Origin of the sequence: Flavobacterium movens, assembly GCF_039581425.1 — a bacterium.
Taxonomy (GTDB): Bacteria; Bacteroidota; Bacteroidia; order Flavobacteriales; family Flavobacteriaceae; genus Flavobacterium; species Flavobacterium luteolum.
On sequence record NZ_JBCPXY010000006.1, the window covers coordinates 115,344 to 173,014 of the forward strand.

The following is a 57,671-nucleotide window of genomic DNA, read 5'->3' on the forward strand; positions in this document are numbered from 1 at the left end:
TATGCACAATATACAGCTGAATTTGAGCAAGGAAAAAGCTTCGATGATATTGTAAAACAGTTTGAGCAGATTCACCTGCATACTTTAGACCAAAAAACGGGTCTTCTTTTTCATGCTTGGGATGAAAGTAAAAAAATGGATTGGGCGAATAAAGAAACAGGAACCTCACCCAATTTTTGGTCTCGATCTATAGGCTGGTACATGATGGCTTTGGTTGATGTTTTAGATTTTATGCCAAAAGAAAACCCTAAAAGAAAAGAACTTATCCAGTATTTAAATGAGGTTTCGAAAGCTGTTGCAAAATATCAAGATAAATCAGGATTATGGTATCAAGTTACAGATGCTGGAAATAGAAAAGGAAATTACCTTGAAGCATCAGGTTCTGAAATGTTTGTTTATGCATTTGCAAAAGGAGTAAAAAAGGGGTATTTGCCAAAAAGCTATAAAAAGTTAGCAGAAAAAGGATTTGACGGAATTACAGAAAAATTGGTTACAGTAGATCCAGACGGAGAAATACATATTACTCAAGTTTGCGCTAGTGCAGGGTTAGGAGGAAATCCTTATCGGGATGGTTCTTATGAATATTATATAGGCGAAAAAATAAAAGTGGATAATTCGCATGGATTAGGGCCTTTTATTTTAGCTGCAGTTGAATTAGAAAAATAGTAGAATTTAAATATATTTTGAAATGAAAAATAGTAGAAAGCAAAGTTATTTCATGTCGATTTTGATGGCTTGTTTCATGACCATTACAAGTTGTAAAGTAACATCGCAAGAACCAGCAAAAGAGATTGTGATTGGAAAGAATGCGAAATGGTCTGATAAAATGGCCTTGACATTGATGAAACGCCATCCAGAAGCATACATGATTGATGATGCTAAAAAACCTAAATGGGATTATGTTCACGCTTTAGTATTGCATTCAATCGAAGAACTATACAAAAAAAATCCTGATCCTAGATATAAAGCTTACATCAGAGGTTATGTAGATAATTTAGTTCAAGCTGACGGAAGTATTAATACGTACGAATTCGATAAATACAATATTGATTTAGTATTGCCTGGACGTTTGCTTTTTAATGTTTATGATTATTCAAAAGAAGATAAATATTTAAAAGCATTGCAATTAATTCGCAAACAGCTTACAGAACAGCCAAGAACTCAAAGCGGCGGATTCTGGCATAAACAAATCTATCCAAACCAAATGTGGTTAGACGGTTTATACATGGGCGAACCATTCTACGCAGAATACACAGCTAGATTTGAGAACGGAAAAAGCTTTGATGATATTGCAAAACAGTTTGAAGTAATTCAGCTTAAAGCAACAGATCCAAAAACTGGATTATTGTATCACGGTTGGGACGAAAGCAAACAAATGCCGTGGGCAAATAAAGAGACTGGAAACTCTCCAAACTTTTGGTCTAGATCTTTGGGCTGGTATGTAATGGCTTTGGTTGATGTTTTAGATTATATGCCAAAAGACCATCCAAAAAGAAAAGAATTGATTAAATATTTAAACAATGCTTCTGAAGCGATACTTAAATTTCAGGATAGTAAATCAGGTTTGTGGTATCAAGTTACAGATAAAGGCGGTGAAAAAGATAATTATTTAGAAGCTTCTGGTTCTGCAATGTTTTCATATGCTTTTGCAAAAGGGGCAAACAAAGGATATTTACCAGCTAAATTTAAAAAAGCAGCCAACAAAGCTTTTGACGGATTGACTACAGTTTTAATCAAAAAAGTAGACGAAGATGGTGGAATCACTTTAACAAACTGCTGTCAAGTTGCAGGTTTAGGAGGAACTCCTTACCGTGACGGTTCTTACGAATATTACGTAAACGAAAGAAAAAAAGACAACGATCCTAAAGCAACAGGGCCTTTTATTTTGGCAGCTATTGAATTGAATAGATAAATACAATGATAATTGATAATTGACAATTGATAATTATCAATTGTTAATTATCAATTGTAATGTTTGTTTTGCTGAGCGAAGTCGAAGCATCTCAAAGTAACTCATCAAAGAATAAGCAAGTTACAAACCCGACAGGTTTTCAAAACCTGTCGGGTTTAAATAAAAAGTGTAGTTAAAAATGAAAAACATAAAAATCATCCTATTCCTCTTCTGCATTATTTCTTTTCAAAAGAATATAGCACAAGTCTGGACGCCAGATAACGGAGACGGAACTTACACAAATCCGATTATTCATGCCGATTATTCAGATCCAGATGTTGTTCGCGTAGGCGATGATTATTATATGACAGCTTCTTCATTTAACTGTATTCCAGGATTACCGATTTTACATTCAAAAGATTTGGTAAACTGGAAAATTATTGGACATGCTTTGGCAAAACAGCCACCGTTTGAAACGTACGATAGCGTACAGCACGGAAATGGAGTGTGGGCGCCAAGCATTACTTTTCATAAAAACGAATTTTACATTTACTATCCAGATCCCGATTTCGGAATCTATATGATTAAAGCTAAGAAAGCAGAAGGCCCTTGGTCTGAACCGCTTTTGGTAAAAGCAGGAAAAGGATTGATTGATCCGAGTCCGCTTTGGGATACAGATGGCAAAGCTTATCTGACTCATGCCTTTGCAGGAAGTCGTGCGCAGATTAAAAGCTTGCTAGTAGTGTGTACCATGAATCCAGAGGGAACCGTCGTAAACAATGATGAAGTAATGGTTATTGACGGGCACAAGGATGAAGAGACTATTGAAGGGCCTAAATTTTACAAACGAAATGGATATTATTACATTTTTGCTCCAGCTGGTGGCGTTCCAACAGGATGGCAGACTGTTTTAAGATCGAAAAATGTTTTTGGACCTTATGAAAAGAAAAAGGTTCTAGAACAAGGTTCGACCACAATAAATGGTCCGCATCAAGGCGCTTGGGTTACCACTCAGACAGGAGAAGACTGGTTTTTCCATTTTCAGGATAAAGGTGCTTACGGACGCATTGTTCATCTTCAGCCAATGAAATGGGTAAACGATTGGCCAGTTATGGGGGAGGATTTTGATAAAAATGGAATTGGTGAGCCTGTAACTACCTATAGAAAGCCAAATGTTGGTAAAAAATATCCAATAGAAGTTCCGGCAACTTCAGATGAGTTTAACGAACCTAAATTAGGATTACAATGGCAGTGGCAAGCCAACAGACAAACTAATTTCGGATTCCCGACTAGTTTAGGGTATCTGAATCTTTTTTGTAATACTAGTACTTCGAACATCTTCAATGCACCCAATTTGTTATTACAAAAATTTCCAGCAGAAGAGTTTACAGCTACAGCAAAACTGACTTTTAATTCAAGATTAAAAGGCGAATCAACAGGTTTGATTGTAATGGGATTAGATTACAGTTTTCTATGCTTTAAAAATGTCGATGGAAAACTATACTTGAACCAAAAAACTGGAACTTTTGACAAAACGGTTTCAGAAACGGGAACAAAATCAATTTTAATAGAAAACAATACCATTTATCTGAGAGTTCAAATTAAGAAAAATGGAATGTGCAGTTTCTTTTACAGCTTAGATGATAAAAATTATCAGACTATCGGAAATGATTTCAAATCAAGAGAAGGAAGATGGATTGGTGCCAAAGTGGGACTTTTTGCCTTAGGCGAAGAAGTGAAAAATGATTCTGGAAATGTTGAAGTAGATTGGTTTAGAGTAACGAAATAAGAAGGAAATGATGCATTTTAAAAAACAACTAATACTTTTTTTATGCCTTTGCAGTTTTGCTGTAAATGCTCAGAACACCTACAAAAGATGGCCTGATATTATTCGTAAGAATGATGCCTCTTGGTTTGCGACCGCAGATGCCAAAAGAATAGCCGAAAATGTATTGCTCTACCAAAGAGACATTGGTGGTTGGCCAAAGAATATTCAGATGCAAGATGAATTGACCGAGAAGCAGAAAAATGATTTAATTGCTCTAAAGAAAACAGCGGTAGAAACCACTACAGACAACGGAGCAACTTGTCAGGAAATGCTTTTTATGTCAAGAATGTACGCGCAGGTTAAAGACGAGCGTTACCAAGAATCTTTCTTAAAAGGATTAAATTATCTGTTAGAAGCTCAATATGCAAATGGAGGATGGCCACAGTTTTATCCGTTAAAAAAAGGCTATTATACCCATATTACATACAATGACGATTCTATGGTTAATATTATGAATGTCATAAAAGCCGTAGCAGACGAATCGGATTATTACAGCATTAAACCATCAAAAGAGGTTGTGGAAAAATGTAAAAAAGCTTTTGATAAAGGAATCGACTGTATTTTAAAAACACAATACAAACAAAACGGAGTTTTAACCGCATGGTGTGCACAGCATGACGAAGTTACGCTGGCACCTGCAAATGCAAGAGCTTTTGAATTAGCATCGCTAAGCGGTTACGAATCGGCCAAAATTGTATTGCTTTTAATGTCTTTAGACAAACCTTCTCCAGAAATAGTTACTGCTGTAAAAAGTGCTGTGGCTTGGTTTGAAAAAACAAAAATCACCAATTTAGAAGAAAAAAGAGTTTTAAATGATGCTGGAAAAATTGTAGATAAAAAAATGATTCCAACAGCAAATGCCAAACCAATCTGGGCGAGATTTATAGATTTGGAAACCAATGAACCTTTCTTTTGTGATCGTGACGGAATCAAGAAAAAATCATTAGATCAAATTGGATCAGAAAGAAGAAATGGCTACTCTTGGTATTCAGATGCACCGCAGGAAGTTTTGAAAAAATTTCCAGATTGGGCTGTTAAAAATGGAACTAAAGTAGGTGCTGCCGAAAAGAAAAATGTCAATTACATTACTGTAGCACAAGACGGTTCTGGAGATTACACCAAAATTCAAGATGCCGTTTACGCAACTCCAGCCTTTCCGTATGAGAAAGTGACGATATTCGTAAAAAACGGGACATACAACGAGAAAGTCCGAATTCCAGAATGGAATACTAATGTCGTTTTACAAGGAGAAAGCAAAGAAAATACGATTATAACTTTTGATGATAATTTTTCGAAAATCGGACTCGGAAGAAACAGTACCTTTTATACCTATACGCTTTTGGTTGAGGGAGACGATTTTTCGGCATCAAACTTAACCATTAAAAATACTTCAGGAGAACGCGGACAAGCTATTGCGTTGTCAGTTACAGCAAATCGTGCCAAAATAGTGAACTGTAATCTTCTAGGAAATCAGGATACATTATATCTATCTGGAAAAGAGGCCAAACAATATTTTAAAGACTGTTACATAGAAGGAACAACCGATTTTATTTTTGGAGGTGCAACTGCTTTATTCGAAAACTGTACTATCCACAGTATTAAAAGTTCGTATATCACAGCAGCTTCAACTCCAGAAGGAACTCCTTTCGGATTCGTTTTTAAAAACTGCAAACTCACAGCAAATCAAGATGCAAAAGACGTTTATTTAGGAAGACCGTGGCGTATTTATGCCAAAACGGTTTTTATAAACTGCGAAATGGGAAGCCAGATTAAACCTGAAGGCTGGGAAAACTGGTCTAAACCAGAAGCAGAAAAAAAAGCTTTTTATGCCGAATACAATTGCACTGGCGAAGGATTTCAGCCTGTAAAAAGAGTAAAGTGGTCGCATCAGCTTTCCAAGAAAGAAGCAGGGCAGTATGTTATAGAAAATATTCTTAAAGATAAAGTTGGAGCGTGGTATTTTTAGTGTTCAGTCGCAGTCTAAGTTTACAGTCTCAGTCACAGTCTCAGTTTACAGCGGTTAATTTACCGCAAAGTACGCGAAGGTTACACAAAGTCCACTAAGTTTTTTCTTTATTTTCGTTATGTTCTACATCAAAAGGGCACAAAGCTTTGTTTCTTTGTCTCCTTAAATATTAAACCTTTGCGAACTTTGCGTAACCTTAGCGCACTTTGCGGTAAAAAAAACGATTACAAATTCAATATAAAAAAATGAATCTAAAATATCTTCTCTTAATACTCATCACCAGTACATGTTTTGCACAAAACGGAGATTTTCCATCGGCAAAAGTAGATGCTATTGTAAACAATATTCAGCTTCCGACAGTACCTGCTTATCAGATAAATATTTTAAAACTGGGAGCAAAAGGCGATTCTATTGCCGATAATAAAAAGGCCTTTGACAAAGCAATGGCATTGTGCAAGAAGAACAATGGCGGAACTATTATTGTACCAAAGGGAATCTATAAAATAAACGGACCAATTCATTTTGTGAGCAATGTCAATTTGAAGATAGAAAAAGGAGCCAAAATAAAATTCAGCGACAATCCGAAAGATTATCTCCCGATGGTTTTAACAAGCTGGGAAGGCACGATGCTTTACAATTACAGTCCGCTTATTTATGCTAATAACTGTACCAATATTGCTATTTCTGGCGAAGGAACTATTGATGGAGAAGGAGGAAAAACATGGAAAACCTTTAAAGCAAAAGAAAACGAGGGCAAAAACCGTAGCCGCGAAATGAATCATAATAGCACTCCAATCGAAGAAAGAAAATTTGGAGAAGGTTATTTCTTAAGACCGCAGATGATTCAGTTTTTAAACTGCAAGAACATTTTGGTAGAAAATATTCGAATAGAAAATTCGCCTTTTTGGTGCCTACATTTATTAAAATCGCAAAGCATAACCATTCGAGGAATAAGCTATAAATCGCTAAATCATAACAATGACGGAATCGATCCCGAATACGCAAAAGACGTTTTAATAGAAAATGTTACTTTTGATAATGGAGACGATAATGTAGCCATAAAAGCAGGAAGAGATCACGAAGGGAGAGCCAATACAGCAACCCCAAGCGAAAATATCGTGATACGTAATTGCAATTTTAAAGGACTTCATGGCGTCGTAATCGGCAGCGAAATGTCGGCAGGCGTTCAGAATGTCTTTGTAGAAAATTGTAAAACGGCAGGTTATTTAAAACGTGGCATTTATCTAAAAACCAATGCCGATCGCGGTGGTTATATTAAAAATATATTTGTTAATAATATTCAGTTAGACCAAGTAGAAGATTGTCTTTATATTACGGCAAATTATCATGGAGAAGGAAAAGGGTATCAGTCAGATATATCGAATGTATATTTCTCCAATATCACCTGTAACAAAGCATCCGAATCTGGAATCGTAATTCAGGGATTTGCAGACAAGAAAATCAAGAATATATCATTAAAAAACATAGAAATCAAAGAAGCGAAAAACGCCCTGTCAAACGAAAATGCAGAAAACGTCTTGATGACAGATGTGTTTATAGGTAAAAAAGCAACAGTGCCTACAGCAGTTTCAAAGCATTAGGTTTTTACAAAGGTTCAAAGGTTCTGAGCAACAAAGGTTCAAAGGTTTTTTGTAGAGACGCACCGCAGTGCGTCTACTTTGCAGTTAATTTTGACGCAAAGCACATAAAGAAAGCGCAATCCCGATAGCTATCGGGAGCAAAGTTTTTATTCTTTATGTGCTTTGCCAAATAAGGCACAAAGCTTTGTCTCTTTACCTTCTTTATTAAACCTTTGTGCACTTTGCGGTAGAAAAAAACTTCGCAGTAAAAAACAAAAATAAAAGAAAATGAAAAAATATATCATCCTAGCATTCCTTATCACCACAGTAAGTTTCGCACAAAAAACATCCCTATATTGCATAGGAGATTCTACAATGGCTAATAAAAAAGACCCCGAAAAAAATCCAGAACATGGATGGGCTCAAGTATTGCAACCTTTTTTCAAAGAAAACGTAACCGTAATCAATAAAGCCGTAAACGGACGAAGCACCAGAAGCTTCATCAATGAAAAACGCTGGGATTCTGTTTACAACAAACTTAAAAAAGGTGATTATGTCTTTATAGAATTCGGACATAATGACGAAAAAATAGAAGATTCGTCGCGCTATACCAATCCACATACGGCCTACAGATACAACCTGATTCGTTTTGTAAAAGAAAGCAGAGAAAAAGGCGCTATTCCGATATTATTAACTTCTATTAGTAGACGTAATTTTAACGAAAAAGGAGTTTTAGTGCCAACACATGGCGATTATCCTTTAGAAACCCGATTGGTTGCACAAGAGTACAATGTGCCTTTTATAGATTTGGAATATTATACCGAATTATTGGAGCAGTCTTATGGACCAGAAAAATCAAAACAGCTTCATCTTCATTTCAAAGCGGGAGAAAATGCCTTTTATGATAAAGATAAGGCCGACGATACGCACCTTTCATCATTAGGAGCAAATAAAATCGCTGAAATTGTAATTAATCAAATTAAGCTTTCAAAAGATGCTTCGTTAAAAAATCTTAAAAACGGAATTAAACTATAACGGGAAAACAACCTTTAAAAATAAGAATAGGGCTGATAAGAGAATTATGCGCGCTAACAATTCATAATTGACAATTCATAATTGACAATTCACAATTCACAATTCACAATTCACAATTAATTCTGTCTTAAAATATAATTTTAAAAACTTTTACGAGCTATAAAAGTATTTTTGAAATAAGACATTTGTAATAGTAAATAGTAATCTCGTTGTGAAATTCTTTGATTACTCTTTGCATTTTTTACATGCCATACGCAAAGGAGAAAATTTTTAATTTTCTCCTTTTTTTTATATGCCTTTTAAACCAAAACCAAAACAAACAGCCTTTTATAATTGACAATTCACAATTGATAATTGACATCTCGCACCCCACATCTCACATTTCACACCCCACATTTCACATCACACATCTCACATTTCACATCACACATTTCACATCACACATCTCACATTTCACACTCCACATTTCATATCTCACATTTCACATCTCACATCTCACACCCCACATTTCACATCACACATCTCACATTTCACACTCCACATTTCACATCTCACACTCCACATTTCATAATAAATCGGTCTTAAACTGTTATTCTAAAATCTTTTACTGGTAAAATGAAATTCAAAATAGGATGAATTTTGCGCCACAATTTTTCAAGTATCAAATTTTATTAAAAAAAACAAGCAATTAAAAATAGCCCATACAGTACCGCTGCAAATAGTAAAAAACTGATTTAGCAGTATTTATATAGGTTGTTTTAATTAAAAAAGTGATTTATGAAAACAAAAATTACATTCATTTTGTTGTTATTGTTGTTTGTAATAGGAGGAGGGGCATTTGCTCAAGTGCAGATAAATGCACCAACCTCTTATCAGCCAGTAAGTCTCAGTCAGGGCGGAGCCCCTGGTACTTACAAGGTAGACATTGTCAACAATAATGCTGCGGCACTCAGCGGTGCAAAATTCTCGCTGTCTCTGCCTGCAGGCATGGAGTATGTGGCCGGCAGCATAACAGGAATTTGAATGCTAAAAATTGACCCGCATGGGAAATTGTTTTGAAGTGTAATTTCGCCATTGTGATTTTGAATTATGCTATGAACGACACTCAAACCAAGTCCGCATCCATAATTGAGTGGCTTGCTTGAAAAAAAAGGTTCAAATATTTTTTCTTTTATAGAATCAGGAACTCCTGTTCCATTATCCTCAATTTTCAAATACAAGTTGGTTTCGTCATTATCTACTATTGTTTTAATAGTACTTTTTTCAGGCGAAGCATAAATTGCATTTATTAGTAGATTAAATAGTACTTGGGTAATTTGAACTGAATCTATTGTGGCCATTATAGAGTCATTTTTGAAAATTAATTCATGCTTTATGGCCTTTTTTTGAAAATTGGATTTTAGAAAAGTTAAGGCAAAAACTATGATAGGCTTAAGTTCTTGCAATTCTAGTTTTTGTGGCATTTCACAAGAAAAGAACATTAGTTTTTTAACGATTTCGCGCGAATATATTACCGAATTAATAATAATAGAAAGATCAGTACTAATTTTTGGATCCGAATTTTTTTCTTTTATAAGTTCAGCAAAACCTAAAATATTGCCAAGTGGTGTGTTCAGTTCGTGCGCAATTCCTGCCGTCATTTCGCCAACTAAAGAAAGACGTTCCATACGCTCAATAGTTGCTTTTAAAGCTGCTTTTTCTTCTAAAGTTTGATACTTGTCAATGTAATTCCCGATTTCTAGCGCAATTGTATCTAGAAGCTGTTGCTCATCTTCGCTGAAGTCATCCAAAATATATTTTTTTGAAGGATAGTAAACCTTAATATAACCGTAATTTGTTTTATTTACTATTATGACGCTAGATTGAAAAATGGCTGGTTCTATCTGTTCAGATGTTGATAGGTGATAATCTTTAATGTGAAGTTCCACAATACTATCTGTGCTATAACGCCATGCATTTTTTGTGCTTATAATGATATCATATAGCGTCTGAATATTTATAGAATTTGTTTTCGATATAGTTTTTGAAATATCGTAAAGACAGGTAATTTCTTTTATTTTTTCTCGTAAATCTTCTTCTGTTGAGTATAGATTCATTGTAGGAAATTATTTGTAATAATTTTAGATTAATTTCAAAAGTAAATAAATAATTTTAACCTCAAAACAAAACTATGCTTGTTGTTAACTATTTGAAAACAAAATAAATACGCTTTGTTTTTATGTCGTATTTTGTTATTTTTTTGTCTTTTACAAGCTTTCTGTAATATTGATTTTTTATATAAAAAACTTTGTTTTTTGTTTTTATGTCGAAAAAAAAATAAAACAAAAATTTAAGTCTTATTTTGATAGTTATAAAACTTAAAGGGTTGTTATACAGAGAGATTTTAAAGGTAATTTTGGTGATTAGATAAAATCCGAAATGAATATTATGAATCCTTCAAATTTTTCTTTAGAGTTTCAATTGCACCTTTCTGAGATAAGAAAACTGAACAAAATGTATTTTGAACATTTGTTTAAAGACCGTATTGTTTTTATCTCAATATTGGTTTTATTATTTGTAATTTTTTTTGATTTCTCTCATATTAATCTTGAGGCTGATTTTTTTCTTTGGCTGATAAGAAGTTTAGCGATAATTGTGTTTTTTGTCGTAATTGAAAACTCATTTATTGATGCTATTTCAAAAATGGCTTTTCAACTAGCAAAAAGATTCGTCAAATTTCGAAAATTGAACAATAGGTATAAATTTATATTTACAGATTCTCAATTATGTATTAGGTTCCCTTTAGGACAGTTAACCCATAAATGGACAGCAATAGAGAAGGCTATCTTGACTAAGAATTTTTTGTTCCTATATATAAAAGGGCAGAATAATTATATCATTACAATTTCTAGAAAAGATTATGATTGTAGAAAAATGGAGGAGTTGTTAGCTTTTGTTGAGAATAATGTTACTCATATCATAAAAGTTTAAAAATGCCCTATACTATCTTTTTTTTGTCTTATTAGGGTGTTTATTTATTGTTTGCTGATTTATGTTTGTATGTATTAAAAATTGGAATGATGGAGAATGAAAAAGTTTTAGTGCTAGATAGCAAAGGTGTTTTCTTAAAAATGTTTAAAAGAAGATTTAAAGAAGATTTTGATTTTATTGAAGGTTCTTTTTTTGACGAACCAGCAACCAATGAATTTGACCGTATTGTTTTTGTAATACACAATCATAACGAATTGCTTCATTTTTTGTCAAAAGAGAAAAAAGAATCTAATATTTTGGTTTGCTTATGTAATTTACATTTTTATAGAAGTTTATCATTTTTAGAAGGAGCAAATAACTTTATTTTGTTTGATGAATCTAAGACGAGAACTGAAATCTTAAAGGAGCTAAAAACATTTTTTGACAATAAATTGGGTTCTAAAACAATTAAAAAAACTTCTTTATACAAAAAGATTTCTCAGAAAAAGTTTCACGATTACTACAAAGCCATGTATTTTTTAATGTGATTTTTTTATTTTTTTCTTAAGCATATTTTGGCTAAAAATGATGCTTTTAAAGCAGGATAAATGTTATTCATTATCCTGCTTTTTTATTTCTGAAAATTCTTAAAACAAAGTTTTTTATTTTAAGTGTTATTGTAACAATTAAAACGCTTAAATTGTTCTGAAAAAATAAAGAATAAGAAAAAATGAAAAAAAGAGTATTATTTTATCTTCCATTTGCTTTAACTACAGTCTTACTGACAAGCTGTAAAGTCTCTCAAAATATATCAGAAAAGACGATTATTTTAAAAAACGAGAGCTCGATGGCATTGACCCAAAAATCAATTTCTATTAAAAGAGATTATGTTGGAGAAAGTGCTATAAAAGGAACTTATCCGATTTTGATTTATAAAAACGATACCATTCCAGCGCAGATCAATGACCTTAACGGCGATGGAAAATGGGATGAACTTTTCTTTACGGCTGATTTTTTACCTGGCGAGAAAAAAGATATTTTATTAAAATGGTCAGAAACAGATCCGAAGTTTATCATTAAAACGAGTGTTCGTTTTGGAAAAAGAGAAGGAAAAAATCTTCCGGTTCATCCAGATACGCAAGAAGTTTTAATGGCAGATCAGGTTCATAAAAAATTAGGCTATCAAAAATACCAGACGGATGGACCAACTTGGGAAAATGACAAAGTCGGTTTTAGACATTATTTGGACGGAAGAAATTCGAAAGATGTTTTCGGAAAAAAACTTCCAGGAATAACTCCAGAGAATGTTGGAATAAATAGTAAAGGTGCGGTTGAAGATAATTATCATGTAATGTACGATTGGGGAAGAGATATTTTTCCTGTTGGAAATTCTGTAGGATTAGGTGGTTATGCCTTGCTAATTGATAATAAAATAAACAGGCTTGGAATTTTAGGAAATGACACCATCAATAATGTAGAAAAGACCACTTTTAAAATTGTGACAGAAGGGCCTGTAAATTCTGTTTTGAGCTATCACTACCAAAATTGGAATGCTTCTGGAAATTTGTATCAGGTGCAAGAAACGACTTCGATCTGGCCTGGAATGTATGGCTATAAAAATACCGTTTCTATAAACGGCATTAAAGGAAATGAAACTTTTTTGGCCGCAATTTCTAATTTAAACAATAAAAAACCGCTTCAGGTTATTGAAGCGGGAGATTGGGTTTGTTTAATTCAGCATGATTATCTGACTTACGAACGTCAATGGATTTTAGGAACAGCTATTTTAGTTCCGGCAAAAATTTACCAAGGTTATATTGAAGCTCCAAAAACAGGGCAGCTAACAGATTCTTATTTGGCAAAACTAAAAGTTGAAAACAATAAAGAAATCAGCTATTATGCTATTGCAGCTTGGGAATTGAGTGCAGATAAAGGCTTTAATGATTCGGCTTTTTTTACAAATTATGTAACAAATTTAGCCAAACAACTTTCTGCAAAAGTAAAAGTTGAATTAAAATAATTTTGAAACGATAGACCCTCTATACAGATAAGAAAATTTGTTATTGTTTTGGCTTTTTTGGGAGGGTTGAGCTTCACTTTTTCGCAACAAAAGCTGGATGTTTATCCTGCTTTGGTTAATGGTTAGAAATATTGATATTAAATACACTAGTTTTTATGGAGTAGAAAAAGATCCGAATGTGCGATTAAGCAATTTTAGATTTGAAAACTTAATTATGGAATCATCAAAAATTAAGATAGATAAAAGCATCATATATAGGCTTATTTCAAAGAATGTCTACCTTAAATAAGACTCTAATCGAGTAATTTTTTCCTTTTTAAGGGAGTTTCTCCACAAAAAAATTAACAAATAGAATTGTTTTTGATCCTATTTTAAGATTAAAATTGTTTGCATAGCATACTTTATAGAAAGCATTAGAATGACAATAATGGAGATGCAATTGAAATAAGTGATTGATTGTTAGTTTGTTGTGTTTATTGGTGTTTTATGAAAAGCTAAGGTCAATTTATTGTGAAGAAAATGAATGAAAAACTGCATTAAATTTAACAGCAAAATTGTTGTAACTATCACACAAACTTTTATTTTTGTGACTTAATTTAACAATATATAAGCATGAAAGATTTATTAGTAAAAATCAACGCCGAAATTGAAACATTCAAAGCTGAAGCTGAATCTTTGACTGAAAAAGGAATTAAAGCTGCTGGACCAAGAGCACGTAAATCGACTTTGGAAATTGAAAAACTTTTAAAAGAGTTTAGAAAAGTTTCTATCGAAGAATCAAAAAAATAATACAACTAAAAACCTCGTCAAGTGACGAGGTTTTTTTTGCTTAAAAAAAGTAGAGTTTAAGACAAAGAGAAGAAACCTTTGTTACTTTGCAACTCTAAATAGAATTTCGATCAATAAAATTAAAAGGTACTTTTACCTGGCCTTTTTCTTTATTCAAGATCATCCTCGCTGCGGTTTCTCCCATTACGTTAAAATCGGTTGACATTACAGTAATGCCAAGTAAATCTTTTAAAGGTGTATCGTTGTATGAAATGACACCAATATCTTTTCCTAAAACAAACTCTTCATCACGAATCTGTTTCACTAAATTTACCAAATCGGATTCTTCGATTGTAATAAACAAATCTCCTTTTTTAAGAATCATATCATCATAAACCTCACTCAGGATTTCAAAATTGATTTCGTGTTCCACACAAAATTTTCTGAAACCATGCAAAATTCTTCTCGGATAAGGATAAACCGCTTTATCAGGATATACTAGAATTAAACGCTTGTATTTTGATATTTTAGAAAGGCCTTCTTTTAAGGCATTATAAATATCATTTTCAAAATCCTGATAAATTTTAATGACATCGTTACCTGTTCCTAATTTTATATTATCTAAAACCACCAGTTTTTCTTGTGGGATTTTTTTAATGGCACTTACAACCTCATCAGTAAAGCTCAAATGTTTTAATTCATCTGTTTTAAAGTGCGTTGTAATAACATAATAATCGTAAGCACCTTCAAACTTATCTAAGATATTCAAGAATAAAGTCTCATCGCAGTGGTAAATTTGAAGGTCAACATGTGCATTTGCCCCTAAAGTATCAATAAAAGAGCTATAAGTTTTCATTTTATAGGAACTCAATTTATTAGTCAAAAACAAAATATTGACTTTAGATTCCAATTTTGTTCGGGTAATATAGTAACCTTTTCCTCTAATGGAAGAAATGATTTTTCTTTCTTTTAAAATATTATAAGCTTTCTCAACAGTATCACGAGACATATAAAATTCTTCACTGAAACTATTAATAGAGGGAATTTTTTGATTTATTTTTAAATTTCCGTTGGCTATGTTCTGAAGAATAGAATCTACAATCTGTTTGTATTTCGGAACTCTTGAATCTTCATCTATTTTAATAAGTTTAATCATGTTCATTGTTGGAAGTACGTCTCGTATTTCAGCGAAACCCATTTTAATTCTACGGTTTTAAAAAAAATCTCTTCTTTGAAGATAAATCTATCACGCAAAATCATTTTGCTTATCAAAAAAGAGAATTTAGCAAGGCTTGTAATCTTTTTTTTATGATTTTTAAATTTTAACCCAAATGCGGAATTAATAATTGCGAAATCGATTGCTAAAATAGCCATTTTAAATTTATTTACCCAATAATTAGAAGTGCTTATTTCTAATTATCCTTAGTTTTAACAAAAAATATGAAATCCGTAAAGGATAGTACAGGACAGTTTTCTTTTTGACATTCTCTTATTTTACAAAACCAAATTACTAACAAACCTTACCTAAACCAAAAACAATAATATGGAATCATTATTAGGAATCATTTTTCACTCTATCGGAGGATTTTCTTCAGGTAGTTTTTATATGCCTTTTAAAAAAGTGAAAGATTGGGCTTGGGAAAGCTATTGGCTGGTGGGAGGATTTTTCTCTTGGCTGATTGTTCCGCCAATTGCAGCATACTTAACGATTCCAAATTTTACTGAAATTATTGTGGCTGCATCTCCATCTATAAAATCTTTTACTTTTTTAATGGGATTGATCTGGGGTATTGGTGGCTTAACATACGGTTTAGGCGTTCGTTACTTAGGAATGTCTCTAGGGAATTCAATTACTTTAGGATTCTGTTCTGCGTTTGGAGCTTTAGTTCCTTCAATTTATTATGATTTTGTTCCAACAGAAGGTAAGATTTCATTTTCTCACATGCTTACTAATACAGGCGGTCAGATCGTTTTATTGGGAGTTGTAGTGTATCTAATAGGAATTGCTATTTCTGGAAAAGCAGGAATGCTAAAAGAGAAAGATTTTTCAACTGGTCATGAAGATAAAGACAAAGACTTCAATCTGGTAAAAGGTTTGATCGTAGCCGTGATTTCAGGAATTTTAAGCTCATTCTTTAATTACGGAATTGAGGCCGGAAAATCTATGGCAGAGCAAGCTGTAGTAAATGGAGCTAATCCTTTGTTTCAGAACAATGTAACTTATGTTGTTTTACTTTGGGGAGGATTAACAACCAATTTTATCTGGTGTCTTTACTTGAATTTTAAAAACAAATCAATTAAAAATTATACTGATAAATCTACTCCAATAACCAAAAATGTATTGTTTTCTGCTCTTGCTGGAACCATGTGGTTTTTACAGTTTTTCTTTTACGGAATGGGCGAAAGCAAATTAGGAAATGGCGCCAGTTCATGGATTCTCCATATGGCAACCATCATTTTGACAGCAAATTTTTGGGGATTTTATTTGAAAGAATGGAAAGGAGTTTCTAAAAAAACAATGAGAACTTTTTTCTGGGGAATTGGACTTATCATGCTTGCAATCGTTTTGGTAGGAATTGGTAATTCATTATAAATACAAGAAATAATTTAAAATAGTATATGTCGAATACAAACACAATTAATAATATGAATTTTAAGCATGTAAGCTACCTTTGGGATGAGGCTAAGGCAGCAGCATTAGCAGGTGATGAAGTAGCGCTTTTTATTTATCGTTCTAACTTGTTAGGGGCTGATTTAAGATTGACCAACTATGGTGGTGGAAACACTTCTGTAAAAATTACCGACAAAGATCCTCTTACAGGAGAATCTTCTGAAGTAATGTGGATTAAAGGTTCTGGCGGTGATATTGGAACGTTGACAAAATCAGGTTGTGCTGCTTTGTATTTGGACAGACTTCGTAATCTTGAAAATGTTTATAGAGGTATTGAGTTTGAAGATGAAATGGTAGAATTATTCAACCACTGTATTTTCGATTTAGCTTCAAAAGCGCCTTCTATTGATACGCCTTTACATGGTTTTCTTCCATTCAAACATATTGATCACTTGCACCCAGATGCGGCAATTGCGATCGCTGCTGCGAAAGATGGAAAGAAAATCACAGAAGAATTATTTAACGGAGAAATTGGCTGGGTAGGCTGGCAGCGTCCAGGATTTGATCTTGGTCTTCAGTTGAGAGCTTGCTTAGAAGAGGCAGAAAAAAACGGTAAAAAACTACGCGGAATCATGTTAGGTTCTCACGGTTTATTTACTTGGGGAGATACTGCTTTTGATAGTTATATCAATACGCTGGAAGTAATCGAGAAATGTGCTTCTTACCTAGAAGATAATTACGGAAAAATACGTCCAGTTTTTGGAGGTAAAAAAATCGACAGTCTTCAAGAAGCAGATCGTAAATTGAAAGCAGCAAAAGTAGCTCCAATCTTAAGAGGTTTCTGTTCATCAGAACGTCAGATGATTGGTCATTATACAGACGACGCAAGAGTTTTGGAATTTATTAACTCTAATGATTTGGCAAAATTAGCTCCATTAGGAACATCTTGTCCAGATCACTTCTTGAGAACTAAAATTAGTCCTTTGGTTTTAGAATTGGATCCGAACGAAGATTTATCTGATGTTGATGCAATCAAAGCAAAATTAACTCCTGCTTTTGAGGCTTACCGTGCAATGTACAAAGACTATTACAATGCATGTAAAAAATCAAACTCGCCGGCAATGCGTGACCCAAATCCAGTGGTTATTTTATATCCTGGGGTTGGTATGTTTACTTTTGCTAAAGATAAAACAATGGCACGTTTGGCATCTGAATATTATATCAATGCAGTAAACGTAATGAAAGGTGCCGAAGCAGTTTCAGAATATACTTCTTTGCCACACCAAGAAGCTTTTGATATTGAATATTGGTTGTTAGAAGAAGCTAAATTACAGCGTATGCCTAAACCAAAAGCATTATCTGGAAGAGTAGCTTTAATTACAGGTTCTGCAGGCGGAATTGGTAAAGCTATCGCTAAAAAATTCGCTCAAGAAGGTGCTTGTGTGGTAATCAACGATATTAACGAAGAGCGTTTAGAAGGTGCAACTGCTGAGTTCATCAAATCATTTGGCAAAGATGCAGTTTCTAGCACTTTATTGAATGTTACTGATGAAGTAAGCACAGAAAAAGCATTAGACGAAGCGTGTTTAGCCTTTGGTGGTGTTGACATTGTGGTAAATAATGCTGGAATCAGTATTTCTAAATCTATCGCAGAACATACTTTAGAAGAATGGGATAGATTATATGATATTTTGGTTAAAGGACAATTTATTGTTTCTAAAGCCGGAATCGAAGTAATGCGTAAACAAGGTTTTGGAGGTGATATTGTAAATATTGTTTCTAAAAACGCTGTTGTGGCTGGTCCAAATAATCCTGGTTATGGTTCGGCTAAAGCTGCTCAAGCGCACTTAACACGTTTAATGGCTGCAGAGCTTGGAGCAGATAAAATTCGTGTAAATACAGTAAATCCTGATGCTGTAATTTCAGATTCAAACATTTGGTCTGGAGGATGGGCAGAAGGTCGTGCAAAAGCATACGGAATCACGGTTGAAGAACTTCCAGCTTACTATGCAAAACGTACGTTATTAAATGAAATCATATTGCCAGATGATATTGCTAACGCTTGTTATGCTTTTGTTGGAGGTTTACTTGGTAAATCTACAGGAAATGCCTTAAACGTAGACGGTGGCGTAGCCATGGGCTTTTATAGATAAAGATTGTTTAGGTTTTTTATATAAGTTTGTTTAAGCAAAAGTGGTTTTTTGTGGTCTAGCGTTCGAATTCTTTCGAACGTTAGATTTTTTAGCATATAACAATTCGCTTTAACAAAGAAAACTTAACAAAAAAGTGAAGTAAAACGGGAGTTCCCAGCGTATAAAGTTATATCTTGTAAACTCTATTAAAATATCAATAACTATGTTAATCGGATCAAACCACATCGAATCTCATAACGAAGATTTATTAAAAAAACACCAAAATAAATTAGTTTTTACAGCATCAGAAATAAATGATACGGAAGCGATTATTCAAAAATTAATCGACTTTCAGATTGCCATTCCATCTTGGGCTTTAGGAACAGGAGGAACAAGATTTGGACGTTTTGCTGGAGGTGGAGAGCCTCGTTCTTTAGAAGAAAAAATCGAAGACGTTGGATTACTTCATAAATTAAATAACGCTTCGGGAGCTATTTCTCTTCACATTCCGTGGGATATTCCGACTGATTACAAAGCGATCAAAACACTGGCAAATCAGCACGGATTGAAGTTTGACGCGATGAACTCAAATACATTTCAAGATCAAGCAAGTGCCGAACATACTTATAAATACGGTTCTTTACAAAACGTAAACAAAGCAGTTCGTAAACAGGCAATTGCTCACAACATAGAAGTTATTAAACACGGAATCGAATTAGGATCTGAGTCTTTAACAGTTTGGTTGGCAGATGGTTCTAATTTTCCAGGACAATTAAACTTTAGAAAAGCCTATCAAAATACATTAGAAAGTTTAGAGGAAATCTACGATGCATTGCCTTCAAACTGGAAATTGTTTTTAGAATATAAATGTGCTGAGCCTAACTTTTATTCTACGACTGTAGCAGATTGGGGGCAGTCTTATTCGTATGTTAAGAAGTTAGGTGACAAAGCGCAGACTTTAGTCGATTTAGGACATCATCTTCCAAATGCTAATATTGAGCAGATTGTATCTTTACTGCTGATGGAAAACAAACTAGGTGGTTTCCACTTTAACGATTCAAAATACGGTGATGACGATTTAACTGCTGGTGCATTAAAACCTTACCAATTATTCTTGATTTTTAATGAATTAGTGGAAGGAATGGACGCAAGAGGAATGAATCACGCCAAAGATTTAGGCTGGATGATCGATGCTTCTCACAACATTAAAGATCCGTTAGAAGATTTATTGCAGTCTGTTGAAGCGATTATGATTGCTTATGCGCAAGCACTTTCTGTTGACAGAAAAGCATTAGAAAAAGCGCAAGAAGAAAATGACGTGGTAAAAGCACAGGAAATTCTTCAAAATGCGTTCCGTACAGATGTTCGCGCTCTTGTAGCAGAAGCTCGTTTACGTTCTGGAGCTGCATTAAATCCGGTAGCGTTATATCGTTCGATTCAAGTAAGACAAAATCTGATTGAAGAAAGAGGTTTAAAAACAATGGCAACGGGATTATAATTATAAATTATTAATTGTTAATTATAAATTGACAATTGATAATTAACAATTTACAATTAAAAAAATGAATGTAGTTGCGATTTTTGATATTGGTAAAACAAACAAAAAGGTTTTTTTATTTAACGAAAATTATAAAATTGTCTGGGAGAAATCTGTTAATCTGGAGGAAACCACAGACGAAGATGGATTTCCGTGCGAAGATATCGAAGTCCTGAAAAACTGGATTTTAGAACGATTATCTGAAATAAAAGAGCTTAAAGAGTATGTTTTAAAAGCCATCAATTTCAGCACTTACGGAGCCAGTTTTGTTTATATAGACGAAAATGGAAAAGTTTTAACTCCTCTGTATAATTATCTAAAAGATTATCCAGAGGATTTAAAAGCTGATTTCTATGAAAAATACAAAGGAGAAAAAAAGTTTGCTGTAAAAACAGCTTCTCCGGTTTTGGGCAGTTTAAATTCGGGAATGCAGATTTATCGCATAAAAGAACAGAAGCCCGAAATATTTGAAAAAGTAAAATACTGTCTGCATTTGCCGCAGTTTTTAAGTTTTCTTTTAACGAATGAAGCATACGCTGATATTACAAGTATTGGCTGTCATACCAATTTGTGGAATTTCAAAAAAATGAAATACCATAAATGGTTGAAAGCAGAAAATATTTCAGATAAAATACCACCAATCCATTTTGGTAAAGATGTGATCATGACAAGTGATAATCTGGCAATTGGAGTTGGTCTTCACGATAGTTCATCGGCAATTATTCCATATACAATCAATTTTACTGAGCCATTTGTGTTATTGTCTACAGGAACTTGGAGTATTTCTTTAAATCCGTTCAACAACAAACCTTTAACTTTTGACGAATCGCAAAACGACTGCTTGTGTTATATGCAGTACACAGAAAAGCCTGTAAAAGCAGCCCGTTTATTTGCAGGAAACGAACACGAAGTGCAGACCAAACGCTTGGCAGAACATTTTAAAGTTCCAGTTGATACTTACAAAGAAGTTTATTTTGATAAAAATATTGTAGCCAATCTACGAGCGCTTAATTATCAGATTTTCTATCCAAAAAAATACAATTTTGATATCCTGAAAGAATGCCCTTTTCAAAAAAGAGACCTATCACACTATAAAAATTACGAAACCGCATATCATCAATTAATGTTAGATCTGGTAGAACAGCAGGTTTTTTCTACCAATTTGGTCATTCATAACAGTCCAGTAAAAAAGATTTTTGTGGATGGAGGTTTCAGTAAAAATTCGATTTACATGAATTTATTGGCAGAAGCTTTTCCAGATGTAGAAGTTTATGCAGCCTCGATGGCGCAGGCAAGTGCTTTGGGAGCTGCGTTGGCAATTCATGATAATTGGAATCCAAAACCAATTCAGAACGATTTAATTGACTTGAAATTCTATAAACATTAGGTAAAAACGGTCTGTATGTTGTAAATTTGCTGAGAAACGTATTTTTTACATTTTTACAGTACACGCCTAAATGAACAACACACTAAATACTACAACATGAAAATTGGACTTTTTATACCTTGTTATGTCGACCAATTTTATCCAAAAGTAGGAATTGCAACCTACGAATTGTTACAAAAATTAGGTTGTGACGTCGAATTTCCGATGGGACAGACCTGCTGCGGACAACCAATGGCAAATAGCGGTTATGCACATTTAACGAAAGGATGCGATGCCAATTTTATTGCCAATTTTTCTGGATTTGATTACATAGTCTGTCCTTCTGGAAGTTGTGTTTTGCATGTAAAAGACCATTTGCATGACGAAAAACAAGAAGAGAAGGCAACGGCAATTAGAAATACTGTTTACGAACTTACAGAGTTTATTACAGATATTTTAAAAATTGACCATATTGACGGAAGATTTCCGTTTAAAGTGGGAATGCACGTGAGCTGTCACGGTCAGCGTGGATTAAAGCTTTCGCAAATGTCTGAATTAAACGCACCATTTTTCTCTAAACCTGAACAATTATTGCACAGTATAGAAGGTCTTGATTTGGTTGCTTTAACTAGAAAAGACGAATGCTGTGGTTTTGGCGGGACTTTCTGTGTTACTGAAGAAGCCGTTTCTGTAAAAATGGGACAAGATCGTATCAAAGATCACGAAAGTCATGATGTGGATTATATTACAGGCGGAGACATGTCTTGCTTGATGCATTTGGACGGAATTCTAAAAAGGCAAAAAAGCAGAATCAAAACCATTCACATAGCTGAAATATTAAATTCACTCGAAAATTAATTTTTCTACCATTAAGATATTAAGTTCATAAAGCTTGGTTTAAATATCTATTGGTAAAAAAATAAGAGATTTAAGTGATTTTAGAAAACTTAATTTTCTTTTCATCACTAAGAAATTAAGTTCATAAAGTTTAGCTTAATTTACTTAATGTCTTAATGGTAAAACAACTTTTATAAGATGTCATCAGAAAAAATAATACAGCACAGCGAAGCCGCAGCCAAGTTTAACAAAGATGTAGAGCGTGTCAATTGGCATGATGAAACACTTTGGTTTGTGCGTGCAAAAAGAGATAAATCAGCCCACCAAATAGCAGATTGGGAACTGTTGCGTGAAACCGCTTCTCAAATCAAATTTAATGTGCTTTCTAATATTCACGATTATTTAGTTGAATTTGAAACGAATGCGCAACGAAACGGGATAATTGTACATTGGGCAGCAGATGCCAAAGAACACAACGAAATTGTGCATTCTATCATGGCTAAACATGATGTAAAGCAAATGGTGAAATCCAAATCTATGCTTACAGAAGAATGTCATTTAAATGATTATTTAGCCGAAAAAGGAATTGAAGTAATCGATTCTGATTTGGGAGAATATATTGTTCAGCTTCGTAAAGAACCTCCAAGCCACATTGTACTTCCGGCGATTCACTTAAAGAAAGAAGATGTAAGCGAAACTTTTCACGAACATTTAGGTACAGAGAAAGGAAATTTCAACCCGCAATATTTGACAGAGTCAGCGCGTCATAGTTTGAGAAATACTTTTTTGACTCGAAAAGTGGCTTTAACAGGAGTCAATTTTGCTGTTGCAGAAACAGGAGAATTTGTGGTTTGCACCAATGAAGGAAATGCCGATATGGGTGCACATTTAGCAGACGTTCATATCGCTTGTATGGGATTTGAGAAATTGATTCCGAAAAGAGAACACTTAGGGGTTTTCTTGAGATTATTAGCAAGAAGCGCAACGGGACAGCCTATTACTACTTTTTCAAGTCATTTTAAGAAACCAAGAGACGGAAAAGAAATGCATATCGTGATTGTAGACAACGGAAGAAGTACACAATTAGGAAGAGAAGATTTTAGAAATTCCTTGAAATGTATTCGTTGCGGTGCGTGTATGAATACTTGTCCCGTTTACAGACGAAGCGGCGGACACAGCTATCATAATGCGGTTGCGGGACCAATTGGTTCTATTTTAGCACCAAATTTAGATATGAGCAAAAATGCCGATCTGCCTTTTGCCAGTACGCTCTGCGGTTCTTGTACCAACGTTTGTCCTGTAAAAATTGACATTCACGATCAATTGTACAAATGGCGTCAGGTTTTGGTGAAAGAAGGCCATACGCCGAAAGCAAAAACAGTGGCGATGAAAACGATGGCAACGGTATTAGCAAATCCAACGGTTTTTAATATTGCTGGAAAATCAGGACGATTTGTAATGAAGAACATTCCAGGAATGGTCAATAATAAGATGAATAAATGGTACGATCAGCGCGAAATGCCAGATGTTCCAGAAGAATCTTTTAGAGAATGGTACAAGAAAAATTCGCGAGAATCTAAAGAAAAAGGAAATGAGTAGTAAAGGCGAAATTTTAAAAAGAATAAAACTGAATCAGCCTAATGAGGTTGCAGAACTGCCTGATCTAAATCTTTTAGGTTCTGAACAATTTGATGTTTTAGAAACCTATAAAACGGTTTTAAAAGGAATTGGAGGTGATTCTGTAGAAGTTGCCGATTATAACGAAATCATCAATTACATCAAATCCAATTATAATCTGGAGAAACGATTAATTACAACGCTTCCAGAACTTTCTGAAATTGCTTCTTTAGATTGGAAAGCAGTAGATCCGCATTCGCTTCAAGACGTTGAATTAACGGTTGTAAAAGCACATTTTGGCGTGGCAGAAAACAGCGGACTTTGGGTTACAGATGATATTTTAGGACAGCGTGTTGCGCCTTTCATAGCACAATATTTAGCTATCATCGTTCATAAAAAAGATCTCGTGCCAACCATGCAGCAAGCGTATCAAAGAATCGGAAATATGGAATACGGTTTCGGAACTTTTATCGCGGGCCCTTCAAAAACGGCAGATATCGAACAGTCTTTAGTTCTTGGAGCTCATGGCGCAAGAGGATTGATTGTCTTTTTATTGGATTAAAACAATACTTCAATATATTTATATAGAAAAAGCGAGGCATTTACCTCGCTTTTTTATTTTATAACAGTTTCCAATTATGCCGTTTGATCATCTATAGTTGCATCGGGAGCATTTTTCTTCACAGATTCAATTCCATTTTCTCTAGCAGCTACACTTTCGTACATCTCGCTCGAACCGATAATCTGACCGTTTCCTGCTTTTAAATTAAAATAAGGTTTTCCGCTTTTTGATTCTAATCTATCATAACGATCATCGTCTGGTGCATTTTTTTTCACAGATTCGATACCATTATTGCAGGCTGCTTTTGTAGTATAGCCTTCACTCGTTAGAATGGTCTGACCATTACCAGCTTTTAAATTGAACTGGAACTCTCCGTTGGCTCTAGTAGTGATTACAAATTTTCCCATGTAGTTTACTTTTAAAGTTAGGTAATATAAAATTTTGCTATTGATAAAAATACAAAACTTAGTAATATAAATCATACATCAATTTGAAAAAATGATTATCATAACTATAATAAATTATTTTAAGCCAAATAAATTAAACACAATCTTTAAACATAAATGTCTCTTCTTGTCTGTATGTTTGCAATATTTTTTATTTTTAAACTGTTAAACAGATTCATCAACGCTTATTTCTATTGGTGAAATAATTACCTATGAAAGAAATCAACGAAATTCTTAAAGCTTATTCAGAAGCAAAAGAGTCAGGAAAGAAAACAGCTTTGGCTACTGTAGTTAAAGTTGAAGGATCATCTTATAGACAGCCCGGTGCCCGTATGCTCGTTACGGAAGACGGGATGCTTACTGGCGCAATAAGCGGAGGATGTCTAGAAGGAGATGCGTTGCGAAAAGCACTTCTTTCAATCAATCAGAAGCAAAATAAACTTGTAACTTATAATACGAGTAATGAAGATGATGTAGAGGTAGGTTTGCAGCTTGGATGCAACGGAATTGTCCATATTCTTTTTGAATATATAAACGAAGAGATAGAAAACAATCCGATTCAGCTTTTACAGCAATTGGAATTGGAAAGGAAAGAAGCAGTAATTGTAACTGTTTTTTCTTTAAAAAGAAATGCTCTCCAGATAGGCACAACTTTGTTTTTTAGAAAAGACAGCCCTGTTTTAAATCATAATAATGAAGCTTTAAGTTTAATTTCGGATGTAAAAGAAGTGTTGAAAACTAAAACTTCTTTGGTGAAAAAACTTCAGGAGGAAAACGACAGCGAAGCTTTAATAGAATACATAAAACCTTCTATTTCGCTAGTAATTGCTGGAGCAGGAAATGATATTCAGCCATTGGTAAAAATGGCTTCTGTTTTAGGATGGAAAACCAGTATTGGTGAAGGACGTGCGACGCATGCAACAGCTAAACGTTTTCCTAAAGCCAATCAGGTCGAGGTTGTCAAACCAGAACAATTTTTAGATAATGTGAAGATCGATGATCAGACTTATTTTCTTTTGATGACTCACAATTACAAATACGATTTGGCAGTTTTAAAATTACTATTGGAAACCAATTGTCATTATATTGGAATTCTCGGCCCAAAGTCAAAATTTAGCCGAATGCTCGATGATCTTCTAAAGGAGGGAATTATAGTAAATGACGAGCAGTTAAGCCAAATTCACAGTCCCATTGGTCTAGATATTGGTGCTGAAACTTCAGAAGAAATCGCTTTATCAATTGTTTCTGAAATTAAAGCTGTTGCCTCTGAACGTGCTGGAACTTCTTTAAAATACAAATCGGGTAAAATTCATGATGAAATTCATTATGGAGGCTAGATTTAAAAATAAAACAGGTATTATTATTTTGGCCGCAGGTAATTCTTCTAGATTAGGCAGACCAAAACAATTGTTGCTATATAAAGAATCAACTTTGCTGAAAAAGACCATTTCAGAAGCTTTGAAGGTCGAAAATTCGTTTGTAATAGTCGTAACAGGTTCAAGCCATGATTTAATCGAAAAAGAGCTTAATTTGTCTGAAATAACATTTTCTTTCAATTCTGATTGGGAAAACGGAATGTCTTCTTCGATCGTAAAAGGTGTCAACCAATTATTACATCAAAATCCTGATTCTGAACAATGTATTTTAGCAGTTTGCGATCAGCCTTTTGTAACTCATTCCATTTTTGAAAATTTAATTGTTGAAGCCAATAAAACTAAAAAAGGAATTGCAGCCTCTGCTTATTCTGAAACTTTAGGAACTCCAGTTTTATTTCATAAAAAATACTTTCAAGAACTTCTAGAATTGAAAGGACAGGAAGGCGCCAAAAAACTCATTAAAAAATATGCTGAAGATGTAGTTTCAGTTCTTTTCGAAAAAGGGAATATTGATATTGACACGGAGGAAGATTATAATAAGTTGATTTGTTGATTTTACCACTAAGGTACTAAGACTCTAAGTTTTTTGTTTTTTAATCTCGCAAAGTCGCAGAGGCGCGAAGATTTTTATGAATTGGCTCCAGTTTTAACTGGAGTATTTGATGGATTACAAACTAAAAGGCTTTAGCCAAACTAAAACTTGTTTGGCTAAAGCCTTTTTTTTCAGGCTGTCTTTTTTCATCCAGCTAAAGCTGGACGCAACACAAAAAAATATTAAAAGACTTTGCGCCTTCGCGCCTTTGCGAGATTAAAAACATAAGAAAAAGAAAAAACTTAGAGTCTTAGTGCCTTAGTGGCAAACTGAACAGCTAAACTCAAAACTCGCTCAACAGCAATATCAATTTCTTCTTCTGTTGTAAAACGTCCTAAACTGAAACGAATCGAACTCAAAGCGTCTTCATCCGATAATCCCATTGCTTTTAAAACATGCGAAGGTTCAGAAATAACAGCCGAACAAGAAGCTCCGTTTGAAACAGAAATATTCCCCAAAGCCAAAATTAGTTGTTCTGAATTCACGCCTGGGAAACAAATATTTGAAGTATTATAAATTCGATTTTCAGTATTTCCGTTAACGAAAGAACCATCAAACTGTAACAAGCCTTTTTCAAGTTTGTCTCGTAATAAAGAAACTCTATTTTGATCTTTTTCTAGTTCATTAACAGCTATTTCACATGCTTTTCCTAAACCGATAATTCCGGGAACATTTAGCGTTCCGCTTCGTAATTTTCTTTGTTGTCCGCCTCCAAGAATTTGAGGAGTCAATTTTATTTTGGCTTTCGCCGAAATATGTAAAGCGCCAATTCCTTTCGGACCGTAAAATTTATGTGCGGAAAAAGTCAAAAGATCAATTCCTAATTTTTTTACATCAACAGGAATTTTTCCAATCGCCTGTGTCGCATCACACATAAAAAGTACATTTTTGGCTTTCAATATTTTAGAAATCGCACTGATATTTTGTGTGACACCTGTTTCGTTATTAGAAATCATTCCGATGAAAACCAGTGTTTTATCTGTAGTTATTTCTTCTAAAAGTTGAATATCTAAAAGACCATCGCCAGCAGTTGGAAGATAAGTAACATCAAAACCAATATCTTCCATGTACCGACAAGTTTCAAGAACGGCTTTATGTTCGGTCTGAACCGTAATAATATGTTTTCGTTCCTGATCGATAAGACCTTTTATTGCCAAATTTATCGCTTCAGTTGCGCCCGAAGTAAATAAGATTTCATCAGCATCAGCATTTATCAAATCAGCCGTTTGCCATGTCGCATTTTCAACAGCTTCTTTTACCGTGAGTCCCGCCAAATGTGTTCCTGTTGAATTTGCATACAAATCAGAAAAATATGGAAGCATTGCATTCACAACACGCTCATCAACACGGGTCGTGGCATTATTATCAAGATAAATGATTTCTTGTTGTGGCATAATTTGGGCTTATTTCAGTAAAAATACAATTTCAGAATTAATCTACGTGAAAAAATTAACCGCAAAGGCGCAAAGGGTTTTCGGAAAGAACGCAAAATTTTAATGTGTATAATTTTTTGTTTCTCGCAGATTTTGCAGATCTAAACAGATTTTTTATTTATTTCTATCATAAAGAATCTGTGTAGATCTTTTCATCGTATTCAAAATCGGCATTATCTGCCAAATCTGCGAGAGAAAAATAACTTTGCGAACTTTGCGAAAAACCTTTGCGTCTTTGTGTTTAAAAAACAACAAAATTGAAATTATTCTAAATAAGAGTAATGTTTGAATTTTATAATTTTTTCTTACATAAGATCGCTAAATTTGTTAGAATACAAAAGCGAATTTGCTAATTTAACAAATAGATTGAATGGCTTCTAAAAAAACAAATCAGGATAAAGTAACACCGGAAGACACTAGCTCCCGTCGTGACTTTATAAAGAAATCAGGACTTTTTACCGCTCTTGCCCTAACGCCACCTTCATTGGTTATGGCTTCAGAAAAGAAATGGGATGAAAAAATAGCGGAATATTTAGAAACTGTACCACTTTCTATTGAAGTAAATGGCACAAAACACAATCTCAATATCGAACCAAGAACAACTTTATTGGATTTGCTTCGCGAACAATTACAGCTTACCGGAACTAAGAAAGGCTGTGATCACGGACAATGCGGTGCGTGTACTGTTCACGTAAATGGAACTAGAATTTTGTCGTGTCTGTCTTTGGCAACGATGCAGCAAAACGCGCAAGTGACTACAATCGAAGGGCTTTCGAAAGGAAAAAAACTACATCCTATGCAGGAAGCTTTTATCAAACACGATGGTTTTCAGTGCGGTTATTGCACGCCAGGACAAATTATGTCTGGAATTGCTTGTATTAAAGAGGGGCATGCTAACAGCAGAGAAGAAATCAGTGAATATATGAGCGGTAATATCTGCCGATGTGGTGCTTATCATAACATCGTTGATGCTATAACCGAAGTGAAGGAAGGAGGGAAGGAAATATGAAAAACTTTCAGATAATTAAAGCTTTGTCGTCTTCTTCGGCAGTTACGGGAAAAGCAAAAGACAATTCTTCTATGTTTATTGCAGGAGGAACCAATCTGGTCGATTTAATGAAGAAGAATATCGTTGCTCCAGATAAATTAGTTGACATTAACGGATTAGATTTAAAGAAAATTGAGTTTTTAAAAGGAAAAGTTTCGATTGGTGCTTTGGCAAAAAACAGTCAGGTTGCAGAAGATGCTTCGATAAAAGAAAAACATCCTTTGTTGGCATTAGCCTTAGCAGCTGGAGCCTCTCAGCAAATAAGACACATGGCAACTGTTGGAGGTAATATGTTGCAGAAAACACGTTGCTCTTATTTTTACAATATTGATATGCCTTGCAACAAACGTGTTCCAAAAAGCGGATGCGGTGCGATTGGTGGTTCGAACCGAATGGCGGCTGTTTTTGGAACTTCGGACAGTTGTATTGCCGTTCATCCAAGTGATATGTGCGTGGCTTTGGCAGCGCTTGACGCGAAAGTTTTGGTAGAAGGACCAAAAGGAAAGCGAGAAATTGATTTCACCGATTTTCATAGACTTCCGGGAAATACGCCTGAAAAAGACAATACGCTAGACAGCAGAGAATTGATTACTTCAGTTGAAATTCCAGATAATAATTTTACTAAAAATGTTCATTATCTAAAAGTTCGTGACAGAACGAGTTATGCTTTTGCATTGGTGTCTGTTGCGGTGGCTTTAGATATAAAAAATAATGCCATAAATGATGTCAGATTGGCAATGGGAGGTGTGGCACATAAACCTTGGAGATTGACTGAAACAGAAAAATTCCTGAAAGGAAAAACAGTTTCTGAAGATCTATTTAAACAAGCAGGCCATTTGTCTATGAAAGGCGCAAAAGGATTCGGTGATAATAATTTTAAATTAACGCTTGGAGAGAATGCAGTAGCAGAAGCACTTACAATAGCAACATCAAAATAATTAAATTATGAGCAAGACAAGTAATATTAATAGAGTTGACGGATTTGCTAAAGTAACGGGCTCAGCAACTTATTCGGCAGAGTATAAAACGGCAGGTGTTGTTTATGCCTGTTTGGTAGGAAGTACGATTGCAAAAGGAAGAATTAAAACCATTGACACAAAAAAAGCGGAATGGGCACCAGGAGTTCTGGCAGTAATCACGCACTTGAATGTAGATAAACCTGTTGGCTACGAAAAAGCAAAAGACAAGCATAATTTTGGTCAGCCGTTGCAGATTTTTAAAGATGATTCGGTTTTGTATTACGATCAGCCGATTGCTTTAGTAATTGCCGATACTTTTGAACGTATGCGATATGCCGCGAGTTTAATTAAAGCCGATTATTTTAAAGAAGAACATTCGACAGAACTTAAAAAAGCAGCTGAAAAAGAAAAGAAAGTCGAAACCGATAAAGGAAATGATTATCATCGTGGTGAACATGATGGTTATAAAAATGCTGAGATTGTTTTAGAAACCGAATATACCATTCCAACTGAGGTGCATAACCCAATGGAGCTGGCAAATATCATAGCCAAATGGGACGGAAATAAACCAATCTTATATACAAAAAGTCAAGGTGTCGAAGGAACACGCAGAAGTGTTGCTGGAGTTTTTGGAGTGCCTGTAGAAGATGTTGAGGTTCATGCAGAATATCTTGGTGGTGCTTTCGGAATGGGATTGCACACTTGGCCGTATGAAATCGCAGCTTTAATTGGAGCTAAAAAATTGAATCGTCCTGTGAAATTAGTACTGCATCGCGAGCAGATGTTTACTAATGTTGGTTTTAGACCTTACACGATTCAGAAAATGGGTCTTGGAGCAACAAAAGATGGAAAACTGACAGGTTTAACGCACGAAGCTGTTGCAATGACTTCAAGCTATGAAGATTTCATGGAAGGAACCGTAAACATGTCCCGATTTATTTATGATTGTCCAAATGTTTCTACACGTTACAGAATTGTGCCTTTAGATACGTGCACGCCAATCTGGATGCGTGGACCGGGAGAAGCGACAGGTTCTTTTGCCTTAGAATGTGCGATGGATGAAATGGCATATAAATTAAACTTAGATCCGATTGAATTTCGCAAGCTGAACTATGCCGAAAAAGATCAGGAACAAAATAAACCGTGGAGCAGTAAATTTCTTTTAGAATGTTACGAAGGGGGAATGGAACGTATTGGTTGGAAAAACCGTAAAAATGAACCCGGTTCTGTGAAAGAAGGAAACTGGCTGGTTGGTTACGGAATGGGTACAGGAACTTTTGGTTGCTATAGAAGTGCAACTTCTGTAAAGGCAAAATTTTTAGCGAATGGCGATTTAGTCTTACAATGCAGTGTAAACGATATGGGGCCAGGAACGGCCACCATGATGACTGCTATTGGAGCTGAAGTAATTGGTTTGCCATCAGAAAACGTAATTATCGAAATGGGAAAAAGCGGTTTGCCAAAAGGTCCAACGCAAGGAGGTTCGGCAACGACTTCATCTGTTGGTTCTGCGGTTCATGATGCTTGCAATTTATTATTGAATAAAATAATTGAAGTAGGAAGTAAAAATCCTGCTTTAAAAGGAATTGCTCTAACAGATTTAACTTTTGAAAATGGTGCGGTTTCTTCTAAAAAAGACAAATCTAAAACGGTTACGTTAGCAGCACTTTTAAGCAGTAATAAATTAGAGGATTTTGAAGTGGAAAATGTTTCTAAAGCTGCTGAAGAAGCGAAGAAATATTCAATTTATTCGTTTTCGGTTCATTTTGTAAAAGTATTAGTGAATCCGAATTTGGGTAAAATAAGATTGGCTCATGTTGTGTCTTGCGCTGATATTGGAACCGTAATAAGCCAGAAAACTTCTGCGGGACAAATGTTTGGTGGAGCAGTAGGAGGAATCGGAATGGGATTGATGGAAGCACTGGAAATCGATCACCGTTTTGGCCGTCCAATTAATAATAATTTCGCCGATTATCATGTTCCTGTAAACGCAGATATTGAAAAACAAGAAGTTTTCTTCGTTAACAAAAAAGACCCGATAAGTAACCCAATGGGAACAAAAGGTCTTGGAGAAACAGCTTTGGTCGGAATGGCGCCTGCAATTGCCAATGCGGTTTTCAATGCAACCGGAAAACGTGTTAGAGATTTGCCGATTACATTGGATAAAATTATAGAAACTGTTAAGGTTTAAAACAGGAAGAGACATTGAAAAATGTCTCTTCCTGTTTTACGTTCCAATTTTAAACATAGCCCGTGGTTTCAACCACGGGAAACGTATTTTAATATACGTAATGTTATATGCTTAGCGTCCCCGTGGTTGAAACCACGGGTTATATTTACATACGATTGTGTTTGCAAATGCAATTATATAAACAAAAAAGAGGCATATTAGATGCCTCTTTTTATATCTTAAAAACGATTAATTACTTAACTGTAATTGGCAACTCAACAGTTGTTTTATCCCATCCAATAACAAGATTTGCTACATTACCTTGAGCTGTAAATGCAATAGATAAAGCTTCGATAACTTCAGAAACTGGTTTTACAGGAACTGAAACTCTTACCACATCTTTATTTTCATCATAAGCATAAGAACCCCATAAATCAAGTTCTTTGTTGATGATAATAGTCCATTTGTCTTTTTCAGGAATAGCAAATAAACTGTATGTTCCTGCAGCAATTTTTTTTCCGCCAATTGTTACATCTTTATAGAATTTAACTTCTGTGTTTTCATTAGCACCAACTCTCCAAACTTCACCAAACTTTACAACATCGCCAAAAATAGTTCTTCCTTTTACAGAAGGTCTTGCATAAAGCACTTTAACAACCGGATTTGGATTATCTGTTTTCTTGAATTTCACCGCTTTGTTTGGGAAATACGAAATATCAACTGGACTTGCATCAAGAGGAGCAAATTTTACGATGTCTTGAGCCTGAACTGTAAAAGCAGCAAACAAAGTAACTGCTAGTAAATAGAATTTTTTCATGGTTTACAATTTTTAGATTAACTACAAAGTAAATTAATAATGAAGAAAAATCATATAATTTGCATCCTATTTTTTGTTAATGAATTGGTAATGACGAATTAATTCTGATATTCCTTTTTCTTTTTAGCGTACCAATCCTGCATAATATAAAACGCCTTTTTCCTTTCGCCATCATTTGAAATTAAACCTTTACGATTGTAACCGTCCTGAATACCTGGAAGCAATCTTTTTGGCGATCTGAAATCAACTAAAATCCACGGACTTGTCCCGCTTAAGTGAGGAATTTTTTCAATCATCTTTAAATTCTGAATGTATAAATATTCCTGATATTCCTCAGTCCAACGTTCGTTTTTCTCTCCGTGAAAACCCGCTTTGGCATCACCTCCAAATTCAGACACAAAAACAGGTTTGTTGTATTTAGATTTCCATGTTATTTTCTCAGCATCTTCCAAGTTTCCGCCATACCATCCCAAATATTGGTTGAAAGCTACAACATCCAAAACTTCTCCAATAGGATCATCAATAATTTCTTTTTTGGTTAATAAAGCAGCGCTAATTAATCTAGTATTGTCTAATGATCTGGTGTGAGATGCCAAATTTTTAATGAAAGTATTTCTAGCTTCAGAAATTGGAGTTTCATTTGCCATTGACCAAATCACAATACTGGCTCTGTTTTTATCTCTTGTAATAGCGGCAGTTAATTGATCTTGAGCATTTTTATAGGTGTTTTCATTTTTAAATTCAACTGTCCAGTAAACCGGAATTTCTTCCCAAACCATTAAACCTAGTTTATCAGCTTCTCTAACCATATTCTCGTTATGCGGATAATGCGCCAGACGAACATAATTACAGCCTAATTCTTTTGCCCAGTTTAATAAACGCAAAGCATCTTCCTGAGAATTTGCACGTCCGCCTTTGGCATTTTCTTCGTGAATCGAAATTCCGCGCAAAAAGACTGGTTTTCCATTCAATAGAATTTTATCTTCTTTTGTTTCGATAGTTCTAAAACCAATTTGATCGTTTAGTTTTTTCCCATTAAAGTCAATGATAACATTGTATAATTTCGGATTTTCTGGTGACCAATAAGAAATCTTTTTCGCTGGAATTTCGAAGCTTAAAACTCCGTTATTGTCAGCTTTTCCTTTGTAGTTGATTTTTAATTCAGGAATAGAAATTGAAACCTGATTTTTTGATGCATCCAAATTATTGATTTTGATAAACCCCGAAATCACATTTGCATTACCTTTTTTCAGCTGAATAGTATAATCTTCCACAAACGATGATTCTTCTTCAATTAAAGTCACATCGCGCGTGATGCCGCCATAATTCCACCAATCGGTATTTACAGTCGGAACATCTTCTTTATGACGCGTATTATCAACTTTGATAACCAAATAATTTCCTGTTGGTTTTACTATCGAAGTGACTTCGTAATTAAACGGTGTGAAACCGCCTTCGTGTGTTCCTAGTTTTTTTCCGTTTAAATAAACATCAGCTTTATAGTTTATAGCGCCTAAATATAAAAACAGACGTTTATTGGTTGCTAGATTATAATCGAAAGATTTTTTAAACCAAACATTTCCTTCATAATATTTCAGTTCTGTAACCTGCGAATTCCAATCGCCTGGGATATTGATTGTAGGCGATTTATCAAAATCATATTCTACTAATTCCTGTTTGTTTTGAGCATGATGATTGGTGAAAAAAGCTCCTTTTGCTGGTTTTTCACTTTTGTCGTATTGGTCAAGATGAAAGCTGTAAAAACCTGTTTGATATGGATCTATAATATAATTCCAGACTCCGTTTAAAGAAGTGGTGTTTCGGTTGGGTACATTCGAGATTAGATTTTGCGCAGACGCCAAAACGGAAGAGGTTAGGAGTAGTGCGGTTAATAGTTTTTTCATTTTTTGTATTAATTTGTTTTGTAATTGTATTTTTTTTGGAATGAATACTTTATTTATAGCCACAGATTATAAGGATTAAAATGATTTTGTTTCACGCAGATTTTGCAGATTGAGCAGATTTAATTTTGATCTGCTTAAATCTTTTTAAATCTGCGTGAAACAATAAAACTTAGCATCTTAGTCCCTTAGCAATTTAGAGCCTTTTTCACTCAACTGGAATCTTCAAATATTCTCCCTTAAAGCTCTGGTTCAAAGCCGTCATTTCAATCGGTTTGCCAGAACCATCAGGAATAACTTCGATAGAAGCTTTTCCGTTTGCCATTCTGATGGATTCGCTGCCTGTTGGTGTTCCTTGATTTTTTAAAGTTTTTCCTCCTTTTAAACATTGAAAATAGACACTTGCTTCATAATCTAAACAGCGTAAATTATTGTTGTCAATCGCAATTGCAGTAACCAAATAATTGCCGTTTTTCAGTTTTTCTGATGATAATTGCAGCGAAGAAGCCGTATCGTTTTTATTGAAACGATAATTGACTTTTATCGTATCAGAAACCGTTTTTCCTTCTTTTGTTTTACCAACGGCAATTAAAGTATTTTCGCCTTTAGCAAAATTGACATCCCAAGTTAAACCATTAGCAGGATAAAGAGAAAGATTTCGCTGTTTTTCTCCCAATGATTTTCCGTTATGGAAGAAAGTCACTTTGTCGCAATTACTGAAAACACTGATTGTTCTCGGTGTATTTTCAGGTCCTTGGCGCTCTGTCCAAGTGTGCGATTCGATGTAAGTGAAAGGTTCTTTTGCCCAATAGCTTTTAAATACATAATACGCATCTTTTGGAATTCCGTTTCGATCAGTAAGTCCTTTTTGGTTCATATACGGAATATCGTCTTCTGGTCGCAATGGCGTTGCAAAATCCTTGAATGCCCATTGAATATTTCCCACAAACGTTGGGTCATTCTCGGATATATGCAAATGCCAGTCAAATAAATCAACTATATAGTTTTCGCTCCAATCGCCGATTTGCGCAATATTGGCAATTTTAGTCTGCACAATAGCTTCTTCCCAACCTTCGGCTTTAATCACATTTTCGCCAGTAACAGGACTTTCACTATGACGGCCAACGTGGCTGTCTCCGCCATATTCGGCATGAATAAAGTGTTTGTATTCTTTTTTGTAAACATCAATTGCTTTTTGGTAGCTTTTGTAACTTCCAGAATACCAGCCCGACCAGATAGAAGGAGAGAAGACATCTACAATATGCGATCCTTCATAATATTTTCTAATGGCCGTTTTTCTGGTAGGATCCAGTTTATGCGCAATATCATTTAATTCACTTAAAAAGACATTGGTTTTATCAGCATTATCTCCGTCAGGAAAATCTGGAAGCCAATTGATTTCGTTTCCTAAAGACCAAATGATAATACTCGGATGATTATAATTTTGATTGATGATTTCCTCTAGCATATTTTTGGTATTCGTTTTCCAAACATCATTACCAATTCCGCCACGACACCAAGGAAGCTCATCCCAAACCAAAAGTCCAAGTTCGTCGCAAGCTTTATAAATCTCAGGATCTTGTGGATAATGTGCTAAACGGACAAAATTAGCGCCCATTTCTTTAATCGATTTCATATCGGCCCAATGCTGTTCATTGCTCATGGCAGCACCAACTCCAGCTTGTTCTTCATGACGATGTGTACCGCGAATTAATAAACGTTTTCCGTTAAGGTAAAACGGACCGTGATCTTTAAATTCAAACCATCTAAAGCCTACTTTTTCGGAAACACTATCTCTAATTTGATTTTTTTCTGATAAAACAGCAGTCAGTCTATATAAATTTGGTTTTTCGGTATCCCAAAGTTCTGGGTTTTTGATATTTTCAAAAGTGATGGTTGAAGTTTTGTCGGTAACCGGAATTGTTTTGCTAACTACTTTTTTTCCTTTCGGATTTTTAAGTGTTATAGTTAATGATAAATCCTTTGAATTACCAGGATTTACAAAAGAAGAAACAATTTGTACCGATGCTTTTTTAGCCGAAACTTCTGGAGTTGTGATTTTTAAATTCTCAATATGATTTTTGTATTTCGAAACCAGCCACACATCTCGCGTGATTCCGCCATAAATAAAGAAATCACTTTTTTGAGACGGAATAATTTCAATATCATAACTATTATCCACACGAACAAAAATATCGTTGTTTCCTTCTTTAATAAAATTGGTAATATCTATTGAAAAGCCAATGTAGCCACCAATATGCGATCCAGCTTCTTTTCCGTTTACATACACATTTGTAGTTACATTCGAACCTTCAAAGTATAAAGAATAAATGCGGTTTTTGTCGATTTGGGGAATATTTAATTTCTTTTGATACCAGCTAGCATCACGTCTATAACCCGGATATAAATCGGTTGCATCTTCTGCGTTCCAAGTATGTGGTAAGTTTAAAGAAATCCAGTTAGATGCTTTCTGCGCTTCGCTTAATTTTTGAGTGTCATTTTCTAAATAAAGCCAGTTGTCGTTAATGTTCATCTTTGTCTGAGCAAAACTGCTCAGACAAATTTGAAACAAAACAAAAAGTGCAAAAATTGAAAATGTATTGTTTTTATAATTCTTCATATGTGTTTAGGTTCAGAGGTTCAGAGGCTCAAAGGCTCAGAGGTTCAAAGGTTTTTTAGGTTCAAAGGCAGAAAACCTTTGCCACTTTGCTACTTTGTACCTTTGTCACTCTTTCTTAATAAAGCTTCCAAAAAATAATAATCGGCATAGATTATTGGTTCATCAATTTCGTCGTGTTTTGGCCAGTTTCCAGTACTGTGATCAAACAAGAAAGGTGCTTTAATTTTTGCATCTAAAATATATTTGTCTGTCTGTACAGAAGCCATCAGTTTATCGGCGAAAGCCAAATAAGTTTTATTTTTAGTATAACCGTATAACTCATATAATGCTGAAGCCATAACCATTGCTGCAGAAACATCTCGCGCTGCATTTAGAATACTAGGATCTTTAAAATCCCAATACGGAATTCCGTCTTCTGGCAGATTTTTATTCGTCATAAAAAACTTTGCTGTCGCTTCGGCCTGTTTTAAGTAAGCGGGATCTTTTGTATAGCGATAAGACATTGTAAATCCGTAAACTGCCCATCCTTGGCCACGAGCCCAAACCGAATCGTCATTGTATCCTTGAAGAGTCGTTTTCTTTCTAACTTCACCTGTATTCGGATTATAATCGATAACGTGGTAACACGAATTGTCTGCTCTAAACTGATTTTTCAAAGTGGTATTAGCATGTTGGATTGCAATATCACGATATTTTGGATTTCCTGATATTTTAGACGCCTCAAAAAGCAGCTCCAGATTCATCATATTGTCTATGATTACTGGATAATCCCAAATTTCTTTGTTGAAATCCCATGAGCGAATAGAACCCACTTTTGGATTAAACCTTGTACATAAAGTTTCGGCGCCTTTAACAATTACCGCTTCGTATTCTTTCTTGTTTTCCACTTTCAGCGCTTCTCCAAAACTGCAAAACACTTTAAAACCTACGTCATGCGAATTACTGTTGACACTTTCTTTTTTGCTGAAAGGAGTCCATTTTTGAGCTTGTTCTTTAAATTTTGAATCGCCCGTTAGTCGGTACAATTGCCAAAGATTACCAGCAAAAAAACCGCTTGTCCAATCTCTGGACGGAACTTTGCGAATTTCAAGAGTTTTTACATTCATGCTTCTTGGCATAGACATAGAATCTACTGGATAATCGAGCAGCATTTTGTAACGCGTTTCGAGTAGATTATTTGTTGCCGTTGTGCTTTTTGTTTGAGGATTAATCCCAGATTTGCACGCTGTAGCAAGCGATGCAAACCCAAGGATTAAAATGAAACTAATTTTATTCATATTACTAATTAATCTTTATTTTTAGTTTCTATACTAAAATGTTAGACGCAGATTGTACGGATTCTCTATTGCGGAGATGTTGATCTGTAATTTTTTTTCTCTCGCAGATTTGGCAGATTCGACAGATTTTTTTTCCCTTGCAGATTAAAAATGTTTTTAATTCAATCTGCTCAATCTGTTAAATCTGCGGGAAACCAATTTAGCGTGACTTAAAAGAATCCGTTTCATCCATGTTCAATACTAATTATGCTAAATTAATAACCAGGGTTGTTTGGTTTTAGATTCGGATTAATTGCCAATTCTGTTCCTGGTAATGGCCACAAATAATCTCTGTTTGGATCAAAATTAGCATGCGGCTCTAAACCATTTGGTCCAAATACTTCTGGTCCGATTTTCAATCTCTTAATGTCGTACCATCTTACATATTCAAAAGCCAATTCTAATCTTCTTTCGTCAATAACCATTTTTCTGAAATCTGTCTGAGATAATCCTGGAGTTACATTTGCTGGAAAAGAAACCAGTTTTCCTGCTTTATTTCTCGCTCTTGCACGAACACGGTTTACATAACCGTCTGCTTCTGTTGTCCCTGGATTAATTTCGTTTAAAGCTTCTGCAGCAGTCAATAAAACTTCAGCAAAACGCATTGTGATATAATTGTGCTGCGAAGTTCTTCCGTTAGCACCAGCTTTCCCTGGAAAACGGAAATATTTGGCAATATGCGGACGTGGCGCTTTCTCGTTATCGCTAGAAGGATAAATTTGCAACGATCCGCCTGGGCCTGTTTTCTTTCTGATAATGGTATCAAAACTTACCGCTCTTCTGTAATCTCTCTGATCCCAAGTGTTGAATACTTTTAAAGAAGGAACCGCAACCGAGAAACCTTGCCCATAACTGTAACTGTCATCTTTTAGTGATCCTGTGAAAAACGCGGTATAATCCTGACCGTAGTTTCCAGATGTTAAGTTATTAAAGTCAATTGTAAACAAAGGTTCTTTCAATGAAGCTGTTTGGGTTGCATTGAATAAATCCTGAAAATCGGCATCTAAACCTAAACCAAATTTTGCTTCGTTTGTAATCACATATTTTGCTTCATCATACGCTTTTTGAAAGTTTCCTAAGGTCAAGTAAACAGAAGCCAAATATCCAGCGGCAGTACCTTTTCCAGGAACGGCTTTTACTTTTGGTTTATCATCCAGCCATTGTTTAGCAAATTCTAAATCGGCAATGATTTTTGGGTAAACATCTGCTTCTTTGGTTTTGCCAAGAGAATTTACCTGATTCACATCATTCACCACAAAATCTACGTAAGGTATATCACCAAAAAGACGCACCAAATGATAATATGCAAATGCTCTTGCAAAATAAGCTTGAGCCACAATGGCATTTACTTTAGCAGGATCTCCGGGTGTTTTTTTAGCGCCTTCAATCGCCTGATTTGCTGCCGTTATAATAACATACGATTGAGGCCAAAAGTTTGCGACAAGCGCGTTTGTATCGTTCATAGACATATCATTCACATCGATACGGGCAGCTTGTGTGGTTCTATCGCCAATATCGGCCATGTCATCGCGAAGCATTAGAGCAATTGTAAATTCTCTTCCCCAATAATTATTGTGGGCAATGTTGGCAAATGCTCCATTTACAGCAGCTTGCAAATCGTCTGTATTATTGAAAAAGTTATCTGGACGAATAATTCCTACTGGTTTTTCTTCTAGATCAGAACAGCTGAAAAAAGTCATTGTTCCTAAGCAAAGAAGAGCTATATATTTTTTCATAGTGGTTTTAGATTAAAATTTTAAATTGAATCCTGCTGTAAACGTTCTTACGTTTGGATAACCGCCGTAATCCAATCCTAGATAAGTATTGCTTCTAGCATTTGAATCGTTTAAGTAGTTAGTTTCTGGGTCTGTACCTGGATAATTTGTAATCGTCCAAAGGTTTTGTGCACTGATGTAAAAACGAACTTTGCTTAATCCCATTTTCGAAACAATTTTTTCATCTAAACTATATCCTAAAGAGATGTTTTTTAGACGAATGTAACTTCCATCATAAACAAATCTTGAAGTGATTCTTTTGGTTCTCGCAGCATTCGCAGGAACATTAGTATCAGTATGAGTTGGTGTCCAAGCATCTAAAACTTCAGTTGTAGCGTTGTTGTTTCCAGAAGCCAATTCCATCAAAGTATAGTTTAAGATTTGACCTCCTTCTGAACCTTGGAAGAAGATATTCAAATCAAGATTTTTATAAGTGAAATCATTGTTGAATCCGAAGATGAAATCTGGATTTGGATTTCCGATAATGGTTTTATCCTGAGAATCTAATTTTCCGTCTTGATTTACATCTCTGAATTTTTCTCCACCTGCAACAGTTTCAAAGTTTCCAGGCAAAACTGCTTCACCTTGCTGAATTACACCATCATAAATAAATCCGAAGAAAGAGCCAACTGGCTGTCCAACTCTCAAAATCTGCGATTCAGTTGCTAAGAAATGTCCAGGAGCAGAGTTGATCAAAAGGTCTTTATTATCGGCCAATTTTAATACTTTGTTTTTGTTTGAAGAAATATTAAAGTTTGTTGACCAAGTAAAATCGGCACCAATAAAGTTTCGGGTATTAATAGCCAATTCCCATCCTTTATTTTCCAATTCACCCACATTTTGAAGCTGAGAAGCAATTCCAGAAATTCCAGGAAGCGGTCTGTTAAACAACAAATCTTTAGTAATCGTTTTATAATAATCTGCTGTAATGCTGATTCGGTTATCAAATAAACCTAAATCAATTCCGTAATCCTGCTGATAAGACGTTTCCCATTTTAAGTTCGGATTGTCTAATGAAGTCAGCTGAACCGCATTGGTAATCACGTCACCGCTTACATAATAGATTTCGGAAAATCGAGAAAGAGTAGAGTAGGCACCAATTGAAGGATTTCCTGTTGCTCCATAACTCGCTCTTAATTTTAAGTTTGAAACTGTTTTATTGTCTTTTAAGAAATTCTCTTTACTAATGTTCCATCCAACTGCTCCAGAAGGGAAAGTTCCGTATTTATAGTTTTTACTAAAACTTGAAGAACCATCTCGTCTTGCTGTAAACGTTAGTAAATATTTGTCGGCATAATCAAAATTCAACCTTCCAAAAGCAGAAATTAATTCCGTTTCAGATAAACCAGAATCAGGTTTTAAGAAAACAGTTCCAGCACCTAAATTTCTATAAGAGTTTGTATTTGTTAAGAATCCTCTTGAAGCCGCATACGAATTTTCGTTTTTGTTTTTTTGATATGAATATCCTCCAAGAACCGTCAAAATTCCTTTGTCGATAATTTCACGTTTAAAAGTCAAATAATTCTCTGTCAAGAAAGAAGAAAATCTAGTATTGTTCACAGAAGCTTCTCCTTTGATGTTTTTTCCGGCAATTAAAGTTGAAGGAATAAATCTTCCTGTTTGCGAATTACTATCGGTTAAACCTAAAGTAGTTTTAAAATCAAGATCTTTTGTGATTTGGTATTGGGCAAAGAAATTGTTTCGGTTTGTTACAGAAACGGTTTCTAAAATATTTTCCATTGCTGTTGCATACGGATTGTCAATATCATCACCAATTGGAGCAGTTGTCGTATAAGTTCCGTCAGCATTGTAGATTCCTTTATCTGGCATAAAACGATAAGCTGATGCAATTACACCTGCAGCACCAGTTCCTCCAGCACTTGTCTGGCTTACAATTCCGTCTTTGTTCTGTTTGCTTGTAAAAGTGTTTAAACCTACTTTAAATTTTGAAGACAAATCGGCCTCAAGATTTCCTACGATCGTGTATCTGTCAATTCCTGAATTAATAACCACACCATTTTGATTAAAGTATGTTCCAGAAACATAATATCTCACATTATCAGATCCGCCAGAAAAAGACAATTGTGAATTCGAAATCATTCCATCACGATAAATTACATCTTGCCAGTCTGTATCTGCTGGACCTTGAGTATGCGTAGTAAAACTTTTTCTGTAAGCCGCAAACTGATCAGCATTCAAAAGATGCAATTTGTTATTTACCGATTGAACAGAAGTCGAATTACTGAACTCAATTACAGGCTTTCCGGCTTTTCCTTTTTTGGTCGTTACCATGATAACTCCGTTTGAACCTCTTGATCCGTAAATTGCAGTTGCCGAAGCATCTTTTAAAACCTCAATAGAAGCAATATCCTGAGGAGCTGGCATAGAAACGCCTGCAAATCCATCAACAACAATAAGAGCATCTCCGCTAGCATTGATAGATGTTCCTCCACGAACTCTAATTTTGGTTGGAGCACCAGGTTCGCCACCATTATTAGACATTACCGAAACTCCAGCAGCACGACCTTGTAAAGCTTGCTCCGCACTTAAAACAGGATAAGCAGTAAGCTCTTTTGCCGTAACAGAAGATACAGATCCCGTTATATCGCTCTTTTTACGAGTTCCGTAACCTACTACAATAACTTCGTCTAGTGCTTTTGTATCTGGTTTTAAACTTACATTGATAACACTTTTTGTTCCAACTGGAATTTCAACAGTCTGAAATCCGACGAAATTGAAAACTAAAACAGCATTTTTCTCTCCTACTATTACAGTATAATTCCCGTCCATATCGGCAGAAGCGCCTACAGAAGAATTTTTGATATAGACATTAGCACCAGGAAGTCCAAGTAAATCTTCACTAGAAGTTATCTTTCCAGTCACTTTTCGTTCTTGTGCATGCATCACGATATTTATCAGTAAAAAAGATACCAGTAAACACCATTTAAACGATTTGTTTGTTTGGTTTGTAAACATTCATTTTTTGGTTTTAGGGTTAATAAGTTAGATTAAGTAGAAAAACAATAGACTCATTCCGATGATGAGAATGACAAATAAAATCTGCAGCAATAAGTAGCTCGTTTTTTTGATTTTCATATGGCAAATGTATGCGCCGAAAACGATATAGAAATACAAAAAAGGGTATCTAAAAATACAGATACCCTTTTTTAACCCTTTAAAACAGTGGATTTTTTAAGTAAGACGCGAAATGTGAGTTGTAAAAAGTGAAAAGTGAAAAGTAAAAAGTAAAAAGTGAAAAGTTTAGTTACCTCTAACAATTCACATTTCACATTTCACATTTTACAATTTACAATTTAATCGTAGAAGATTTATAAAATTTATCGGCATATTGAGACGGAGTCTCGCCGTACTTTTTCTGGAAGCATTTGCTAAAGTATTTCGGATTATTGAAACCGACTTTGTAACTGATTTCAGAAACGGTTAGTTTGTTTTGTTCTAATAATTGAGCGGCACGTTTTAATCTGATTTCATGAATGAATTCGTTTGGTGTGCAATTCGTCCACGCTTTAATTTTTAGAAACAGCATGGTTCTGCTGACACCCAATTCAGAACAGAAAAACGGAATATCAAATTGTTCGTTAGAAATGTTTTCCTCTACAATTTTGAAAGCTTTTTTCAATAATTCTTCATCCAACGAAGAAACTGTGATTTCTGACGGAATAAAACTGTCTTCGCTTGAAAATTTGATTTTTAAACGTTCAGTCGTATTCAGAAGGTTTTTAACGCGAAGCCTAAATTCCATTAGATTAAATGGTTTACTAATGTAATCATCTGCGCCGCTTTCCAATCCTTCAAATTTGTAAACCAACGAAGATCGGGAAGTCAATAAAATGACTGGAATATGGCTGGTTTTGATGTTTTCTTTAATTTTTGAACACAATTCCGTTCCCACCATTTCTGGCATAATAACATCACTGATAATTAGGTTTGGAACAAATTTCAATGCTTTCTCTAAAGCAATTTTACCATTTTCGGCTTCAATAATGTTGTAATCTTTTTTGAGAAGATTTTTCATGAATTTTCTCAAAACCTTATGATCTTCAACAATCAATATCGTTTGTTTTTCTTCATTTACAATTAAATCTTCGATGTCTTCATTCTCAACAACTTCCGAAGGTTCTAATTGTGCTTTGTATTGCTCAATATCATCACTGATTTTAAAATCAGGAATAATTTCGCTGTCCAAAAGATGTTCGCGTCCAAGCGGTAAAGTCACTGTAAAAATGACTCCGCCAGTGGTTTTGTTTGTAACATCGATTTTTCCTTTATGAAGTTCAACAATGTTTTTTACGATTGAAAGCCCAATTCCAGTTCCTTTATTATAGTTTTTCTGAACTTGATTATGAGTTGGAACTTCAAAAAACAAATCAAAAATTTTATCAATATGTTCTTCTGCAATTCCAACGCCCGAATCTTCAACAGCAATAAAAAGATTCTGCTGATCGTGATTGATTTTAATCTTAATAGAACCGCCTTTTGGAGTATATCTAAAAGCATTCGAAATCAAATTGTAAAACACACGTTCTAATTTGTAACGGTCAAAATAAACCAAGATTTCTTCGTTTTCAGTTTCAAATGAATAGTCGTAACCGCCATCTTTGGCATATTCAATAAATGAAAGAAAGATTTCTTTGGTGAATTTTACAATGTTTCCGTTTGCCGATTCTAGTGCAACTTGATGATTTTCCAGTTTTCTGAAATCCATTAAGCGGTTAATCAGACTCAATAAATGATTGGCGCTTCCTTCAATTACCAGAAGCTTTTTGTACATTTCATTAGTTCCGTTGTAATCGGCTAAAATTTGTTGTAATGGACCTAAAATCAAAGTTAAAGGCGTTCTGAATTCATGCGAAATATTAGTAAAGAAATCCAGTTTTAGTTTGTTGTTTTCTTCAATTCGCTGCGTTTCCAGATATTCCAGTTCAAGTTTTTGCTTCAATCTCGCTTTCGATTTCATAATCCAGATCAAACCGTATAAACCTAATCCAATTATGATTCCGTAAAGCATAAATGCCCAAATACTGCGCCACGGAGCAGGATTTACAATAACCGTAAGCGTTGTCGGATTCTGATTCCAAACGCCGTCATTGTTAGCGCCACGAACTTCAAAAGTATAAGTGCCCGGATTCTGAATCGCAAAATTGGCTTCACTGTTTTTAGTTGTAGTCCAGTTGTTTTCTAAGCCAGTTAAGCGATAACTGTATTGGTTGTTTTTAGATCGAATATAATTCGGAATCGCAAAACTGATGGAGAAATTGGCCTTGTCATAATCCAAAGTAATCGTTTTGGTAAAACTGATGCTTTGCTCCAAAATACCTTCTTTATCATGCGCATGAACCGTTTCGTTTTTAATTTTTAAATTGGTAATTAGAACTTGTGGAGCATATTTGTTCAAGGAAATTTTGGTAGCATCAAAAAAAGTTGCTCCCGACGGACTTCCGAAATAAAACTGATTCGAACTTAATTTTAAAGCCGAATTATCATTGAATTCATTGCTAGCCAAACCGTCTTTCTGATCGTAAATGAGGATCGATTTTTTAATTGTGCTGTATTTGATAATTCCCTGATTGGTACTGATCCAAAGGTTTTTATCATCATCTTCTAAAATAGAATGGATGGAAGTAATAACCGTATTTCCGATTCTAAGATTGATTCGGTTGAATTTTTTTCCATCAAAATAATGCAATCCTTTTGCTTTTGTTCCAACCCAAATTTTGTTATGAGAATCTTGAAACAAAGTCAGAATATCATCGCCAGACACAGTCGAATGATCGTAAAAGAAATGTTGAATAGCATATTTCTGTGGATTAAAATTTTTGAGCGGAATGCGATTCAAACCATTTTGAGTTCCAACCCAGAGAAAGTTTTGTTTGTCTACTAAAATCGTACGTAGAATATTGTTGGTAAGAAAAACGGGTTTGGTATTGTCATTTCCAATAGCATCAAAGGTTTTATTGATTGTATTATAGCGAATTAAACCTTTTCCGAAAGTTCCAATCCATAAAATCGAACCTTCGGTTTTAAGTGCATAAACACCGCTATCTTTTAGCAATTCACTTAAGTCTGAAGAAATTCTATTGTCTTCAATTCTTTTAGAAACGGTATTGTAAGCAGACAATCCTTTAGAAAAAGTGCCAATCCATAAAATATGGTCATCAGATAAGTACATTGCTTTGATGTCGTTTTTATTGGTCTGTCCTGTTTTACTGTTGATATAACTTACCGATTCAGTATTTCTATTGTAAATCGTGATGCCTCCTCCTTCAGTTCCAAAATAAATGTTCTGGTTTTTATCGGCGATTATCGAACTCACCACATCAAAACTCATCGGAATTTTTTTCGAATTCTGATTGTAATTGGAGAAATTGACATTCGAAACATCCCAAAGATTAACACCTTTGTAATAACAGCCAATCCAGATAGAACCTTTTTTATCCATAAAAATGGACTTTACTTTGTCGATTCCATTAGAATTATTGCTGTTATTGATTTTTTGAAGACTTTTATCTTTTCCTAAAATATAAATTCCGTCATAAGCACCAACCCATAAAGAACCTTGATTGTCAATTACTAAAGATCGAATATCAGTATTGATTTCACGGTATTTTTCAGCTGATAAAAAAGAAACAAAAGCTTTTTGTTTTTGGTCAAATTTTAGAAGACCTTTGTTTTTTGTTCCAACCCACAAACTGCCGTTTTGGTCTTGAATAACCGATTGAACGTTTAATAAATCAGTTGTGTTTAATGGATAATTTTTAAAGAATAGTTTTCCATTCATTCGATTTGTGAGCTTGCACAAACCTTTAGTTGTTCCAATCCAGATTTGACCCTCTTTGGTTTTTAAAATACTCAGAATATTATTGCTCGGAAGAGTAGAAGCATCATCATCTGAATGAAAAACCGATGTAAAGAATCCTGTTTTTTTATTGTAAATCGTTAATCCTTTTGAAGTTCCAAACCACATTTCACCGCCAATTTCTCTGATGCTCCAAACAGCATTATTGCTTATAGTATGATTGGCTTTGGTGTGAAGATATCTTGTAAAACGGTTGGAAACAGGATCATAACAGTTGAGTCCATTGTATGTTCCTACCCAGATTTTTCCAGAATCGTCTTCTTCGATGGCTAAAATATCATTGTTGCTGATTGAATATTTATCCGCAGCATCGTTCCTAAAAATGGTAAATCGGCTTCCATCATATTTATTCAGACCATCACGGGTTCCAAACCACATTTGTCCAAATTTATCCTGATGAATGGCAATGACAGAACTCTGCGAAAGCCCATCGGTTGTAGAGAAATTTTTAAGACGATATTTATTTTGGGAAAACAAATTCCCGAAAACAAATACAATTGCGAGGAAAGCTATTTTGTATTTCATAGCGTTTAGTTTTGTTTTTTTTTTGCCACAGATTTCACAGATTATAAAGATTGTTTTTTTCTGTGTGTTGAAAATTAGCCACAAATTCACGAATTGTTAGAATTAATATTTCAAATAATTCGTGAATTCGTGGCTAAAAAAAAATCATTTTAATCTTTGTAATCCGTGGCAGATATTTTAGCCTATTTCAAGCGTTTTTGTAATTGATAATCATACAAAGATGGAATCTTCTCAATCGGAATGTTTAAAAATTCAATATAAGGATCAATGTCGTATTTGATTTCAAATTTTGCGTTTCCGTGTACACCAATGATTCTTGCTAAAGCGCCGTCTTTCATTCCGTACAACAAAACCGGTTTTGATGCATCTGGATTTTCAACTTGAACATTTAAATTCCAAAATGTACTGAAAGGTCCGTGAGAAGGTTTCCAGTAATCGGCTCCGCCGCCTCCAAACAAAGCATAACTGTTGTTTTTATCAGCTTTTAAATGAACCGTAATATTGTCAAACAAGTTTTGATGATTTGCTCCAGAATGTTGATCTAGAACTGGATCTGTAAAAATTTCGCAGTTCTGATACACATTTTTAGTAGCAAAAGTGTTGAAACTTAAAGGATGAACGGCCGAATTATAGATTTTAAGATTCTTTACCAAAATATTGTGCACGCCACCTAAAGTTACCGTATAATGCGCTAAATGGGGGCCGTCAGTTGTAATATCTTGAATGGTTACATTAGCAACTTCTTCAGCAAGAATTCCGCTGTCGGCATTGGTGATTTTAATGTCTTTAACCCAACTGTTAAAAAGACGAGTCAGGAAAATGCCATTATTTCCAGGTTCAACGTGATGTGCGACTCTCGGAATATCGGGAAAGGTAAAACGAAGATGCTCGATTCCAACTTCATTTAAATGTTTCCATTCGACCAATTGCGCCTGATAACTTGGTTTAATCGAAATGGTTAAAGGTGTTTTTAAAGTAATTTTAGAACCAGAGATTTTAGTAATTTCAACCTGCTGTCTTACAATTGGGAGTTTAGGAAATTTCCAATGATGCGAACCGGGTTTTACTTTAGCGCCCTGATATAAATCTTTGATGATTTCGCCATTCTCACCATCTTTATTAAACAATTGCAATTCGACAACATCGCCAACTTTCAATCCTTTTACATCAGAAACCGCAATAATGTGTTCGCCCATTTTTCCTGAACTAACTTTCGCCAACGAACTAGACTCTGGTTCGTATTTATCCAAATACGATTTTACGCGTTCGCCCGGAACCTGTGTCCAGATAAAACCTCCAGACCATGCATATTGCGAAAAAGGAAGGTCTATATTATTTTCTGGTTCACGCTGTCTTTTGTCAAAAGTGGTTAAGTATTCGCGAAGTTCAGCCAAAACATCAGAATCTTTAAGATACATCATCGGCCTTGGACAATAGATTTCAGTTCCGTTTTCATTAGAACCAGCACCGCGAAGTACAAAATTGCTTCTTTCGATATACAAAATATCACTTAAAATAATTCGTCCAGCTGGCAATTGCAAAATTACATTTCCTTCTACAGCATTGGCAGCTTTAAAAGCTTTTAAAAGTGCTTTTGAATCATCTAGGTTGTCATTTGCTTTTACGCCAAAATCTGTTGCATTAATAATTTTTCCATTAGCTTCAGGAATCTGGCTTTCGCCGAAATGATACCCAGCATAACTAAAATCGGGAAGATAATTCGTTTTTGAAGTAATAATTTTAGGTATTTCCTGTGCCAGCAAAGTATTTATAAAAAAGCCACAGGATATAAGAATGGCTTGGCGAATCATGGTTTTGTGGTTTTTGTGGTTAGTTAGTTTTTTTGTTTTGCCACGAAGGCACTAAGACGCGAAGATTTTTTAAGCTTTGTGTTTTTAGTCTCGTAAAGTCGCTGAGACGCAAAGTTTTTTGTTTCACGCTCCCGATAGCTATCGGGATTAAAAGATTTAAGCAGATAAACGCAGATAATTTGTCTAAAATAAATTCCTCTATAATTTGCCAAATCTGCGTAAAAAAATCTTTTTAATCCTTTTAATCTGTGGCTAAATAAAAAACTTTGCGTCTTAGTGCCTTCGTAGCAAAGAAATTATATAGATCGTTTGATCCCTAATTCAAGTCCTCGCAATTCTGCTAAGCCTCTTAAACGGCCAATTGCAGAATAGCCCGGATTTGTTTTTTTCTTTAAATCGTCCAACATTTGGTGTCCGTGATCTGGACGCATTGGCAATTGACTGTTGTTTCTTTTCTCAACTTCCAATATTGCTTTTACAACTTCGTACATGTCAACATCACCTTCAAGATGATTTGCTTCGTAGAAACTTCCTTCTTCGTCTCGTTGTGTGCTTCTTAAGTGAATAAAATTCATTTTATCGCCATGACGTCTCACAATTCCTGGCAAATCATTATCAGCACGAACACCATAAGAACCTGTACACATTGTAAATCCGTTTGATGGAGAAGGAGCAGCGTTCATTAGTTCCATCAAATCTTCTTCTGTACTTACGACTCTAGGCAAACCTAAAATTGGGTACGGAGGATCGTCAGGATGAATTGCCATCAAAACACCTTTACTTTCAGCAACTGGAATAATTTCTTTTAGAAAATGAAAAAGATTATTCTTTAAAGCTTGTCTGTCAATATGATTGTAAGCGCTTAAAGTCACAAGGAAATCTTCCACTGTATACGCTTCTTCTGCACCCGGAAGTCCAGCCAAAATGTTCTGCTGCAGTTTTACTTTGTCTTCTGGAGTCATCGCTTCAAAGTAGCTTTTTGATTTTTGTTTCTGTTCTTCTGAATATTCGTTTTCTGCTCCTGGTCTTTTCAGAATAAACAATTCAAAAGCAGCAAAAGCATTGATGTCAAAACGTAAAGCTTTAGAACCGTCTTCAACTGTGTACGATAAATCTGTTCTTGACCAATCTAAAACGGGCATAAAGTTATAGCAAACACATTTGATTCCGCATAAAGCCAGATTGCGAATACTTTCTTTATAATTTTCAATGTATTGAAGATAATTTCCAGTCTGCTTTTTAATGTCTTCATGAACGGGAATACTTTCTACAACCGACCAAGTCAATCCAGAAGCACCTTTTTTAGGATCTCCGTTTTCGTGTTCGATTTCAACTTTTCGTTTAATGATTTCGTCAATGCTCCAAACTTCTCCGTTTGGAATATGGTGTAAAGCCGTTACAATTCCGGTTGCGCCAGTTTGTTTGATATCTTGTAAAGAAACAGGGTCATTTGGTCCGAACCATCTTAATGTTTGTTCCATGTTTTATGTTTTTTTATTTCCTGCAAGGTTTTCAAAACCTTGTAGGTTTAAATTAGTTGTTTTTATAAATTAGATACCTACAAGGTTTTGGAAACCTTGCAGGAGAGATTGGACTAACTCTTAAATACTTGTTGCCGCAAATCCGCCGTCGACTTTTAAGATAGTTCCCGTTACGAATTTTGACATATCGCTGCATAAAAATAAAAGCGCACCATCAATATCTTCAGGAGTTCCAAATCTTCCCATTGGTGTGTGATCGATTATTTTTTCTCCTCTAGGAGTTAGTTTCCCTTCTGGAGTTAGTAATAATGCACGGTTTTGTTCACCAATAAAAAATCCAGGAGAAATAGCATTTACACGAAGTCCTTCGCCATATTTTTGGGCTAATTCAACAGCCATCCATTGCGTGAAATTGTCGATTGCTGCTTTTGAAGCAGAATACCCAACAACTCTCGTTAAAGGTCTTTGCGCCGATGCAGACGAAATGTTGATGATATTTCCTGATTTCTGTTTAGCAAAAAGTTCCGCAAAAACCTGAGTAGGAAGCATCGTTCCAATAATGTTCAAATCGACTACTTTTTGTAAATCGTCGCTTTTCATATCATAAATTGCCTGATCTGGCTGAATCGTTGCACCCGGCATATTTCCACCCGCAGCATTGATTAGAATATCAAGACGTCCGTATTTTTCAACAATAAAATCTTTGGCTTTTTCTAATTCTTCTTTGTTTAAAACATTGGCCTGAACAGCAAATCCTTGTCCGCCGTTTGCTTCGATTGCTTTTACTGTGTTTTCAGCCTTTTCTAATGATTGCGAAACGATTCCGACAACAACACCTTGCTGCGCCAAAACATTTGCAAATCTGCTTCCTAAAACACCAGCGCCACCGGTTATTAATGCAATTTTTCCTTTTAAATTAAATATTAAATTCATGTTTGTTATTTTAAAAATTCCAATACTTTAAATTCCAAATTCCAATTTGGAAATAAAGTACATTTTTGTATAATTAATTTTTACTTTTTAATTAGTCTAATCAGTACAAACTGAGTTTTTGGAATTTGGGTTTTCAAATTTGGAGTTTATTTTCTGATAGTTTCTATCAGATCCAAAACCCTTTTAGTTTCTTTTTCAATTGTCTCATAAGCACCGTATTCCATTACTTCTTTGCTAATTAATTTGCTTCCCATACCAACAGCAGAAACTCCAGCATTAAACCAAGTTTCAATGCTTTGTCTGGTAGTGTCGACACCGCCAGTTGGCATAAAAATTAAATCTGGGAAAATATCTCTGATTCCGCTCATAAAGTCAGGCCCTAAAATATTTCCAGGGAAAAGTTTGATGAATTTTACGCCTGCATTTTCAGCTGCAATAATTTCTGTTGGCGTCATACAGCCAGGAGTGTATAAAACTTCTTTTGAAATTAGAAACGAAGCCACTTCAGGAACAAATCCTGGACTGATAAAAAAGTCGGCTCCTTCTAAATAATAGGTTTCTGCTTGTGCTAGGTTTTTTATTGTGCCAATTCCTAAAAGCATTTCAGGCATTTCAGCATTTCTTACTTCAATCATTTTTTTGAAGTTTGAAAGTGCTTCAGGGCCACGGCTTGTATATTCTACAGCTCTGATTCCAACATTGTACAATGATTTCAAAACTGCAATGCTTTTGCTTTCGTCCGCATTGAAATAGAGTGGAAGCATTCCTTGTTTTAGAATAACATCGATAGAGTTCTGAATGGTACTCATTACTTATATTTTTACTTTGATTACAATTTTTTTCAATGGCCCGCTTCCAATCATAGCAGAATGAACATCTTCTGGAAACAGAATTGTAAATTGTTTTTCTTTTATTTCAAAAAACATATCGGGTTTGTCATGAAAGAAACGAACATCTCTTTCATCACTGTAGTCTCCATTTGGGCTTATGCATTTTTCTCTAGGTTTCCATGCAAAAGTTTCTGGACCAATGATAGAAATCTGTATATCGATGTTTTTATCATGGCATTCAAAACCTTTAATGCTTTCTTCTCTTGTGCTTCCTTCGCCAACAATTACAATTAGTTTTAAGCCTTCGCCAATTTCATAAGCTCCTTCTTCAAGATTGGCAATATCATTTTGGTCTACATATTCAAATGCTTTTTTGAAATTTGGGTGCAGACCATAGTATTTTGCTGCATTATGTAATGAGTCTATTATCATTTTGTACGGTTTTATTTTGGTTTTTTAATGTTATGTGTATATTTGCGTGTGCGTACACGGTAATTGTACAAATGTATGCAAAAAGTGATGTAAAACAACTTATTTTTAATAAAATAAATTAATTTTACCCGACTGCTATCATATTTTTAACTTAAAAAGAATCAATATCATAACAATTAAAAAGATTGCCGAATTAGCTAATGTCTCTGCTGGAACAGTCGACAGGATTATACACAAACGTGGACAAGTTGCTCAAGAAACCGTTGATAAAGTCAATGCGATTATTGAGGAGTTTGGCTATACGCGAAATATTCTGGCAAGTAATCTGGCGCTGAACAAGAAATTTCATTTTGCTGTTTTTCTTCCAAAATCCGAAACTTTAGAATATTGGAAAAGTCAGGCAGAAGGTATTGAAAAAGCAGCTTTGGAGTTTAGCAAATTCGGAATCGTACTGGATTACTTTTTTTACGATTATAATTTGATGTCTTTTAAAGAAACGGTGCAGAAAATAATGACGTTTGATTGTGACGGTTTACTATTTGCTCCAATTTTTTACGCCGATTCGGTGCAGTTTTTAAAGGAATATGAAAAGAAAAATATTCCAATCGTCATGATTGATTCGAATATTTCTGAGGAGAATGAGCATGCTTATGTGGGACAGGATGCTTTTCAGAGTGGGTATTTGGCAGGAAGATTAATCAGTTTTGCAGTGAAAAATGAAAGACAGATTTTGATTTTTAAAATTACCCGTGAGATTGAAAGTACTTCTGTGTATCAGCAGCGCATCAAAGGATTTTATTCTTATTTTGAAGATCATAACGAATTGACTCATTTTAAATTCTCAGAAGTGACTTTAAAAGATTCTGGAATTGATCAATTAAGTTTGGAAATGTTTTCGGGAGTAAACAGTGTTTTTGTACCCAATTCTAGAGCTTATATTGTTGCCGAATTTTTAAATAAAAACAATATAAAAGGTGTCAGAATAATCGGTTTTGATTTGCTAAAGGAAAATATTGAATATCTAAATAAAGGTGTAATTGATTTCTTAATCAATCAAAGGCCAGAAGAGCAAGGCTATTTGGGAATCAATTATCTGTATAAAAAACTGGTTCTTCAAGAAGAAACTGAAAAGACACATTATATTCCGTTAGAGATTATTTTGAAGGAGAATTATTTTCCTGCTAAACGATAGTTTTTTTGCCACAGATTAGAGGATTAAAATGATTTTATTTCACGCAGATTTTGCTGATTTAAGAAGATTTAATTCAGAATTTTATTTATAGCAAATTTGCTTAAATCTTTTTAAAATCTGCATGAAACAAAAAAAACTTTGCGTCTCAGCGAGTTTTCGAGACTAAAAAATGAAGCTTTAAAAAAGAAAAAGACTTTGTGGCTTAGTGCCTTTGTGGCAAAAACATTATTTGTTAACTTTCACAATCAAAGGGTTATTAATTTTATCCGCAAAAGAACTCAAATACTTTTCCCATTCTTGTTTAGTCTGGAACGGACTTCCTTTTTTCCATCCGAAACCAACATAATAAATAGCTTTGTTGTTTTTAACCGCAATATTTCCGTACAGATTGCTCAGGTCTTTTTCGTCCGTAACATGATTGTCAAAACTTAGTAAAGTGTTTTTTGGAGCAACTAAACCTATTCCAATTTCAGAATCGTCGATTGGCTCCCAATAGCTTAGCCAGCCTTCTTTAAGATTTGTTCCAATAGTTCCTTTTTTCTCATGAAGCGTTAATCCTGCGGCAATTTGTTTGGTTCCAGTAATATTAATTTCAAAGCGCGAAAGCTGGCTTCCGTAATCTAAACTGATTAATTTTGATTCCGTTATTTTATTTCCTTTTGCGTCCCAATCGGCATAAGTTAGAATAAAACTGGTTCTAATTGGGCCCGTTGTAATGGTTTTCCAGCTGATGAAATTTTTAGAGAAATAATATTTCCCATCTACATTTACTGCAATTCCGCCCACACCGCGACTGTCGCCCACATGAAAATTGTCCAGACCTTCACCAGTGTCTTTATGATACGTTCCTGTTCCGTTAGTGGCTTTTTCGTACCATTTATTAATGATTGGATAATCGACTCTTTTGAGCCAGGCATCGATTCCACTGGTTAAAGTTCCTCCGGGAATTTTATCCTCGACCATTTTTTGGGCTACAGGTCCGTAAGTTCTAAAAGCCACTTTATTGTTTTCCCAAGCATAATCGTCTGTACGTTCTGGAACAAATCGAGAGTAGCAGCTAATCACTTTTGAAGCGTTAGGATTTGTTCCCACCAAAACTTCAAAATCCTGTTTAGAAGAAGCTTTTATTTTTGGCTGAAAAAGCAGGACATCAGCATTTCCGTCGCTATCATTATCTACAGTTTGTGTTTCCAAAAAAGTATTATTGCTAATGTCTTTTATGGCATAATTTTCAAGCTTTGAATCTGCATGTAACCCAAGTGATTTTTTAGTCAATTCGACGGTTTCAAATTCTCGGTCAACTTTTAAATTGTTGGTAATCGTAATGATTTTATTCTGAGAAAAAGCAGCAAAATTAGCTGTCAGAATGGTTATGATAAAAAGATGTTTTTTCAAAATTCTTTGGTTTTTAATATTTCAAAAATTAGGTTTGATAGGATTATAAAAGTACAAATCAAAACGGAATTGAAAATACAGAATAGGAGTAATTCTGTACAGAATGTTGAAAATGAACAGAAAAGCTTTTAAAGAGGAAATAGATTATTTTTCGTAATTTACATTTCCTGATTTTACTACAGGAGGAATTTATAATTAAATGAAAATCAACAGAAATGGTTAAATGTATTATTTTCGATTGTGATGGTGTTTTGGTCGATACAGAGAAAATTGGTAACGGAATATTGCTTGCAATGGCGCAAGAACATGGATTTGAAATGGAATTGGAAGATGCGTACCGTCATTTTAATGGCCGAAATCTAAAAGATTGTTTCAGACATATTGAAGAAGCAATTGATCAAAAGCTCCCTGAAAATTTTGAAACAGAATATCGTGAAAAGAGTTTTGAGGCTTTTAAAACCCAGGTAAAACCAATGGAAGGTATTATTGCTTTTATCGAAAATATTGAAAAGTTGAAGATTCCGTATTGTGTTGCATCGAGCGGACCAGAAGAAAAAATTCGTTTGAATCTTGAGGTAGCAGAGCTATTGGATAGATTTGAAAATAAAATATTCAGTTCATACCAAATTGGCAGCTGGAAACCAGAACCCGGAATATTTCTTCACGCTGCTGCAGTAATGGGATTTGATGTAAAAGATTGTATTGTTGTTGAAGACAGTAAAGCTGGCGTTAAGGCTGGCGTAAGTGGCGGATTTAAAGTGTACGGTTTTGCAAATGGTTTTAACAATGAAGATTTAGAAGAAGAAGGAGCGGAGCTTTTTAGTTCTTATGAAGAATTAAGTGAAAAACTTGGATTTTAGGTTTTAACCGCAAAGAGCGCAAAGTTTTTTAAAACTAAATTTTATAAAAATAAAAAAGTTCGCAAAGCTTTAAGTTTAGCTTTGCGAACTTTGCGTTTTTAATAAGTCAGCAGAGATAAAAAACTTTGCGTGCTTTGCGGTTAAAAAAAGAATTACTTCAAGCTCTTAATCTCACCATTTTTC

42 protein-coding genes (2 of these 42 cut by a window edge) are annotated in these 57,671 nt (G+C 34.7%); 24 read left to right on the forward strand and 18 right to left on the reverse strand.

Annotation, left to right across the window (positions count from 1 at the left end; translation table 11 throughout):
* From AAYQ05_RS12640 to AAYQ05_RS12665, 6 genes are all read left to right on the forward strand, one after another.
* On the forward strand, positions 1–666 hold the 3' portion of the coding sequence (locus AAYQ05_RS12640) for a glycoside hydrolase family 88/105 protein (protein ID WP_445709714.1). Its footprint begins 540 nt before the window's first position; 666 of the gene's 1,206 nt are visible here — the last part of the coding sequence; its start codon lies beyond the left edge, outside the window; the stop codon is at positions 664–666.
* 22 nt (positions 667–688) lie between these two features.
* On the forward strand, positions 689–1,912 hold the full coding sequence (locus tag AAYQ05_RS12645) for a glycoside hydrolase family 88/105 protein (RefSeq protein ID WP_343543763.1): 1,224 nt from the start codon (positions 689–691) through the stop codon (positions 1,910–1,912).
* A gap of 178 nt (positions 1,913–2,090) precedes the next feature.
* Positions 2,091–3,680, forward strand: a complete 1,590-nt coding sequence (locus AAYQ05_RS12650) for a glycoside hydrolase family 43 protein (RefSeq protein WP_343543765.1) — start codon at positions 2,091–2,093, stop codon at positions 3,678–3,680.
* Between the two features lie 7 nt (positions 3,681–3,687).
* Positions 3,688–5,685 carry a pectate lyase gene (pelA, locus tag AAYQ05_RS12655; RefSeq protein ID WP_343543767.1) on the forward strand — a complete coding sequence of 666 codons (1,998 nt, stop codon included), beginning with the start codon at positions 3,688–3,690 and terminating at the stop codon, positions 5,683–5,685.
* 245 nt (positions 5,686–5,930) lie between these two features.
* On the forward strand, positions 5,931–7,286 hold the full coding sequence (locus tag AAYQ05_RS12660; RefSeq protein WP_343543769.1) for a glycoside hydrolase family 28 protein: 1,356 nt from the start codon (positions 5,931–5,933) through the stop codon (positions 7,284–7,286).
* A 267-nt stretch (positions 7,287–7,553) separates the two neighbouring features.
* Positions 7,554–8,300 (forward strand): rhamnogalacturonan acetylesterase, encoded by a 747-nt coding sequence (locus AAYQ05_RS12665; protein WP_343543770.1) that lies wholly within the window; start codon positions 7,554–7,556, stop codon positions 8,298–8,300.
* 911 nt (positions 8,301–9,211) lie between these two features.
* On the opposite strand, the gene AAYQ05_RS12670 is transcribed toward AAYQ05_RS12665, so the two are convergent.
* The gene (locus tag AAYQ05_RS12670) at positions 9,212–10,396 is read right to left on the reverse strand and encodes a sensor histidine kinase (RefSeq protein WP_343543771.1); all 1,185 of its coding nucleotides are present in this window, start codon (positions 10,394–10,396) and stop codon (positions 9,212–9,214) included.
* Between the two features lie 331 nt (positions 10,397–10,727).
* Between AAYQ05_RS12670 and AAYQ05_RS12675 the strand changes: the two genes are divergently transcribed.
* The 4 genes from AAYQ05_RS12675 (at position 10,728) to AAYQ05_RS12690 (ending at position 14,058) form a co-directional block, all read left to right on the forward strand.
* A complete protein-coding gene (locus AAYQ05_RS12675) occupies positions 10,728–11,270 on the forward strand; it encodes a hypothetical protein (protein WP_343543773.1) in 543 nt (180 codons plus the stop codon).
* Between the two features lie 89 nt (positions 11,271–11,359).
* Entirely contained in the window at positions 11,360–11,797 is a 438-nt protein-coding gene (locus tag AAYQ05_RS12680) for a hypothetical protein (RefSeq protein ID WP_343543775.1), read from the forward strand.
* Between the two features lie 182 nt (positions 11,798–11,979).
* Positions 11,980–13,269: a DUF4861 domain-containing protein gene (locus tag AAYQ05_RS12685; protein WP_343543777.1), complete on the forward strand. Its 1,290-nt coding sequence runs from the start codon at positions 11,980–11,982 to the stop codon at positions 13,267–13,269.
* A gap of 612 nt (positions 13,270–13,881) precedes the next feature.
* Complete coding sequence (locus tag AAYQ05_RS12690; protein ID WP_008467640.1) at positions 13,882–14,058, forward strand: BF3379 family histone-like protein; 177 nt, start codon at positions 13,882–13,884, stop codon at positions 14,056–14,058.
* A 94-nt stretch (positions 14,059–14,152) separates the two neighbouring features.
* On the opposite strand, the gene AAYQ05_RS12695 is transcribed toward AAYQ05_RS12690, so the two are convergent.
* Entirely contained in the window at positions 14,153–15,193 is a 1,041-nt protein-coding gene (locus AAYQ05_RS12695) for a GntR family transcriptional regulator (protein WP_343543994.1), read from the reverse strand.
* 387 nt (positions 15,194–15,580) lie between these two features.
* Here AAYQ05_RS12695 and rhaT point away from each other — a divergent pair, with 387 nt between their 5' ends.
* The 7 genes from rhaT (at position 15,581) to AAYQ05_RS12730 (ending at position 24,699) form a co-directional block, all read left to right on the forward strand.
* Entirely contained in the window at positions 15,581–16,630 is a 1,050-nt protein-coding gene (gene rhaT, locus AAYQ05_RS12700; protein ID WP_343543783.1) for an L-rhamnose/proton symporter RhaT, read from the forward strand.
* 26 nt (positions 16,631–16,656) lie between these two features.
* Positions 16,657–18,801: a bifunctional aldolase/short-chain dehydrogenase gene (locus AAYQ05_RS12705; protein WP_343543784.1), complete on the forward strand. Its 2,145-nt coding sequence runs from the start codon at positions 16,657–16,659 to the stop codon at positions 18,799–18,801.
* A gap of 202 nt (positions 18,802–19,003) precedes the next feature.
* The gene (locus AAYQ05_RS12710; protein ID WP_111377104.1) at positions 19,004–20,278 is read left to right on the forward strand and encodes a sugar isomerase; all 1,275 of its coding nucleotides are present in this window, start codon (positions 19,004–19,006) and stop codon (positions 20,276–20,278) included.
* Between the two features lie 64 nt (positions 20,279–20,342).
* A complete protein-coding gene (locus AAYQ05_RS12715; RefSeq protein WP_343543786.1) occupies positions 20,343–21,704 on the forward strand; it encodes an FGGY-family carbohydrate kinase in 1,362 nt (453 codons plus the stop codon).
* A 96-nt stretch (positions 21,705–21,800) separates the two neighbouring features.
* Entirely contained in the window at positions 21,801–22,541 is a 741-nt protein-coding gene (locus tag AAYQ05_RS12720) for a (Fe-S)-binding protein (RefSeq protein ID WP_343543788.1), read from the forward strand.
* 177 nt (positions 22,542–22,718) lie between these two features.
* Positions 22,719–24,119, forward strand: coding sequence for a lactate utilization protein B (locus AAYQ05_RS12725; RefSeq protein WP_343543789.1), 1,401 nt, complete (start codon positions 22,719–22,721; stop codon positions 24,117–24,119).
* A complete protein-coding gene (locus AAYQ05_RS12730; RefSeq protein ID WP_343543791.1) occupies positions 24,112–24,699 on the forward strand; it encodes a LutC/YkgG family protein in 588 nt (195 codons plus the stop codon). The genes AAYQ05_RS12725 and AAYQ05_RS12730 overlap by 8 nt, the downstream gene beginning before the upstream one ends.
* 74 nt (positions 24,700–24,773) lie before the next feature.
* Here AAYQ05_RS12730 and AAYQ05_RS12735 read toward each other — a convergent pair whose 3' ends face one another.
* On the reverse strand, positions 24,774–25,106 hold the full coding sequence (locus tag AAYQ05_RS12735) for a YegP family protein (RefSeq protein ID WP_111367166.1): 333 nt from the start codon (positions 25,104–25,106) through the stop codon (positions 24,774–24,776).
* Between the two features lie 251 nt (positions 25,107–25,357).
* On the opposite strand from AAYQ05_RS12735, the gene AAYQ05_RS12740 reads away from it, so the two are divergent.
* Both AAYQ05_RS12740 and AAYQ05_RS12745 read left to right on the forward strand, forming a co-directional pair.
* On the forward strand, positions 25,358–26,482 hold the full coding sequence (locus AAYQ05_RS12740; protein WP_343543794.1) for an XdhC family protein: 1,125 nt from the start codon (positions 25,358–25,360) through the stop codon (positions 26,480–26,482).
* The gene (locus AAYQ05_RS12745) at positions 26,457–27,074 is read left to right on the forward strand and encodes a nucleotidyltransferase family protein (RefSeq protein ID WP_343543796.1); all 618 of its coding nucleotides are present in this window, start codon (positions 26,457–26,459) and stop codon (positions 27,072–27,074) included. The genes AAYQ05_RS12740 and AAYQ05_RS12745 overlap by 26 nt, the downstream gene beginning before the upstream one ends.
* A 281-nt stretch (positions 27,075–27,355) precedes the next feature.
* Here AAYQ05_RS12745 and AAYQ05_RS12750 read toward each other — a convergent pair whose 3' ends face one another.
* Positions 27,356–28,507: a cysteine desulfurase family protein gene (locus AAYQ05_RS12750; RefSeq protein WP_343543797.1), complete on the reverse strand. Its 1,152-nt coding sequence runs from the start codon at positions 28,505–28,507 to the stop codon at positions 27,356–27,358.
* 409 nt (positions 28,508–28,916) lie between these two features.
* Between AAYQ05_RS12750 and AAYQ05_RS12755 the strand changes: the two genes are divergently transcribed.
* The 3 genes from AAYQ05_RS12755 to AAYQ05_RS12765 are packed head-to-tail and all read left to right on the forward strand — an operon-like array spanning position 28,917 to position 32,744.
* The gene (locus AAYQ05_RS12755; protein WP_343543799.1) at positions 28,917–29,555 is read left to right on the forward strand and encodes a 2Fe-2S iron-sulfur cluster-binding protein; all 639 of its coding nucleotides are present in this window, start codon (positions 28,917–28,919) and stop codon (positions 29,553–29,555) included.
* Entirely contained in the window at positions 29,552–30,532 is a 981-nt protein-coding gene (locus tag AAYQ05_RS12760) for an FAD binding domain-containing protein (protein ID WP_343543801.1), read from the forward strand. Before AAYQ05_RS12755 ends, AAYQ05_RS12760 begins: the two co-directional genes overlap by 4 nt.
* Before the next feature lie 7 nt (positions 30,533–30,539).
* Entirely contained in the window at positions 30,540–32,744 is a 2,205-nt protein-coding gene (locus tag AAYQ05_RS12765) for a xanthine dehydrogenase family protein molybdopterin-binding subunit (protein WP_343543802.1), read from the forward strand.
* A 232-nt stretch (positions 32,745–32,976) separates the two neighbouring features.
* Here AAYQ05_RS12765 and AAYQ05_RS12770 read toward each other — a convergent pair whose 3' ends face one another.
* The 12 genes from AAYQ05_RS12770 to AAYQ05_RS12825 form a co-directional block, all read right to left on the reverse strand.
* Positions 32,977–33,540, reverse strand: coding sequence for a DUF2911 domain-containing protein (locus AAYQ05_RS12770; protein WP_343543804.1), 564 nt, complete (start codon positions 33,538–33,540; stop codon positions 32,977–32,979).
* A gap of 98 nt (positions 33,541–33,638) precedes the next feature.
* On the reverse strand, positions 33,639–35,444 hold the full coding sequence (locus tag AAYQ05_RS12775) for a glycoside hydrolase family 2 protein (protein ID WP_343543805.1): 1,806 nt from the start codon (positions 35,442–35,444) through the stop codon (positions 33,639–33,641).
* 205 nt (positions 35,445–35,649) lie between these two features.
* Positions 35,650–38,061 carry a glycoside hydrolase family 2 protein gene (locus AAYQ05_RS12780; protein ID WP_343543807.1) on the reverse strand — a complete coding sequence of 804 codons (2,412 nt, stop codon included), beginning with the start codon at positions 38,059–38,061 and terminating at the stop codon, positions 35,650–35,652.
* An 89-nt stretch (positions 38,062–38,150) separates the two neighbouring features.
* Positions 38,151–39,338, reverse strand: a complete 1,188-nt coding sequence (locus AAYQ05_RS12785; protein ID WP_343543809.1) for a glycoside hydrolase family 88 protein — start codon at positions 39,336–39,338, stop codon at positions 38,151–38,153.
* Positions 39,339–39,592: 254 nt separating this feature from the next.
* Entirely contained in the window at positions 39,593–41,113 is a 1,521-nt protein-coding gene (locus AAYQ05_RS12790) for a RagB/SusD family nutrient uptake outer membrane protein (RefSeq protein ID WP_343543810.1), read from the reverse strand.
* 12 nt (positions 41,114–41,125) lie between these two features.
* On the reverse strand, positions 41,126–44,128 hold the full coding sequence (locus tag AAYQ05_RS12795; protein WP_343543811.1) for a SusC/RagA family TonB-linked outer membrane protein: 3,003 nt from the start codon (positions 44,126–44,128) through the stop codon (positions 41,126–41,128).
* Positions 44,129–44,459: 331 nt separating this feature from the next.
* The gene (locus AAYQ05_RS12800) at positions 44,460–48,554 is read right to left on the reverse strand and encodes a two-component regulator propeller domain-containing protein (RefSeq protein WP_343543813.1); all 4,095 of its coding nucleotides are present in this window, start codon (positions 48,552–48,554) and stop codon (positions 44,460–44,462) included.
* 182 nt (positions 48,555–48,736) lie between these two features.
* A complete protein-coding gene (locus tag AAYQ05_RS12805; RefSeq protein WP_343543814.1) occupies positions 48,737–50,365 on the reverse strand; it encodes a hypothetical protein in 1,629 nt (542 codons plus the stop codon).
* A 296-nt stretch (positions 50,366–50,661) separates the two neighbouring features.
* Complete coding sequence (uxuA, locus tag AAYQ05_RS12810) at positions 50,662–51,846, reverse strand: mannonate dehydratase (protein WP_343543816.1); 1,185 nt, start codon at positions 51,844–51,846, stop codon at positions 50,662–50,664.
* 120 nt (positions 51,847–51,966) lie between these two features.
* The gene (locus AAYQ05_RS12815) at positions 51,967–52,779 is read right to left on the reverse strand and encodes an SDR family oxidoreductase (protein WP_343543818.1); all 813 of its coding nucleotides are present in this window, start codon (positions 52,777–52,779) and stop codon (positions 51,967–51,969) included.
* 146 nt (positions 52,780–52,925) lie between these two features.
* Positions 52,926–53,588, reverse strand: a complete 663-nt coding sequence (locus AAYQ05_RS12820; RefSeq protein ID WP_343543819.1) for a bifunctional 4-hydroxy-2-oxoglutarate aldolase/2-dehydro-3-deoxy-phosphogluconate aldolase — start codon at positions 53,586–53,588, stop codon at positions 52,926–52,928.
* A gap of 3 nt (positions 53,589–53,591) precedes the next feature.
* On the reverse strand, positions 53,592–54,041 hold the full coding sequence (locus AAYQ05_RS12825) for a NanQ anomerase/TabA/YiaL family protein (protein WP_308069369.1): 450 nt from the start codon (positions 54,039–54,041) through the stop codon (positions 53,592–53,594).
* 184 nt (positions 54,042–54,225) lie between these two features.
* On the opposite strand from AAYQ05_RS12825, the gene AAYQ05_RS12830 reads away from it, so the two are divergent.
* Positions 54,226–55,233 carry a LacI family DNA-binding transcriptional regulator gene (locus AAYQ05_RS12830; protein ID WP_343543995.1) on the forward strand — a complete coding sequence of 336 codons (1,008 nt, stop codon included), beginning with the start codon at positions 54,226–54,228 and terminating at the stop codon, positions 55,231–55,233.
* 225 nt (positions 55,234–55,458) lie between these two features.
* Here AAYQ05_RS12830 and AAYQ05_RS12835 read toward each other — a convergent pair whose 3' ends face one another.
* Positions 55,459–56,628, reverse strand: coding sequence for a BT3233 family polysaccharide utilization protein (locus tag AAYQ05_RS12835; RefSeq protein ID WP_343543820.1), 1,170 nt, complete (start codon positions 56,626–56,628; stop codon positions 55,459–55,461).
* Positions 56,629–56,843: 215 nt separating this feature from the next.
* Here AAYQ05_RS12835 and AAYQ05_RS12840 point away from each other — a divergent pair, with 215 nt between their 5' ends.
* Positions 56,844–57,488, forward strand: coding sequence for an HAD family hydrolase (locus AAYQ05_RS12840; protein ID WP_343543822.1), 645 nt, complete (start codon positions 56,844–56,846; stop codon positions 57,486–57,488).
* A 152-nt stretch (positions 57,489–57,640) separates the two neighbouring features.
* On the opposite strand, the gene AAYQ05_RS12845 is transcribed toward AAYQ05_RS12840, so the two are convergent.
* Positions 57,641–57,671 carry the 3' portion of a metallophosphoesterase gene (locus AAYQ05_RS12845; protein WP_343543823.1) on the reverse strand. It continues 1,901 nt past the right edge of the window, so only the last 31 of its 1,932 coding nucleotides appear in the window; its start codon lies off the right edge, out of view; it ends in the stop codon at positions 57,641–57,643.

Bases quoted from the DNA above. Each gene is read 5' to 3' on its own strand.
- AAYQ05_RS12820 (WP_343543819.1), bottom strand. From the start codon at position 53,588: ATGAGTACCATTCAGAACTCTATCGATGTTATTCTAAAACAAGGAATG.
- AAYQ05_RS12785 (WP_343543809.1), bottom strand. From the start codon at position 39,338: ATGAATAAAATTAGTTTCATTTTAATCCTTGGGTTTGCATCGCTTGCT.
- AAYQ05_RS12760 (WP_343543801.1), top strand. From the start codon at position 29,552: ATGAAAAACTTTCAGATAATTAAAGCTTTGTCGTCTTCTTCGGCAGTT.
- AAYQ05_RS12695 (WP_343543994.1), bottom strand. From the start codon at position 15,193: ATGATTAAACTTATTAAAATAGATGAAGATTCAAGAGTTCCGAAATAC.
- AAYQ05_RS12720 (WP_343543788.1), top strand. From the start codon at position 21,801: ATGAAAATTGGACTTTTTATACCTTGTTATGTCGACCAATTTTATCCA.
- uxuA (WP_343543816.1), bottom strand. From the start codon at position 51,846: ATGGAACAAACATTAAGATGGTTCGGACCAAATGACCCTGTTTCTTTA.
- rhaT (WP_343543783.1), top strand. From the start codon at position 15,581: ATGGAATCATTATTAGGAATCATTTTTCACTCTATCGGAGGATTTTCT.
- AAYQ05_RS12795 (WP_343543811.1), bottom strand. From the start codon at position 44,128: ATGTTTACAAACCAAACAAACAAATCGTTTAAATGGTGTTTACTGGTA.
- AAYQ05_RS12665 (WP_343543770.1), top strand. From the start codon at position 7,554: ATGAAAAAATATATCATCCTAGCATTCCTTATCACCACAGTAAGTTTC.
- AAYQ05_RS12745 (WP_343543796.1), top strand. From the start codon at position 26,457: ATGATGAAATTCATTATGGAGGCTAGATTTAAAAATAAAACAGGTATT.
- AAYQ05_RS12680 (WP_343543775.1), top strand. From the start codon at position 11,360: ATGGAGAATGAAAAAGTTTTAGTGCTAGATAGCAAAGGTGTTTTCTTA.
- pelA (WP_343543767.1), top strand. From the start codon at position 3,688: ATGATGCATTTTAAAAAACAACTAATACTTTTTTTATGCCTTTGCAGT.
- AAYQ05_RS12685 (WP_343543777.1), top strand. From the start codon at position 11,980: ATGAAAAAAAGAGTATTATTTTATCTTCCATTTGCTTTAACTACAGTC.
- AAYQ05_RS12770 (WP_343543804.1), bottom strand. From the start codon at position 33,540: ATGAAAAAATTCTATTTACTAGCAGTTACTTTGTTTGCTGCTTTTACA.
- AAYQ05_RS12710 (WP_111377104.1), top strand. From the start codon at position 19,004: ATGTTAATCGGATCAAACCACATCGAATCTCATAACGAAGATTTATTA.
- AAYQ05_RS12815 (WP_343543818.1), bottom strand. From the start codon at position 52,779: ATGAATTTAATATTTAATTTAAAAGGAAAAATTGCATTAATAACCGGT.
- AAYQ05_RS12645 (WP_343543763.1), top strand. From the start codon at position 689: ATGAAAAATAGTAGAAAGCAAAGTTATTTCATGTCGATTTTGATGGCT.
- AAYQ05_RS12670 (WP_343543771.1), bottom strand. From the start codon at position 10,396: ATGAATCTATACTCAACAGAAGAAGATTTACGAGAAAAAATAAAAGAA.
- AAYQ05_RS12675 (WP_343543773.1), top strand. From the start codon at position 10,728: ATGAATCCTTCAAATTTTTCTTTAGAGTTTCAATTGCACCTTTCTGAG.
- AAYQ05_RS12840 (WP_343543822.1), top strand. From the start codon at position 56,844: ATGGTTAAATGTATTATTTTCGATTGTGATGGTGTTTTGGTCGATACA.
- AAYQ05_RS12725 (WP_343543789.1), top strand. From the start codon at position 22,719: ATGTCATCAGAAAAAATAATACAGCACAGCGAAGCCGCAGCCAAGTTT.
- AAYQ05_RS12775 (WP_343543805.1), bottom strand. From the start codon at position 35,444: ATGAAAAAACTATTAACCGCACTACTCCTAACCTCTTCCGTTTTGGCG.
- AAYQ05_RS12705 (WP_343543784.1), top strand. From the start codon at position 16,657: ATGTCGAATACAAACACAATTAATAATATGAATTTTAAGCATGTAAGC.
- AAYQ05_RS12780 (WP_343543807.1), bottom strand. From the start codon at position 38,061: ATGAAGAATTATAAAAACAATACATTTTCAATTTTTGCACTTTTTGTT.
- AAYQ05_RS12690 (WP_008467640.1), top strand. From the start codon at position 13,882: ATGAAAGATTTATTAGTAAAAATCAACGCCGAAATTGAAACATTCAAA.
- AAYQ05_RS12660 (WP_343543769.1), top strand. From the start codon at position 5,931: ATGAATCTAAAATATCTTCTCTTAATACTCATCACCAGTACATGTTTT.
- AAYQ05_RS12755 (WP_343543799.1), top strand. From the start codon at position 28,917: ATGGCTTCTAAAAAAACAAATCAGGATAAAGTAACACCGGAAGACACT.
- AAYQ05_RS12800 (WP_343543813.1), bottom strand. From the start codon at position 48,554: ATGAAATACAAAATAGCTTTCCTCGCAATTGTATTTGTTTTCGGGAAT.
- AAYQ05_RS12740 (WP_343543794.1), top strand. From the start codon at position 25,358: ATGAAAGAAATCAACGAAATTCTTAAAGCTTATTCAGAAGCAAAAGAG.
- AAYQ05_RS12650 (WP_343543765.1), top strand. From the start codon at position 2,091: ATGAAAAACATAAAAATCATCCTATTCCTCTTCTGCATTATTTCTTTT.
- AAYQ05_RS12730 (WP_343543791.1), top strand. From the start codon at position 24,112: ATGAGTAGTAAAGGCGAAATTTTAAAAAGAATAAAACTGAATCAGCCT.
- AAYQ05_RS12715 (WP_343543786.1), top strand. From the start codon at position 20,343: ATGAATGTAGTTGCGATTTTTGATATTGGTAAAACAAACAAAAAGGTT.
- AAYQ05_RS12790 (WP_343543810.1), bottom strand. From the start codon at position 41,113: ATGAAAAAATATATAGCTCTTCTTTGCTTAGGAACAATGACTTTTTTC.
- AAYQ05_RS12765 (WP_343543802.1), top strand. From the start codon at position 30,540: ATGAGCAAGACAAGTAATATTAATAGAGTTGACGGATTTGCTAAAGTA.
- AAYQ05_RS12805 (WP_343543814.1), bottom strand. From the start codon at position 50,365: ATGATTCGCCAAGCCATTCTTATATCCTGTGGCTTTTTTATAAATACT.
- AAYQ05_RS12750 (WP_343543797.1), bottom strand. From the start codon at position 28,507: ATGCCACAACAAGAAATCATTTATCTTGATAATAATGCCACGACCCGT.
- AAYQ05_RS12825 (WP_308069369.1), bottom strand. From the start codon at position 54,041: ATGATAATAGACTCATTACATAATGCAGCAAAATACTATGGTCTGCAC.
- AAYQ05_RS12735 (WP_111367166.1), bottom strand. From the start codon at position 25,106: ATGGGAAAATTTGTAATCACTACTAGAGCCAACGGAGAGTTCCAGTTC.